Genomic DNA, 56643 nt, shown 5'->3' on the forward strand with positions numbered 1-56643 from the left:
GTAGGTTGGAATCTGTCCCACCGAGCGCGGGAAGGAGATCGGCAGTTTGCCCGACGGGTTGTAGTCGCCGAACAACACGTCGGCGATGGCATTGCCGCCTTCGGTGCCGCTGAACCAGGTTTCCAGGATCGCATCGGCCTGTTGCTTTTCATCCACCAGCGACAGCGGGCGGCCGTTCATCAGCACCAGCACCAGTGGTTTGCCGGTGGCCTTCAGCGCCTTGATCAGCTCGCGCTGGCTGGCGGGGATGCTCAGTTCCGTGCGGCTCGAGGATTCGTGGGACATGCCGCGGGACTCGCCCACGGCGGCCACCACGACATCGGCTTGCTGGGCGGCTTTAACGGCTTCGTCGATCAGAACCTGGGCAGGGCGTGGGTCATCGACCACTTCCGGGGCGTCGAAGTTGAGGAAGTTCAGGTAGTCGAGGACTTTCTTGTCGCCGGTGATGTTGGCGCCACGGGCGTAGATCAGCGTTGATTCTGCGCCCAGGGCGCGGGTCATGCCGTCGAACAAGGTCACTGATTGCGCCGGGCGACCGGCAGCGGCCCAACTGCCCATCATGTCGATCGGTGCCTTGGCCAGCGGGCCGACCAGAGCGATTTTTGCGCTCTTCTTCAGGGGCAGGGTCTGGTTGCGGTTTTCCAGCAGGACCAGGCTGCGGCGGGCCACGTCACGGGCATCGGCACGGTGCAGGCGGCTTTCGGCGTAGGTGTCGGCCGGGTCGTCCTCGGCCTTGCCGATGCGCAGGTACGGATCCTTGAACAGGCCCATGTCGTATTTGGCGGCGAGGACTTCGCGCACCGCATTGTCGATGTCGCTCTGCTCGATTTCCCCGGCCTTGAGCAGCCCAGGCAGCTCCTTGCCGTACAGCGAGTCGTTCATGCTCATGTCGATGCCGGCCTTGATCGCCAGCTTCGCCGCTTCGCGACCGTCGCGGGCCACGCCATGTTTGATCAGTTCGAAGATGGCGCCGTGGTCACTCACCGCCAGGCCCTTGAACCCCCATTCCTTGCGCAGCAGATCGTGCATCAGCCAGGTGTTGGCGGTGGCGGGCACGCCGTTGATGGAGTTCAGCGCGACCATCACCCCGCCGGCACCCGCATCGATGGCGGCACGGTAGGGGGGCAGGTAGTCCTGGTACATTTTCACCGGGCTCATGTCCACGATGTTGTAGTCCCGGCCACCTTCCACCGCGCCGTACAGGGCGAAGTGCTTGACGCTGGCCATGATGCTGTCGGCCGCGTTAGCGCCACTGCCCTGGAAGGCTTTGACCATCACCCCGGCGATGCGCGACACCAGGTAGGTGTCCTCGCCAAAGCCTTCGGAGGTCCGGCCCCAGCGTGGGTCGCGGGAAATATCCACCATCGGCGCGAAGGTGATGTCCAGGCTGTCGGCCGCCGCCTCCTTGGCAGCGACGCGGCCGGAGCGGTAGATGGCGTCCATGTCCCAGCTCGAGGCCAGGGCCAGGGGGATCGGGAAAATGGTACGGTGGCCGTGGATCACGTCATAGGCGAAGAACATCGGGATCTTCAGCCGGCTGCGCATGGCCGCGTCCTGCATCGGGCGGTTTTCCGCACGGGTGATGGAGTTGAACGTACCGCCGATGTTGCCGGCGGCGATTTCCTTGCGGATCATCTCCCGAGGCATCTCGGGGCCGATGCTGATCAGGCGCAATTGGCCGATCTTTTCCTCGAGGGTCATCTGCTTCATCAGGTGGCTGATGAAGGCATCCTTGTTTTCCATCGGGGTTGGCAGGTTGTCGGCTACTACGGATTGACTGGCCAGTGTGACAAAAAGGCCCAGCAAACACAGCTTCTTCATGAATGGTTTCTCGCAAGCCTAAGGGCGGTCATCAGTACACGCCGTCAGCAAAATGTGAGGAGCGGCTATTGTTGTTCGAGTATTGTCTGACTTAAGAGCAGCACTGTTTTCGAACGCACGCGGATGAACTTAGTTTCGTGCAGGGCATCTTTTAGCCCACCGACCCTGATTCAATCCCGTGGCGGCGGCAGATTATGCCCCAGTCACCGGAGAGATAGGTGACTGTGTTTTTTCAATGGAATGTAGAGGGGAGCTTCAACCGATGAATCTACGACTCAATCACCTTCGCCACCTGCAAATGCTGGCGCTGATGCTATTCACCACGCTGCTGGCCGGTTGCGGCATCAACAACATTCCAACCCTGGACGAACAGGCCAAGGCTGCCTGGGGCCAGGTGCAGAACCAGTACCAGCGCCGAGCCGACCTGATCCCCAACCTGGTGGAGACCGTCAAGGGCTATGCGCAGCACGAACAGGAAACCCTGACGGCGGTGGTCGAGGCGCGGGCCAAGGCCACGTCCATCCAGGTCGATGCCGGTACGCTGGACAACCCGGAACAACTCAAACAGTTCCAACAGGCCCAGGATCAGTTGAGTGGTGCGTTGAGCCGGCTGATGGTGGTGGTCGAGCGTTATCCGGACCTCAAGGCCAACCAGAATTTCCTGGCCTTGCAATCACAACTTGAAGGCACCGAGAACCGCATCGCCGTGGCTCGTCGCGACTTCATCCTCGCGGTGCAGCAATACAACACCGAAATCCGCACCTTCCCCGGCCGCCTATGGCACAGCGTGTTGTACAGCGATCTGCCGATCCGCGAAACCTTCGAAGCCACCAGCCCCAACGCTGAAAAAGCCCCTGAAGTGAAGTTCTGAAAAAACTGTGGGAGCGAGCCTGTGGGAGCAAAGCTTGCTCGCGATGAACGATAACGCGGTCATTAGAAAGACCGAGGTGCCTTCATCGCGAGCAAGCTCAGCTCCCACACCAGCTCGCTCCCACACAGGAGTTACGATGCGAGTGTTGAAATTTGGCCTGGTGCTGTTGCTCTGGGTCTTTGCCATCACAGCCCAGGCCGAGCTGAGTTTTCCGGCGCTGACTGGGCGGGTGGTGGACACTGCCCAGATGCTTGAGCCTTCGGTGCGCACGCAACTGGATGCACAGCTCAAGGCCCATGAACAGGCCACCGGTGAACAGGTGGTCGTGGTCACGCTGGCGGACCTGCAAGGCACCAGCATTGAAGACTTCGGTTATCAACTGGGGCGTCACTGGGGTATCGGGCAGAAGGATAAAAACAACGGCGCGCTGCTGATCGTGGCCCGGGATGACCGTAAACTGCGGATCGAAGTGGGCTACGGACTGGAAGACCGCCTGACCGACGCCCAGAGTTCGGTGATCATCAACCAGGTGATCACCCCGGCGTTCAAGGCCGGCAACTTCAGCAAAGGTATCAGCGACGGCGTAGCGGCGATGTTGAGGGTGCTGGGCGGCAATGCGCTGGATGAGCCGGCTGCGGCGTACGGTGCCGATGGCCAGGAGGCGGGCGATTTCGTCGGGCGCCACCCGGGGTTGTTCGTGTTGTTGGTGCTGCTGTTCATCGTAACGGTGTTCGTGTGCCAGATGCTCGGTATCCTGCCGGCCGGACGCAGTGGTTCCGGGGGCGGCTATGGCGGTGGCGGCGGTGGTTTTGGCGGCGGTGGCGGTGGCTTCAGCGGCGGTGGGGGCAGTTTCGGGGGCGGCGGTTCGTCGGGCGGCTGGTGACAATAATAATGAGCAGGCACTTTTAACCATGGCATTACTGACTGAACACGAACAACGCAAGGTCGCCGAGGCCATCGCCCAGGTGGAGCGCGACACCGACGCCGAGCTGGTCACCGTGCTCGCCGCCCGCGCCGACGACTATGCCTACATCCCGCTGCTGTGGGCCAGCCTGCTGGCCTTGGTGGTGCCCGGCATGGTGCATTACCTCACGGGCTGGCTGAACATGCACAGTCTGCTGCTGGTGCAATGGGGCCTGTTTATCGTGCTGTGCCTGGCGTTTCGCATTCCTGCAATCACCACTCACCTGATCCCCCGTACCGTGCGCCACTGGCGGGCCTCCAATCTGGCGCGTCGGCAATTTCTCGAGCAGAACCTGCACCACACCGTCGGCGGCACAGGCATGTTGATTTTCGTTTGCGAAGCCGAGCGGTACGTGGAAATCCTGGTGGACGAAGGCATTTCCAAATGTCTCGATAACAAGCACTGGGAAGCCATTGTCGCCGCCTTCACCCAGCAGGTCCGCCAGGGCCAGACGTTGCAGGGCTTTGTCACCTGCATCGAGGCCTGCGGCCAATTGCTCAAGGAGCATGTGCCGGTGACTCACGCGCGCAATGAGCTGCCGAATCGGTTGGTGGTGCTGGGCTGAAAAATGGCTGCCAGCACAAGCCTGTGGGAGCAAAGCTTGCTCCCATAGGGGCTACTGCTCGCCACACGAACTTTTCCGTGCCCTCGCTGCCCATCCCCCCTAAAATAACCGCCATTCCCGATCCGCCGCCCCGAGGCCGCTTTTTCCATGTCAGTTACCGCTACCCCCGCCCGTCCTGCGCCGGATCACCATGCCCAGTTCATCGAGCTGCTGCAAAGCAGCCTTGAGCAGAACGCCTTCATCAAACTGGTGCTGGCCAAGTACGTCGGTGAGGAAGCGGACCTGCAGCGGCTGATCATCAAGCAGTTGACGGTCAAGGATCAGCCCTGCCTGTCCTTCGTTTACCGCTACAAAACCCGCGACATCACCAAGAATTTCCCGCTGGCCGAAGGCGTGACGACCATCGCCGCGCTGTTGCCGGTGTCGTTCAAGAACGCGCATCTGCTGGCTGTTACCGACGAAGCGCAGCTGGAATACAGCAAGAAGGGCAAGAGTTCGCTGTTCAAGAGCAAACCCCAGCAACTGCGAGAAGTGCCATCGGCCGAGCACAATCGCGAGAAAAACCGCTTTCTGGACCTGAACCGCCCGTTCCTGGCGGATCTGGGCGTGACCAACCACAAGCACGAACTGATCCCGGCGATGTCGCGCAAGTGGAAGCAGATCAACAAATTCATCGAAGTCTTCAGCCATGCGCTGACATCGTCGCCGCTGGCCCTGGATCAACCGGTGCGGGTGTCAGATTTCGGCTCGGGCAAGGGCTACCTGACGTTCGCCATCCATGATTACCTGCGCAACACCTTGCAGGCTGAAGGGATCGTGACCGGCGTCGAACTGCGAGAGGACATGGTCAAGCTGTGCAACGAAGCTGCCGCGCGGCTGGAGCACCCGGGGCTGAGCTTCCAACACGGCGATGTGCGCAGCGTGGCGCCGGCTGCGGTGGATGTAATGATTGCCTTGCATGCCTGTGATATCGCCACCGATTACGCGATCCACATGGGCATTCGCTCGGGCGCTTCGATCATCATGTGCTCGCCGTGCTGCCACAAGCAGATCCGCTTGCAAATCCAGAGTCCGGCGTTGCTCAAGCCGATGCTGCAATATGGCCTGCACCTGGGCCAGCAGGCAGAAATGGTCACTGACAGCCTGCGGGCGCTGTTTCTGGAGGCATGTGGTTACGAAACCAAGGTGTTCGAGTTCATTTCCCTGGACCACACCAACAAGAACAAGATGATCCTGGCGGTCAAACGCGCCGAACCGGTGGACCCGGCCGAGCTGCTGGCGAAGATCCAGGAACTCAAGGCGTTCTACCACATCACCGAGCACTGCCTCGAAACCCTGCTGCGCGCTGACGGTTATCTCGCCTGAGCATCTGGCACATTACCCTGTGGGAGCGAGCCTGCTCGCGATTGAACGATGACGCGGTGTACCTGAAAAATCGCGCCGCCTGAATCGCGAGCAGGCTCGCTCCCACACGTTGCATGCAGCATCCAGCGATGTGCAGCCCGTCAGGTAATCAGCGCTTATCCCTCATCTAGCGACGTACCGGACTACCTTTAATGCGTTCACTACCTACGCATTCCTCAAGGAGTCCTCCCCATGGCCGCAAAGAAAATCCTGATGCTGGTTGGCGATTACGTCGAAGACTATGAAGTGATGGTGCCATTTCAGGCCTTGCAGATGATCGGTCACACCGTTCATGCCGTGTGCCCGGACAAAACCGCCGGGCAGACCGTGCGCACGGCGATCCACGACTTCGAGGGCGACCAGACCTATAGCGAAAAACCGGGGCATTTGTTCGCGCTCAATCATGATTTCGTCAGTGTCGAGGCCGCTGATTACGATGCATTGCTGGTGCCGGGCGGACGTGCGCCGGAATATCTGCGCCTGAATGAGAAAGTCCTGCAACTGGTGCGTGACTTTGACCAGGCGGGCAAGCCGATTGCGGCGGTATGCCACGGTGCGCAATTGCTGGCAGCGGCGGGCATCCTGGAAGGGCGCGAATGCAGCGCTTATCCCGCCTGCGCTCCGGAGGTGCGTCTGGCCGGAGGGACCTTTATCGAGTGCGCGGTCACCGAAGGCCACGTTCAAGGCAATCTGGCGACCGCCCCGGCCTGGCCGGCGCACCCGAACTGGCTGGCGGGGTTCCTGACGCTGCTGGGCACGGCCATCACCTTGTAAGGCACTGGCAGAACAAGCGCAGCGGGTCTTTACTCTTGGGGATGCCTCAACCGCCCAGGAGAAAGAACATGTCCGGATGGTACGAAGTCAGCAAAAGCAGCAACGGCCAGTTTAAGTTTGTGCTCAAGGCGGCCAACGCCGAAACGATTTTGACCAGCGAGCTGTATACGACCCGCAGCGGTGCCGACGGTGGCATCGCTTCGGTGCAGAAGAACAGCCCACTGGCCGAACGTTATGAACTCAAGAGCACCAAGGACGGCCACCCTTACTTCAACCTCAAGGCTGGCAATCACGAAGTGATCGGCAGCAGCGAAAGCTATTCCTCTGACGCCGCCCGGGACAAGGGCATTGCCAGCGTCATGTCCAACGGACCGACCACGGTGATCAAGGACAAGACGCTGACGGCGCTTTGACCGCATCGCCAGGCTCGCCCTTGTGGGAGCGAGCCTGCTCGCGATGACGGCTACACGGCCGGCAAACTCTTCAGACCGCTTCGCAGCCGAGCGGGAGCAAGCTCCCTCGCCACGGTCCTGCGCTGACTGGGAGGCTAAACCTCCACCGGCACCGACAGCTTCGGGTTGCCCAGCGGATGAGTCTTGGCATCGAAGAACCGCAGTTCAACCGCCAACCCCTGGAACACCTTGGCGTAATGGCGCTTCTGGTGCTGGATGAACGCCTGGCTGCGGGGGTAGATCGAGATTGCCACGGTTTTCGGCGCGGCCTGGCGCAGGGCATGGACGATGTGACTGTCCTGGTCACCCAAGGCATGGCCGAACAGGCACAGGTTGTCGCGGTGGTGCAGCAACTGGTCGTAGCAGAACGATAGGTAATCGGAGCTGCGGATGGTCTTGAGCTTGTCCTGGCTCGGGCCTTCGTTGACGAACAGCGGCACGTCGTCAAGGGTCTTGATCGTATTGTTGATGGCGAAACTACCCAGCAGCGTGCCTTCGGTGGCGGTCAGTTTGCGTGCCGTGCCGTCCTGGTTGCGCACCAGGTGCAGGCCACCGTGCAGGTACAACAGACGGGGTTTGTCCGTGCCGGCCTGGCTCAGATCAAAGCTGTGATCGTTGCCCAGGAACAGGTCGGTGACGGTCTCGGGCGCATGCTGGATCGCCCAGTAGTTGAGCAGATCGTAGTTGGTGGTGAACACCGTGCGATAGCGGCCCAGCTCCTGATTCAGCGTCGCCAGGGTCGCAGGTTCCACCAGTCGCCACGGGATATGCACTGCGTGCACGGTGTTGATCAGTGCTTCCTTGATTGCGTAGTAGCGGTTGCGCGGTGCCGCGGAGCTCACGGCCAGGGCCTTGTTGACCCGGCTGGTGGTTTTCAGCGCGCCGAGTACCTGTTCGAAACTGCGGGTCTGCATCGCGTCGAACACACTCATTTCCGACGGGCTCAAGGGTTTTTCTTCGACGGTGCGAGCGTTTTCGAACAGCGAGTCGTAGCCGAAATCGTCCCAAACGGCGCGGCTGGCGCCGTTACCCAGCAGCAAGCCACTGAAAGCGGTGCTGGCGCGCAAGGCATCCCAGTCTTCGAGCTGGGCGTCGTATTGCTGGAAGTCGGTCATTGCGAAAGTTATCTCAAAACGTGGTTAAGGCAGGGCGCGACTTTATCACGACCCAGTCTTGAGCCAGATCAAGATGCGCCGTGACCAGTCGGTCATTCTGGTAGCCCTGCCAATCCCGACCTCTTCCAGGAGCATCTCCCATGAGCAGCACTTTTTTCATTCCCGCCGTGAACGTCATGGGGCTGGGTTGCCTCGACGAGGCCATGACCGCCATCCGCAACTACGGCTTTCACAAGGCCCTGATCGTCACTGACGCAGGGTTGGCCAAGGCCGGCGTCGCCAGCAAGGTGGCCGAACTGCTGGCGCTGCAGGACATCGATTCGGTGATTTTCGACGGTGCCAAGCCCAATCCCAGCATCGCCAATGTCGAGCGCGGGCTGGGGTTGTTGAAGGAGAGCCAGTGCGATTTCGTGGTGTCGCTGGGTGGCGGTTCGCCCCACGATTGCGCCAAGGGCATCGCCTTGTGCGCCACCAACGGCGGGGAAATCCGTGACTACGAGGGCGTTGACCGCTCGAGTAAACCGCAGTTGCCACTGATCGCCATCAACACCACGGCAGGTACGGCCAGCGAAATGACTCGTTTTTGCATCATCACTGACGAGACTCGCCACGTGAAAATGGCCATTGTCGACCGCAACGTGACGCCGCTCATGTCGGTCAACGATCCGGCATTGATGGTGGCGATGCCCAAAGGGCTGACGGCCGCCACCGGCATGGATGCGTTGACTCATGCGATCGAAGCGTACGTATCCACGGCTGCCAATCCGATCACCGATGCCTGTGCGCTGAAAGCGGTCACTTTGATCAGTAATAATCTGCGTCAGGCCGTGGGCGACGGTAACGATCTGACGGCACGGGAGAACATGGCCTACGCGCAGTTTCTCGCGGGGATGGCGTTCAATAATGCCTCGTTGGGTTTCGTGCATGCCATGGCCCATCAACTGGGCGGTTTTTATGACTTGCCCCACGGCGTGTGCAATGCAGTGCTGTTGCCCCATGTGCAAAGTTTCAACGCCTCGGTATGCGCCGCTCGGCTGACCGACGTAGCCAATGCCATGGGTGCCGATACGCACGGTCTCAGCCCGGAGGAAGGCGCGCGGGTCGCCATTGCAGCGATCCGCAGCCTGGCCCGGGACGTAGACATTCCGGCCGGCCTGCGTGATTTGGGCGTGCGCCTCAACGACGTGCCGGTACTGGCCGCCAACGCATTGAAGGACGCTTGTGGCCTGACCAACCCGCGGGCAGGGGATCAACGGCAGATCGAGGAGATTTTCCGCAGCGCCTTTTAAGCGACCCGTGCTGGCATAAACCGCCCGCACAGCAGCGCCGCCACGGCCAACAGCGTGCACAACGCCGCCAGCGGCCAGGCCTGTTGGCTCAACAACAGGCTGGCCGTGGCGCCGATGAGTGAGGCCATCAACTGATGCAGAAAACCGCTCAGCGCCATGGCATAAGCGCCGGCCACCGGTGAACCCTCGTTGGCCAGGGACAGGCTGATGGGGTAATTCAACGATTGACCGAATACCGCGAAGCAGTACGGCAGCCAGAACAGCAGCGCGACACTGCTCAGCGCGACGCTCCCCAGCAGCATGGTCGCACTGCCGCCCAGCACCAGCGCAAGGCCCCAGCTCATCAATCGTCGTTGGCCGGTGCGTAGCACCAAGGCGTTGACCGCCAGCGCGCCGAATAGGTACGCCGCGCTGATCGGCCAGCCCAGCAGGCCGTACTCAATCGCTGACCAATGAAAGCTTTCCTGCAGGATCAGTGGCGCGGCGGTGTTGAACGCGACAATCACGCCGTAACCCAGGCCGCCGGCCAAGGCTGGCAATAAAAACCCTCGGGATCTGAGTATCCTGCCGTACACGCGCCACGCCGATTGCCCGTTGCTGCCTTCTGTCAGCACTGCAAACCCGACCCGGGACACTGCGACCGCCATGGCCAGGCTGACCGCACCCAACCCGTAGAAGATCGCTTCCCAGCCGAAGGCAACCTGGATCAAAGAGCCCAGATATTGACCGATGCCAAGGGCAATCACGAAGGCTATAGAGATCCATGACAGGGCCTTGGCCAGCAGATCGCCGCTGAAACTGTCACGGATCAATACCCTGGCCATCACCGAGATACCGCTGGCACCGATGCCCTGAATCAACCTGAGCGTCAGAAACGCCTCCACTGTTGTACCCAGCGGTAGGGCCAGGTTGCTCAGGCCGTACAGCCCCAATGCCGCCAGCAATACCGGTTTGCGTCCCAGACGCTGGCTCACGCTGCCCCACAGCAACATCGGCAGCGCCATGCCGATCAGGTAAACCGACAAGCCCCAGGAAACCCGGGACGCATCGGCCCCCAGATCCCGAGCAATGTCGGGCAGGGCCGGCAAGTAGATGCTCATGCCCAGTTGTGCCAGGAAGACGGTGGTGCAGGTGATGATCAGGGTCGTACGGTTCTTCATCAAGGCGCTCGTTCAAGGACGGATGTCACGCCCGTGTGCCTGCAGCAGATCGGTGATCCGTTCGCAGAACGAGCGAATCACGTCCGTCTCCATGTCGGCGCGCAGGGTGATGCGGATTGCGGCCTTGTTTTGCGGCACTACGGGGAAAAAAACCGCTGAAGTGAAATACCCCAGGTCGGCCAGTTCGACTGCTAGGCGGTTGGCCAGGGCTGCCTCACCGCAGGTCACCAGGCGGATCGCCATGGCATTGCCGAGCTGCTCGGTGCGGATAAGGCTGTCGAAGAGGCGGATATTAGCCTGCAAACGCTCCTGCAAGGCGCTGAATTCTCGACTGCGGTGCAGACGGATCGAGGCCATGCCGGCGCCAATGGCCGCCGCGTTCAGGCTTTGGGACCAATTGCTTGGCCCGCCATAGCGCTGCACCAGTGTTTTGTGCCGTTCACTGCCAAACATCGCCAGGCCGCCACTGGCCCCGAATGATTTGGCCAGCGAGGCGACAATCAGCGTGCGCTCGTCCACGGCGTGGAAGCGTGAACGGACCAGGCCCGTTCCGCATTGCCCTATGGCCGACAGCGCGTGGGAGTCATCCAGATAGAGAAACAGGCCATAGCGCTGTTTGAGGTACAGCAGGCTGTCCATATCGGTCACCCCACCCATGCTGTAGGCTCCATCGGCCACATACGCCACGTTGCGCTGGCGTTTGCACACGTCTTCGAGAAAGTCCATGTCGTTGTGCGGGCCGGTGATGACCTGGGTTTCATCGGCGCAGGCGGCCTTGAGGTGGTTCATCGAGTAATGGGCATGTTTGTCAAACACCATGACAGGCGGCCGATTGTCAGTGAACGCGCCGCTGGCCAGCAACGGCAGGATCCCGGCGCTCGCTGCGCTGCATGACAGGGCACTGAGGCAACTGGCGCCAAACAACTCCGACAATTGGGTTTCGTATCGGTCCAGGATCGCCAGCTTGCAGCGGTTTTTCGAGTTGGCGACGCGCAAGGTGCCGGTTTCCCACAGGGCCGTCATGGCCCCGTCCAGCAACGCGGGATGGTGGTCCAGACCCAGGTAGGACGTGGTGCAGAAGTGGTGAAAGGTTCGGCCGTACTGGTCGACCAGGACGTTGGGTGTCTTGACCTCGACATTCAGCCCTGAGATTTTTCCGACTTCGGCGCTCCGCCAATCCTGGTCCGCCAGGGAAATGACTTTACGGTAGTTGGTGTAGCGATGGGTCGGCTGTGCTGTCTGGCTCATGGTGCGATTACATTCCTTGGTTGAGTGGTGCTGTCCGTGGGGGCTGTTTCTGTGTGTTTCCAGACTTTACAGATCATGATGCGGGGCTTTGAATCGGCCGTTTCCGGCGTGTTTGAGTGTTACCGGAGACTTCTGTGTAGGATCTTGCCTAAGGGGTTGGGCGGGGAATCCATTTGCGCTGTCGGAGCTGGGCAACGACATGCTTTCACCCTTGAACCCACGGCACCTGACTCATCCGTTTCTTTTCCAAAGGTTGCTCGTCGATGCTCTCAGGTTTCAATCATCTGACACTGGCTGTCACCGAGCTGGACCCCAGTGTGGTTTTTTATAGCGAGCTCTTGCAGCTTCGTCTTGAGGCCCGGTGGGACACAGGGGCCTATTTGTCGCTGCCCGGATTATGGTTGTGCCTGTCTGTTGACCCGTTGCGCAAGAAGACGCCTGCGGCGGACTACACCCATTACGCATTCAGTATCGGTGCCCAGGACTTTCCGGTGCTGGTGGCGCGGCTCAAGGCGGCCCAGGTGATGTCATGGCGCGACAACCGCAGCGAAGGTGACTCGTTTTACTTTCTCGACCCGGACGGGCACAAACTCGAAATCCATGTGGGAGATCTGCCTTCCCGGCTACAGGCCTGTCGACAGGCGCCTTATGCCGGCATGGAGTTTTTTCCGGCTTCGTGATCCTTCGTGCAGAGCCAGATAAACTGCACCACGCCGATATCCGACAGGACCGCCCGTCATGACCCCCTCGCTGCTGTTCACTATCCTTGCCAGCGGCTTCATCTATGGCATCACGCCAGGGCCTGGAGTGCTGGCGGTGTTCGGCATTGGCGCCGCACGAGGGCGGCGGGCCGGGGCTGGGTTTCTCTGCGGGCACCTTTTGGGAGATGTGATCTGGTGTGGCACCGCGCTGGTAGCGATTGTCGGTGCACGGGAAATAGGCAGCGTAGCGTTCGATGTATTGGGCGTGATCAGCGGGCTTTATCTGTTCTGGTTGGGCCTGCGGGCCGTTCGTGCCCGCGCGGGCAGCGCCGGTGCGCCACAAGGCCCGGCGCGTCAGCCATTCTGGCACGGTGTGATATTCGGCCTGACCAATCCCAAGGCCTACCCGGTGGCGGTGGCGACCTTCACGGCTTTGCTGTCCAGCCGTGCCGAGCTGCTGCACTGGTCGATGTTGCCTTGGCTGATCGCACTCAGTTTTCTGGGCGGCCTGATCGCTTACGCTATCCTCATTGGTATTGTGGGTGCGAGTCAGGTCCGCGTGCTGTATCAGCGTCACGAACTGACAATCACCCGGTTGTGTGGCGTGATGTTCATTGGTTTTGCCATCAACGCCTTGTGGCATGCAGTGCCAGGCTTGTTGGCCAGCAAGGCGTAAGGCTGACGTATCGGCTGCGCACGTAAGGCTTTCTTCAACGTTGCATTAACGGAAGATCACCAGCCCCATGGACACTCGCAATTCCGCGCCGCTGGCCAGCTACATTGATCTTTTGATGGACGCCGTGTGCGCCGTCGACGGTCAGGGGCGTTTTGTGTTTGTCAGCGCCGCTTGTGAGCGCATTTTTGGTTACACCCCGCAGGAATTGATCGGTCAGCCGATGATCGACCTGGTGCACCCTGCCGACCGCCAGCGCACTCTTGAAGCGGCGCGGGAGATCATGGACGGCGAGCCCAAGCTCAATTTCGAGAACCGCTATCTGCGCAAGGACGGGCGGGTGGTACATATTTTGTGGTCGGCGCGCTGGTCGCCGGCGGACGGGTTGCGGATCGCCGTGGCCCGGGACATCACCGAGCGCAAGCAGGCCGAGTCCCGGCAAGCAGCGTTGTATGCGATTTCCGAGGCCGCCCATGCCGCAGCGGACTTGCTGGCGTTGTTCAAGCGCATTCACCTGATCATTGGCGAATGGCTGCCAGCGCTGAACTTTTCGGTGGCGCTGTATGACGAGCAGTGCGAGCAGTTGACCTTTGCCTATCACGTCGATGACCTGGAGCGACAGCCCGATGTGCCGGGCTCGGTCACCAAGCGCCTGTGCGCCGAAGTGATTCGCAGTGGCCAGCCGATCCTACTGACGCCCGGTTGCGGTCAGTTGCCATTGGGGTTTGGTGACCTGGTGGCGCAACCGAACGCCCCCTGCTGGCTGGGCGTGCCACTGATCTCGCAGAGCGGTACGATCGGTGCGTTGATCGTCAAGAGCGCGCAAGACAACCAGCGCTACACCGAGCAAGACAAGGAGTTGCTGCAATACGTCTGTGCGCAGCTCACCATCGCCATTGAGCGTCAGCAATTGCACGCCCGGTTGCAGCGCATGGCTCAGTACGATCAGTTGACCCAGATACCCAACCGCGAATTGCTGCGCGAACGCTTCAAGGCCGCACTGGCCACCGCCCGGGCGGCCTCTGGGCGCATGGCGCTGCTGTATATCGACCTGGATCGCTTCAAGCAGATCAACGACACCTACGGCCACGCAGTGGGCGACATGTTATTGCAGGCAGTGGCCAGCCGGCTCCAGGGCTGTGTGCGCGACACCGATACCGTGGCGCGCATTGGCGGCGATGAGTTCGTCGTCCTGCTCCATAGTGTCCAGACTTTGGAAGATGCCCACCGTGTGCAAGAAAAGATCCGTCATGCACTGAGCCAGCCGCTGCGCCTGGACGGGCACTGCCTGAGCATCGAACCGAGCATCGGCGTGGCCTGTTTCCCCGAACATGGCAGCGAAGATGTTGCGCTGTTCCGCCACGCTGACGAGGCGATGTACGCCGCCAAACGCCAGAATCACCAAACGTTCGGTATTTGACTGCGCGCCGCCGTTCGTCGTGCCGCAGGACGTTTTTTCAAACCTTTCAGTCCCCGATCCTTTCGAATGTCCTGAGAGCCCCGCTCGCCGGAAACATTGCCCCCGATCGAACGAAGGCGCCTGGAGCGGGTCGCAGATGTGGGAGAACCACCACCATGACCCTCGATATGCGCCTGTCGAAAGCCGACATCGGCTGCAATCGGGAAGGCATCTTGTTAAAGCGTCACAGGTGGTTCTGATTCAGTGGTGGGAAGACCCGCCGCAATTTCTATCAGAGGAGGGCGTGACCATGAGCCGGATGGCCACCTTATTACGCACCACCAGTCTCGTCGTGCTGATGGGCCTGGGGGCTAGCAGTGCTTGGGCACAATCGCCTGCCGAATTTATCAATGATGCTTCGGCCAAAGGCATGGCTGACATTGAGGCCAGCCGTATGGCCCACGGCAAAGCCGAGTCCAGGGAAGTCAAGGATTACACCATCATGGTGATCAATGACCGCACCACCGCCAACCAGCATCTGGCCAAAATCGCGAAAAAGCTCGACCTGCCTGTCCCACCACCGGAAGAAGTGGCTGACAAGGCCAAGAGCCTGATACCGCCCGTACCGCAAGTGCCCGAAGGCGAGTCGTTCGATGCTGCCTATGCCGCCAGCCAGGTCAAGGCCACCGAGGAAGCCATCGCGCAGATCGAGGAGCAGGCCAAGACCACCGAGGTGCCGGAAATCAAGGCGTTCGCCGACGAAACCCTGCCTAAGTTGCAGACCCATCTCGAAATGGCCAGGGCGCTCCAGGCCAGTCGCTGATTCGCCGCACTTTTTAATATTCCGGGCCAGGGCGCTTGCGTCCCGGCTCACTTTGCCCGCCGAAAAGGAGAAGTTCGATGTCTACACGCCGAGAACCCAACCAATACGCGATGCAGAACCCCTTGACTCAATATCCCCGTCCGCCGTTTCCCGACCAGCCGCAGTCGCCACCGGGTATCGATCAGGATATGGTGCCCAAGCCCGATCACGGTGAAAAAAGTTACCAGGGGTTCGGGCGCCTGGAAGGGCGCAAGGCTTTGGTGACCGGTGGCGACTCGGGCATCGGTCGCGCCGCCGCCATTGCTTACGCCCGGGAAGGCGCAGATGTGGCGATCAACTATCTGCCCAGCGAGGAGCGCGACGCCCGGCAAGTCATTGAGCTGATTGAGGCCGAAGGGCGCAAGGCGATTGCAATCCCGGGCGACCTGAAGGATGAAAAATTCTGCGTCCAACTGGTGAGAAGCGCCCATGAGCAACTGGGCGGCCTGGATATTCTGGTGAATGTCGCGGGTAAACAGGAAGCGCAGAAGGACATTGCCGATATCACCACCGCGCAATTTGATGACACCATGAAAACCAACATCTATGCGATGTTCTGGATCTGTAAGACCGCGGTGCCGCTGATGCCGGCGGGGGCGACGGTGATCAATACGGCGTCGATCCAATCCTACGATCCGTCTGCCACGTTGCTGGACTACGCCACCACCAAAGCGGCCATCGTCGCATTCACCAAGGCGCTGGCGGGGCAGGTGATCAGTAAGGGCATACGGGTCAATGCTGTGGCGCCGGGCCCGATCTGGACCGTGCTGCAACCCAGCGGCGGACAGCCCCAGGAGAAAATTCCCACCTTCGGTTCTCAGGTTCCAATGAAGCGCCCCGGCCAACCGGCCGAATGTGCACCGCTTTATGTGCTGCTGGCGTCACAGGAATCGAGCTACATCACCGGGGAAGTGTTTGGCGTGACGGGCGGTAATCCGCTGCCTTGATGCTAAGCCGCGCGAGTGGGCAATCCCCACTCGCGCCGTCTGCTCAGCATTGATTCAGATCGATCTTGTTTTTTTGCTCCAGGCCTTGTTCGGCGCCAAGGTTTTTGGCTTCCTGCTCACCCATCGCCTGGTAGTGTTTTCGCATCGCTTCCAGTTGCTTGAGGTCCAGGGACTCCAGGCCGAGCATCGCGTTGTGTGCATGCTTGGTCGCCCGTATCAGCTCGTCCACCTTCAGATGCAAGATGTCGGTATCACGGTTCTGTGTGTTCTGAATCAGGAACACCATCAGGAATGTGATGATCGTGGTCGAGGTGTTGATGATCAGTTGCCAGGTATCGTTGAACTGGAAAAGCGGCCCGCTGGCGGCCCAGAGCACCAACAACACCAGCGCCCCCAAAAATGTCTTGGGGCTACCCGCCCACAGGGCCAGTTTTTGTGCGATTTTTGCGAAATTCATTGCTGCGTTTCCTTCTGGGATGCACCTGTCTGGTGTGACAGCAACGAAGCGATGAAAATTCTACCGACATGGGCGGCGCGGCCTTAAGTTCATTGACCCGCAAGGTCGTCGCAACCATTTGCCGTATCCGGAGGTCACTGCTTAAAGCCCTCAATCGGAGTACACCATGAATCTTGCGCGCACCTTTTGCTTGACCTGTTGCCTGTTCGCTCTGCAAGGCTGCTTTGACAACTCGGACAACGAGACCAAGGACAACACCGATGGCACCAAGTCGTCGGTGCAGATGCAGGAGTCCGGTTCGGAGAAAAAATAACCGGCCTGTTGCAAAGAGCTGGATGTGTGAGCGAGCCTGCTCGCGATGGCGTCGGATCAGCGGGATTGATGTTGCTGACAGGGTGCTATCGCGAGCAGGCTCGCTCCCACAGGGTGTGGGGCAGGCCTGCTTTCAACGTCCTTGCTGTAACACCTTCAGCGCCGCCGATGCGAGAAAACCGGAGCGGCTTTTTTCTTCAGGATGGTGCAGCACGTAATCGTCGATACGGTTCAGCAGATAGCCGGGTAAGGTGATGTTGAGCTTCTGCGCCTTACCCAGATATTTGGTCACATCAATATCCACCAGCGCCCAGGTGCAGCCTGCGTATTTCGCATTGGCCGCATGCAAGGTGACTGTATTGGCCGATGGAATCGGCGAGCCGTCCTCCGCCAGAATCTCGAAGTGCCCCTCAATAGCCTCGCGGGCCATCGCCATGGCATCGTCCAGGTCATCGCCAGCAGAAAAACAACCGGGAATATCCGGTACTTCAACGCCCCAAGCGTGCTTCTCATCGCCCATGGAAATTGCAATCGGGTAAAGCATGTCAATCGTTCTCCGGGAGTGCATCACCTCCGTGTGGTGTGCTTGGTGGGTACTATACCCACCTTGCTCTGATGATCAACGCTTTAACCACCGAGTGTAAGCAAGCGCTGTCATCGCAACCCAGTCTAGAAGCCGCGTCATACAAGGGCGTCGGTTAGGCGGGTTGGGGTTATTTCTGGATGTGAAGCACAACGAAATGCATCCGCACTACGACTGCTGCACAAACGTCAGCCGCACAGCAAACCCAATCAAAAGACTCCCAAACAACCACTGCTGCATACGCTGGGCCGAAGGAGAGCGCTGGAGCCAGCGACCGAGCGCCACGCCCACCAGCGCATAGGCGCTGTCAAACAGCAAGCCGACGCTGACCAACACCACGCCGAGGGTTGCAAACTGCCCAAGCACTGGCCCGCCCTGTGGGTCGATGAACTGCGGCAACAACACCGAGCAAAACAGCAGCGCTTTGGGATTGAGCAGGTTGGTCAACAATCCGCGTCGAATCGACTGGTGCCACTGTCGGCTTCCTGCCTCAACGCCGGCCCCTTCAAAGCTTGGCAACAACGAAGTGCGCAGGCATTGAAAACCAATCCATAGCAAGTACGCGGCACCGGCCAGGCGCACCACGTCAAAGGTCCAGGGCGCGGTCTTGAACAACGCCGAAAGCCCCAACGCTGCCAGCGCGACATGACACCCCCGAGCGATCCCCAGACCCACGGCTGTCGCCAGCGCCGCGCCTTTACCCTGACGAGCGCCGGTTTGCAGCAGCAGGATCATGTCCGGGCCGGGCAACAGGTACACCACCACTAACGCCATCAAAAACAACCAGAGCTCTGCCACACCACACCTCCTGCATATCGACGATTTCGGTAGTGTCAGTCTAGGGTTGAGGGGCAGGGCAGGTGGTTGCGAAGTCAGCTTCTAACACCGCTTAAATTGGCATAACCTGCTACATATTCACTTGGATCAATCGGAAAATGCCAACTCATGAAACTGGATGCCTTCGACCGCAAAATCCTCGCCGCGCTGCAACGCGACGGCCGCCTCAGCAACGTGCAACTGGCCGAAGAAATCGGCCTGTCCGCCTCACCGTGCCTGCGCCGCGTGCGGATGTTGGAAGAGGCCGGCGTGATTCGCGGCTACCAGGCCGTCCTCGATCGCGACGAAGTGGGCCTGGGGCTGACAATCTTTGTCGGCGTCAAGGTTGAACGGCACAACGACGAACAGGCCGAAGCGTTTCGCCAAGCGGTCACGGCGTTGCCGGAGGTGATTTCGGCGTTTCTGGTGTCAGGCGAATCGGACTTTCTGTTGCAAGTGGTGGTGCCCGACTTGCGGGCCTACGACCGTTTTCTCACTGGGCGACTGCTGAAGTTGCCGGGGGTGAGTGACATCCGGAGTAATTTTGCGATTCATACGGTGAAGACGCCGGGGGCGCTGCCGTTGGGGCATCTGCCGGGGGGTGGCTGATATTTTCGGGTTAGCCCGCCAGCACTGACCGCAACCTTGCAAGCGGGCCAGTGGCTGCCGGTCATGAAGGGCCGTAGTCGGCCCAGACCGGTCATCACTCAGGATCTGTCGGCGTTCCCGCGGCTGTACGACGACAGCTGTTCAACATTGCCCAATGTCCAAAGACTGATGTTGACGCGGGTGATGAAGCGAGTGGTTGAGGATCGGCCGTTGTAGTTCGGCGTTCAGGCACCCACGGCTTCGACAGGCGTTTGCCCACGGGCGAAGCGCGTCGCCGAGGTCTGCAGCAACAGCACGACCGACAGGGTCACCAGCAGGAACGGCAGCAGCCAGGCGTTCTCGATGATCGCCAACTGCAGACTGAGAATCAGCAGCAGCATCGGCGTTGCCAGGGCATTTGCCTTGCTCACGTACAGTCCGACGGCCGCTTCGCTGTAGCGGCAGGCAATCGCGACACGGATATGCACACGAGCACCGCCAAAGGCCATGCCCAGAATTAACAGGCTCAGCGCTTTGAGAAACAGCGTATCCGGCATCACCCACCACATCGTGGTGGAAATCACCGACAGCGCAGTCAGCGCCGACAGGTAAACCAGCAGGTTACGGCCGGTGTTGGCGATGATGACCAGCACGCCGATCAGCGCCATGCCCAAGCCGAACACGGCATCAAGGACACCCAGTTCAAAAAGCGTCCATCCGTGATTCGATACGTACACGGGCAGCATGAAATTGAACGCGCCTAGAATCGGCCAGATCAGCACCATCGGCACAAACAGGGTCATCGGCAGTCTGGCGGAAGCCGCCACTTCGAGCTTCTCGCGAACATCCATGGGCAGGCCGTTGCGCGTGTAGCAAATACCCGCAACCAGCAAGAAACCGGTGCTCAGTACAAGGGAAAAACCGATACCGGTCAGAATCGGCATCAAACCCGCTGCCAACAACGGACCGATCATCAGGGCCGCCTGACTGGTGGCCGTGGTCGCGCCACTGATCCGCCGTACTTTGGTTTCATCCATGCCCCGTTGCAGCTGGGTAAACCACATGTCCAGGCTGGCTTCGAGCGACATGATCATCAGCCACACAAACAGGTTGGTGATCAGTAAGCCGAGGGTAAAGTTTCGCGAGAACCCGGATATCAGCGCCAGGCCCGTCAGGCACAGTACGAACAGGCTGCTCATCTGGCGTCCGGTCATGTGGCGCGACAGGCGCTTGATCATCATCGGGGTGATGAACGCCGGTATGAACGAGCAGAAAATCGCCAGGGCCAACGGCAGGTAGTCGCCATCGTTCTGTTTGAGAATGGTCCAGGTCAACGAGACCAGCAGTGCGCCGGAAAACAGGCGGTAGACCGTCGAGCAGAACAGGAAAATGGCCAACTCTTTTGCGGTGCTTGGGTGTTCACTCATGTCGTCGATCCTTGCCCTTGAGTAGGTGCGATTCGTTGAATCTGAACGGCCGACGTCAGCCCCGCAGCGGCATTGAGCGGTGCAGAAGACTGGCGTCGATCCGGGCTGGTGGGGTGTCAGGCGAACGTGCGCATGACCTTGAGGGTTTTCTCGATATCTTCAGGGGTGTTGACGATCCCTGCAGAGAAACGCACCGTCGAATGGCGATACGGTGTGGCACTGGCGATGATCTTCTGTGCTTTCAACTTCGCCACGACATCCTTGGGCGTCCAGCCTTTAACGTCGCAGCACACGATTCCAGCGGAAAACTCGGCGGAGCGGGGCGTATGCAGGTGCACATTGGGCAGACTCGCCAGGCCTTCTTTCAGTTGACCGTTGAGTTCGGCGACGCGGTCGGCGATACGCTTGCGGCCGATTTTCTTGACGAACTCGAACGCCTCGATCACCCCCCACTGGTTTTCAAATGCCAGGAATCCGCCAGGGCTGACCCAGGCGGCCTGCGTTTCACCTTGCGGATCGCGTTGCTGGCGCCAGGCGTTGCCAGGCTCGGCGGCCATGATGGTAGGGATGGTGGGAGTAATCTGCGCCCATTGACCTTCACGTGCCCAGACCAGCCCCGTACCGTGCGGGCCAAGAATCCACTTGTGCGTGCCGGCGCTGAAAAAGTCGCAGCCCAGACTGGCCACCTGCGCCTCGGAACAACCGAAGCCGTGCACACCGTCGATCACATAGATGATCTGATCGGCTTCAGCGCGATCACGATTGAGTCGGGTCACAAGTGCACCGATGTCCTTGAGCGGCAAGCGCACGCCAGTGCCCGAGTGCACCCAGGTCATGGCCAGAATGCGGGTCGAGGGTTTGATGGCCGCTTCTATGCGCGCGACGATCGCGTCGACACTGACATCCTCAGGTCCTTCGTACAGGTCGATGCGACGGATGCTCCCACCCCATTTGACCACTGCCAGGCGCATGGCCTCGTCGTGGGTATACCACTCGTGATGTGTAGTCAGTATTTCCTGATCGGGACGCAGCTTCAGGCCGTTGTAGATCATCGCCAGACCCTGAGTGGTGCTGGTGGTCAGCGCGATGTCCTCGGCCCGGCCACCGGTGTACTCTGCCGCCGCAGCGCAAACCTTGCGCCAAACCATGTCTTCGGGTTTGGCGAACATATTGTCTTCAAGGTAGGTGTAAGGGTTCTCGTCGAAGGCCTGGCGGTGGCGCGCCATCGCATCGCGTACCGGCTTGGGGTTGGAAGCCAGAAAGAAATTGGAAATGTGCACAAACTCCGGCGACAGCTTGAACTGCGCTCGTACCGAAGCCCAATCGGCGGGATCAAGTGTCGGCACGGTTTCATCCTTGACAGGCGCTTGACCCACCTGTGCGTTTACTACATCTGCAAACATGCTGCCTCCAATCAGGGTCGCTCCTACAGTGGCGCCCATAAAATCACGTCTTCCCAGACTCATACCGGTACCCTATCGTTTCACATTGAAGTGCGCGCAGGGCGCGCGAAAATAGCATTGAAAATACGCTGACCATAGAGGCCGACGGCCAGGCCGAGTACGATCAGTACCATCGCCATTACTTTGCTCACCGGCACACTTTCGTTGAACACCACTACCGAGCCGAGCATGCCGAAGATCGGCACCAGCAGAGACAGCGGCGCCACTGTGGAGACCGGATAGGTTTTGAGCAGCGAGTTCCAGATCCAGTAAGCGAACAGCGTGTTGGGATAGACCTGGAACAGGATCGACAACACGGCAGTCGTGTTCACCTGACTGACAAACGCGGTGTAGCCGGCGCTACCGTTCACTGCGTAATCGAGGGCGAACAGCGGAATCGGTGCAAATGCGCTGGACCAGATCAGAAAGCCGAAGACATCCTTGGTGCTGGCCTTCTTGTTGATGATGTTGGCAACGCTCCAAGACGCCGCGCCCACCAGCACCAGCAACACGCCGGTCAGGCTCACCGAACCGTCACTGATCTTGATGATGCACAGCAGCCCCGCGAGGGCGATCAACATGCCCAGCACCTGGAAGCGGGTCAGCGCTTCCTTGAACACCCAACCGCCGAGCAGGATGGTGAAGAACGCGCTGAACTGCAGCACCAGCGACGCGATGCCCGCCGACAACCCGGCCTTGATACCCAGATTGACCACGCCCCACAGACCAATGCCGAACACCAGGCCATAGCCGATGATGTAGCGCCACGGCACGTCGGGTTTACGGATGAAGAAAATCGCCGGTAACGCACAGAGACTGAAGCGGATACCCGCCAGGATGAGCGGATCGACGGTGGCCAGTCCCAGTTTGATCACCGAGAAATTCACACCCCAGATTGCCGTTATCAATACAGCCAACACTACGTGCAGTGGTTTCATGGATTATTTGCCTTGATGAAAGAGGTCGGTGTCACGCCACAGAGGTCAGGTTGTGCGCCAGGCGCACACGTGAAAACAACGATTGCATCCATGCACGGGTCTGCTGGGGTTCAGCGCTTTTGACGATGCCGGCCAATGGCGCTTCGAACGCCGAATACGTCACGTGCTCCGGCAACAGCGCGCCCACTGACAGTTCATTCCACTGCACGACGTGCGCACTTGCGCGCAGCTCTTCGGCGCCGTCCAGGCCCTGGTAGATCCGCTCCGGATGGGTGTGCCCCGGGTACACAAACCAGCCGAAACCCAGGTCGTTCTGCTGGAGACTGAAGGCCGAAAGGTCCAGTTCGCCGTCGACGTGAATGCGTAGTTCCAGCGACGGCAAGTGGATGCCCGTGGCTAGCTCATAGGTCGCGACCACATCCGCGCCACCGACACGGTTACCGACCTCGAGGAACACCGGCTCGTCGTCCGCCATGATCGCTTCGAGATGAAACGCTCCATTATGGATCTGCACCGCTTGCAGCGCCGCGCTGACCCACTCGTGCATCGACGCCGTGGTTTCAATGTGCCACGAACCGAGCGGTTGACCACGCTCCATGTAATCCAGGCAGGTGCCCACGTATTCGCTGGACAGTAGGGTGATGACCCGACCGTTCAATACCAGACCGTCGAAATGGCGGATCGGGCCGCTGATGTATTCTTCGACCTGAAACTCATCAATGCGCAGCGCAAGATCACTGATCTTGTGCATGATCTCATCAAAGGCGCGAGCCGGTTGCTGATGAATGCTAACGTCCATGCTCGACGCGCCGCTGTGAGGTTTCAGCACGGTTGCGCCAGTCCACGGTACATGGCCTTGCAGCGCCAGATAGCGCTCCAGCGACATGAAGCGCGGTACACACAGATGCCGGGCTTGAACCGCTGCTTTCATCTCCAGCTTGTTGCGCGCCAGGGTCATTGACTGCAACGACGCACCTTCGATATTCAGCACTTCGCGCAGACGCGCCGCGTCGAGCAATTCGTACTCGGACATCGAAATGACGCGATCAAAGGTTTGGGGACTTTCGGCCAGCCACGCCAGCGTTTCATCGAAGGCGCTGTTCAGCCCGGCTCGCACCACGCTGTGACAGCGCAGGTCGGCGGGGAGCGTATCGATCGCCGATTGTTTGCCGATGTACGTGACATCGTGCAAGTCATGGTCAATCCCGCGATGGTATTCGATGCGCGGATACGGGACACGGTGAAGAATCAGGATTTTCATGCCGGGGATCTCAAAGCGTATTAGAGAGAAGTCAGGACGCGACCTTGAACGATTGCGCAGCGGACAGGTGGCGGTTCAGTACCGTGAGCCACTGTTCACGCAGCACCGTTACCAGATTGCAGATGTCGATGCGCGAGTCATGCAACGCGACGCAGGCATGGGCCACGAAGTCGCTGTTGTCTCTGGGTGTTGCATGGATCAGCCGTGACTGGCCGATGATCCAGGCGCATTCGAGCAGCGCGATATCGTCCTTGGCCAAGTCGAGGGTCTGCGCGGCTAACGTCAGCGTGTCATCAACCATGCTGCGGATTTCGCCCAGTTCGATCACGTCGAGCGTCATGTCCTCGGATACGCCGAACATCACCGTGGCGGCGCTGCAGGTTGCCGGTGGCAGTTCATGCGGCACTGACGCGCAGAACACCGAATCGACCCACGCCGCATATAGATCGACTCCATATACCGCGTGCGCAAGCGTCCAGATTTTCATGCCGCCGGGGCGACGGTTAGGCTCGATCACGGCCGTTTGGTAATCGGCATCACTGAGTTTGATCTCGTTGTGAAACGGACCGATTCGCTGGCCGACCAGACGATTGACCTGCTCGCCGGTCTGACGAATCGCCTGACGCTCTGGCTGGCTGAGGCGGGCGGGCAGGATCTGCGCTACTTCCACGGGATAACGTCCGGTGGCGCTGACTTTTTCCGTGATAAACCACAGATCGCCCAAGCCGTCATAAGAGTATTCGCGGGTGAAGGTGATGAATGCTTCTGCCAAGACACCGCCCTCCAGGTAGGGCGCGACTTCGGCAAAGGCCTGCTCGCAATCGTCCCCCGGGGCGACCATCACCACCCCGCGATTGTTGCCTTCACACGCAGGTTTGATGACGAAGCCGCATTCCTGGCGCAGGGCGAAAGTGCGCATATCGTTGATGCATCCGATCTGCTGGAAGTCCGGCAGCATGACCCCCAGCGGGTCAAGCAGGGGACGGTCGCGATGCTCGGCGATGCGGTAGGCCAGTTTGTCAAAGGCGCCCAGCGCCAGCTCGGCGTCGTCCACCGGCAGGCCGAGTTGTTCGAGCAGGGCCGCACCGCTGGCGACCGCGTTGTCGGAAAAAACCATTCCGGCACTGATTCTGCCCACGTCCTCGCCCAACTGACGCAGCGCATGGCGGACGAAATCCGGGTCCAGCGGGTCGGCATCGATGACCCGGTCACTGATCTGCAGGTCATGATCCTGAGGATTGTCCCGGACCAGCCAGGTCTCGGCACCCCATTGCTGGCGCGCGTAGTTGCGCATGTGCAGAACATCGCCGATCCGGCTCAGGTTGTAGTCCACTATTAACAATACAGGCGCACGCAGCGGCATGTTCGTCATCCTCAAATGCATGAAATGGTTCATGGACAGCATTGCTGTTCCAGGCGCTTGATCAGCGGGACTTCAATGGCTTTCGACGTCGTACTGGATGTCCAGCGCCCTGGCGGAAAGACGCGCCAGACGCTCAAGTTCTGTTGCCTGACGGTCTCGGTCGAACGTCCACAGCAACTGCCCCAAAAACACTTCCCGGGCATGCGCGGGAATCACATCGCCTGCTTTGAGCAGAATGTGTTTCACCACCGGCGCCAGGGGCAGGTCGTTGAGGGTGATTGAACTCAGCGTTCCTGGTTTGGCGAAATAAACCCGGAAGAAAGTCGCTGTGGTCTGTGCGCTGCTGCCGTCCGCCTGCCAGCCAAATTGGGTCAGGCGTTGCACGAGCGCTTCGCGGGGCAGGGCGTCGTCCTGACTGGCCAGAAGCAGATCCAGCCACAGTGAGAGCATGCTGTGGCCGCCGGTGACTGCCTCCACGCTGTGGGAAATCAAGCTGCCGCCAACGCGCGGATTGATCTCGATCAGGTCCCAGTGTTGCCCGGTGAAACGCGCTTCAACGTGGTAGCAGCCCCACTTGAGATCCATGCAGCCCAGCACGTTCTTCAGCCACTGTAAGCCCGCCGCAATCTGCGCCTGATCAAGGCTTGCCGGCGGCGTGGTGCAGCTGTCTTCCAGCACCGTGTCAGCGGTCTCGGTCACTTCGTATTTTTCATGGACGGCCACGACATGCGCCTGACCATCGACCAACAGCGTCTCGAAACTGAACTCCTGACCGGCGATGTAATCCTCCGCCATGAACTGCAAGCCGTTGTTGAAGGCCGAGGCATACACCGTGTCCTCGACCGAAGCCTTGCGCAGTTCCTCAAGCGCTTCCCAGGTGATGTCCTTGCGCATCGCAAACGCCGCATACGAAGCGATCCCGTGGATCGGTTTGATGAAGTAGCGCTGGTTCTGCGCTTGCAGTGTTTCCAGCACCGTTGCAGTCAATGCATAAGCATTGGCTTGCGATAATCCTGCCTCGGCCAGTTGGTTGCGCACCTCAAACTTGTTGCGCAATGCCAGTGCCTGTCGGGCATCAATGTCATACGTTCCGAGCGCAGCGTTGGCTGCGGCCATCAGGTGTCGATAACCTTCCCACACACTGATGCAGCAGGTGACTTGCTCGCCGGACTTGTGCAGCGTCTGGACTGCGTTGTTCACATCTTCCAATTTCAACTGGTGAGAGTCTGCGGTGTAGAGCCGGTCCGCCCAGCCCAGAATCTGTTCCAGGCGGGCCGGCACGTGTTCCGGGAGCGGCAATGAAGTCAGTACGAAACACCGGAGCTGGCGGCGATGTAGCTCCTCCTTCAAGTCCTCCAGGAAAGAAAAGCCGCAGTGGCTCAGGATCAGAACGCCGGGTCGATTTGAATTCATTGCCTGCTCCATGGCTTAAGCTGCCTTGTCTTGCGGCTTGGCCAGGGTGTCGATGTACAGCTCGCTGAAGTACATGGCGAGAATTTTCTGATGCTCGGCCAGGTAGCGTTTCAGGGCTTCGATGTCCTGCTCACCTTTGATCAGGAAGCGCAGAGCGGCCCAGACTTCACCCGGATGGTCGTCGTTGATATCGGTGTGGGAATGGGAAACCTGACCGATGATGTTTTTCTCGCCAACCGACGCCTTGAGGGCTTCAAGCTTGCGTGGTTCGAGCTTCACGTTCACGTACTCGACCAGGTAGGAATAGGCAACGACGCCCAGTGGGCCTTCGTGGTCCAGCAGGTAGGAGAAGAAGCCCGCCAGCAACTTGGTGGACAGGTACGGTTCGGTGGCCAGGAACTCTTCGCGACTTACGCCGACACGTTCCAGATCCTGAATGAACAGGTCGTCGTGGAGCATTTCTTCCTGTTCGTAATGGGCCCAGATCTGTGCCGCTTCCGGGCTGACCTTGGCCACATCGACCAGGGCTTTTGCTTCAGCCACGCGCAGCAGACGGATGCGCCATGCGGTTTCGACCAGATGACGTTTGTAGTACGCGCTGTTAACGTCTTTGCCTTCCAGGTGAGCGGCTTGAGGTACGGTTGCGTACCATTCCTCGACTTGCGTATCGATAATCCGGTCAATTTCCCCGCGCAGATTTAACGACGCGGCAGCATTGAGAAAAGGAGTGCGATCACCATAGCCAACATTTTTTACACGGTTAAGCATAATCAAGCCTCTGTTGTGGGTTTGTTTTTAACGCGTTAATTAATGAACCGACCTCAACTGCAACTATCAGCCAATGACTTCAATGGCTAATTCACCTCTTATCAGGCATTGGCACGCCAGACGGTATTCTTCGCCGGTGTAGCCCAGTACTTCGATAAACGCTTCTTCATCGCCGTCGCGAGGGTTTAACGCCTCGAGACCCGATTTGACTTTGATCAGACAGGCGCCGCAGGCCCCGACGCGGCAGCCCAGCGGGATCACATTCTTGCCACCGGCTTCCCACTCGATATCGGTAATAGGCGAGTTGACCGGTAACTGAAACTCAAGTTGATGCGACGCAATAGTGAGTGTGTGCAACGCCATACTGACCTCGGTTGATATTAAAGTGTGTGTGGCAGGCCCACTGTTTCACGCCATCCGTTAATTTGCGATCGCGAGAAGTTGTTAGGTTGGAACGTTATTTGGAAGTTAGTCCCAGGTAGATCCAGTACAGCAGGGCGACTGCGCTGATGGTGGCACCCAATATACAAACGGCGACCCAGCCAAAGTGTGCATAAGTATAAGTAGCGGCTATAGCACCCAGACCACTGCCCACCGAGTAGAAACACATGTAGGCGCCCACCAGTCGGCTTTGTGCATCGGGTCGTGCGGCAAAGATCAGGCTCTGATTGGTGACATGGACGGCTTGCACGGCGAAATCCAATAACACCACACCTACCACCATGGCGAACAATGAGTGTTCAACGAACGCCGTAGGCAGCCAGGACAAGGTCAACAGTGCCAACGCGACGCCCGTTGTGCGATTGCCGAGCCCTTGATCGGCGAGCCGTCCGGCCCGTGCCGCTGCCAGCGCACCGGCCACACCGGCGAGTCCGAACAACCCAATCTGGGTGTGTGTCAGCGACAACGGCGGCGCGCTGAGTGGCAGTACCATCGACGTCCACAACACACTGAACGCGGCGAAGATCAGCAGGGCGAAGGTGCCCCGGACACGCAATGTGCGTTCGGTCAGGTACAACTGGAACACCGATCGCAGCAATTGCCAGTAGCCGCCTTTCGCCGGTGGTGTGGTGGAGGCAGGCATGGTGCGCATCAGCACCAGTGCCATGCCGATCATCAGGGCGGCCGAGACAAAATAAACGCCGCGCCAGCCGGCCAGATCTGCCACTGCCCCGGAGACGAAGCGGGCCAACAGAATCCCCAGCACCACGCCACTGGTCACGGTGCCGACGGCTTCGCCACGCTGCTCGGGACTCGCCAGCGAAGCGGCGTAGGCAACCACCACTTGCACCACGACCGCCATCAGGCCCACCAGCACCATCGCGCCGAGCAACATGCCCCAATCCTGCGACAGGCCAACTGCGCACAGGGCCAGAGCCGACAGCAGCATTTGTGTAAGGATAAGTTTCTTGCGATTGAGCAAATCACCCAGCGGAACGATGAACAACAACCCGACGGCATAGCCGGCTTGTGTCGCGGTCACTACGACACCAATCGTGCCCGACGAAACCGACAGGCTAACAGCCATCGATTCCAGCAAAGGCTGGGCGAAGTAGACGTTTGCGACCGCCATGGCGCAGGTAATTGCAAAAAGAAAAGTCTGATAGCGACTGAGCTTGGAGGTGTCCCGGGTTTGGGGGACTCGCCGCGTGTGCCCACCGCTGGATTTTTCGGCTTCGATGTCCATCTTTACCGGGGCATGAGACTTGAACGGCATCACTCCATCCTTGGAACATGTAGTTTCGAAAGGAAACCGATTCGTTGATTTTTATCAAATGAAGTTGTTAAATGCAACCAAATCTGCAAAACATTTTTGTCTGACGTTAGAACTTCCCCCCTTCCTACTGACTCGCCTCCAGGAGACCCATGGCCAGACAGCAATTACTGGCGCAGAGCGAATGCCCGGTCGCCCGCACGCTCGAAGCAATCGGAGATCGCTGGGTATTAATGATTATCCGCGACGCGTTCGACGACGTTCGCCGCTTCAGTGAATTTCAGAAACGTCTTGGTCTCGCCAAGAACATCCTCACGGTCAAGCTCAAAATGCTCGTCGAGTTGGGCGTATTCAACATACAGCCGGCGTCCGACGGCAGTGCCTACAAAGAATATGTGCTGACTGAAATGGGGCGCGCGGTGTTTCCCATCGTCGTCAGCATGCGCCAGTGGGGGGAGCGCTACTTGTTCAACACAGGGGAGAGCTATTCGGTGCTGCTCGACAATGAATTGTCGGAGCCGGTAGAAACCATCGCCGTACGTTCCAAGGCGGGCAAGGTGTTGACCCCGGCCGATTGTCATCGGCGGGTCGTCAAGCGCTGGGGTTGAGGCGAGTCGAAACGACTGGTCGACAGCAACGGATCGCCGATCAAGTGGGGTCCGAAGTGCCGAAGAGCTAAAGCCCAGTGGATGTAGATAACGCCACTGCGCGTTCCTGCCGCGACGCTGTTGAAGTCCTTGCGATTGTTCGGGCTGCCAAGAAACGCTGCCAACCGTAGCGGTAGTTCTTGTCCTGAGGCAAAGTTTCACCTTCAGGCTCTCTCAGAACCGTACGTGAGCCTCTCAACTCATACGGCTTCCGTTGCCCAATCAAACCGCATTTCCAAAGACCTGCCAGTGCACGAACAACGATGGACAGGCTTTCTTCATTCGATTGAGCCAGTCAGCACTGCCCTGCTGCGGCAGTGAACCGTTTCGCGTCATGCCGCCTGCGCAGGCGGCCTCTTGCAGGCATCCGCGTATTCCCGCTGAATGCCCCTGAGCGCCCGTTACACCGGTTTTGAATTCAGACTCACACTCTAGAGACAGTGTTCTATGCTGCTATCAAGCACCGCGTAGTGATAGTGACCGTAAACGAACGTTCACTGCGGCTCTGTATCCGGCCTTTACCCTTGCCAACGGACGGCGCCTGTTATGAACCAGTTGACCAGTTATACCGACACCAACGACTCGTTGAATCAACGCATCTTGAACAACCTGGAAGCGGGGCGGCCTGGCGGTCTGAAAGTAGATCTTTATCTGGGTGACCAACCTGCGCTGGATCTGACCACGAATAATCTGACGCTTTTATCGAGCCAGCAATACCCGTACACAGCCCTCGGAACGATAGGCATACGAAAGTTGCTGGATCCGCCCGAGAGTAGCGTGGTCAGCCAGATTGTGAACCGTCACGCCGTACTGCCGAGCAATTCCAGCGCCGACCAACTCGTTCTACTCGACGTGCAGGGCCAAACTGAAATCTCACAGGCACTGAGGCGGGATGCGCGTCATACCCAAGGTAGCGCCTATAGTCATCCGCTGTTCGACTCAACTAATCAGCATGTGCAGTGGATTCGGACACATCGTGCGCAGATGTTGCTGGCATTCGAGGATATACGGCAGCAAGGGATCGTGCGTCGGCAGGCAAAAGAAGCGTGGGATCACTACGACGCCGTTTCCAGGCTCGACGCCACGACCAGGGAAGCGGTGAACACCTGGCTTCAGGGGGAGGATCACAGCCTCGGCTGGGACCGGTTCAAAAGAAACGATGTCAAATCTGGAAATCGCTTGAGCACCCACTACACGAACCTTCGTGGAGATCTGAAGACCTCGCAGTCTATAACGTCGGCCCGCGGGGAATATGCAGCAAGCAAACTCCTGATCACCGCGTATGGCACGGACTACCAGATGAAAATGGGGAAGTCCGCAAACGGGATGCGCCCCAATGGAATAGACCAGATCTGGGTCAAACGCGACATGCGCACAGGCAATGTAATTGAGTACCTGATTGTTGAAGCGAAAGGAAGCGTCAACGCGACACTGGGTCATCCCAGTACCGGCCAGCAAATGTCACCCAAATGGTTGTTCTGGTGCCTTATCAATATGGCAAACAAAAACGCATCGTACATAGGGCCTGAAACGAAGACGGATTTACCTGTAAAAATCCTCAACGCATTAATCAACCCAGGGGGGATTCCCGTTCGAGGCATTGTCTTTCACTCTCTCCACGGATCGAAGAATGAAAGCAAGGTTGTGCAGATGAACGATATCGGACTCTACCAATTCGCGTCTGCATTCGAGAACGCATCGAAGGGGGGCGGACTATTCACCAACGCGCCTACACAACAGTACATCGCGTTTAAGTGATGAGGGGCGGCTCACTTTCGGCTGCCCCTCACCCATTCAACGACATCGGCCTATGGCCCCCCGATGGCAGGCGCCAATATTGTTTTCGTGTAGCGGCCGCCACCTGTTTGGATCTAAACCTGCGAGCGGGCAGAGGCCTGCTCGCGGGTTTTCCAAAGCGATAGCAGCACACCGCCCAGCAACAAAGCCAGGGTCACGCTCAGGGAAATCACCGCCGGAATCTTGCCGATGATGCCGACCAGGAAAATCTTGCCGCCGATAAACACCAGCACAAGCGCCAGGGCGTACTTGAGATAGGCGAAGCGGTGAATCATCGCCGCCAGAGCGAAATACAACGCACGCAGGCCAAGGATGGCGAAGATGTTAGAGGTGTAGACGATGAAGGGATCCTGAGTGATGGCAAAGATCGCCGGCACGCTGTCCACAGCGAACACCAAGTCGGCACACTCAATCAGCACCAGGGCCAGGAACAACGGCGTCGCCCAGAGCACGGACTTCCCACTGGCATCCGCCTGGCGGACGAAGAAGCGCCCTTCATGCAAGCGATCGGTCACCCGCATGTGTTTGCGCAGGAACTTCACCAGCAGGTTTTCGCTAAGGTCCGGGTGGTCATCGATCTTGCTGAACAGCATCTTGGCCCCGGTCAACAGCAGGAAGATGCCGAACACATAGAGGATCCAACTAAACTCGGCGATCAGCGCCGCACCTAGGCCAATCATGATCGCGCGCAGCACGATCACACCGAGAATGCCCCAGAACAGCACCTCGTGCTGATACTTACGCGGGATTGAGAGAAAGCTGAAGATCATCGCCATCAGGAATACGTTGTCCATCGACAACGATTTCTCGATCAGAAAGCCGGTGTAGAAATCCATCCCGGCGTCTCCGCCCTTGACCTGCCAGACCCAGAGCCCAAACAGCAAACTGGCCGTGATATAGCCAGCAGACAGCAGCAAGCTTTCACGAACGCCGATTTCTCGATGCTCACGGTGTAACACCCCGAGGTCGAAGACCAACAGGCTGATAACGATGCTGATAAAAACGAGCCACACCCAAGTGGCGGTGCCGAGAAACTCGGCAAAAAAGAACGGTTCCAGGGCAGTCATAAGCCCCTCCTCTCAGTGTCGAAGTTGTACAAACTGCAACTCCGACATGGCAGCGATTCGCTGTCAGAGGGGCCCGGCGTTGTGGGAAAAAATTTAGAGAGGCGTGGGGGATTTCTCAATCAGGTAAGGGTTGCAAGGTGTTTCAGTGGGGGAGGGTGTTGCTGAGGTTGGAATGTCGCTATGCATGGAAACCTCAGTCTGTTCCGCCATATCCAGGGCGTCATCGACCTCAATTCACCCGCGTAGTCGGAGCCTATAGGTCCGCTTTTGGCTGTTTGCAGCCTATCGCTAGGAGGGACCGTGGTGGATATGCGGGAAAAAAATTTGAGAATATTTACAGCTTAATCGTCCGCTTCTGCAGATAGAAGAACCAAAACCCGACGCAAAACGTCGGGGTTTTTCGTTGGGGCTGAATACTATTGTCGCGGTTCCACGTTATCCGACACCCGATTCGCCAGCAACGAGCTCAGCTCAATCAACTGCTGGATGCCCTGCGCCACATGACGCCTCGATCCATCCAGATCAAACGCCAGATCACTCACCATGGCATCAGCCGAAGCTAACGTCTCGTTGAGGTTGGCAAGCAGGCATTCGTTATCGAGGCCTTTCACGACGGTGAATAGCTGGCCCGGTTTTGGTCCATCTTGAGATTTTCCGGTTTCGGCAGCAAATAGTGATCAAGCACGCGTTTGGTGATTTCGTCTAGCTGCTTGGCTTTGGATTTTGCGACGTAGCAGTGGAATCTGCTTCTGGCGGATTCGGGGGGGGCATGAAACGGCGGCGGTTTGAGCAAGTTGGCTGAGGAGAAGAAGGGTGGCAGCCTGAATATCAGGAAATAATCCGTCTACTTATTCTATGAACAATGTAGATATTCGTATCTGCTATTAGGCATCTCAAATCACCCATAACAGCTCAAGAACAGAGGGGGATTTCAAGAATTTGCTAGGAAAGTAGTTGAATAACATATGAAGCCATCAAAAAGAAAACCCCAAAAATAACACACATGGAGTCGCGAATGGTCCACTTCGCCACTATTATAGCTTCTCGAGTCGCTTTTGATTGGGTGACTAATTCTGCCAAGAGAGGATTGGACGGAGTGGCTCCGTCTAACCTCCTTGATCGAAACCTAAACCACTCAACCCGAATGGGTACTACCGCCAATAAGAACGTTCCTATTAGCCCAAGCAATGATGGCCAGAAATTAGGGTTCATCAAATTTTACCTGCATAGGAATACTGTGGAAAATGGCCTCGCTGTCCACTTCAATCTCAATGGTTTTAGGGAGCCTTACGTGCCCCTCCGAATTAACCGAAACAACAGCAAGAGATTCATGGTCGCTAGGACTTAAAAGATACTGTCGCCTTAATGTATCAACATCCTGCATTATTTCGATAAGGGTGTTTGTCGAAGATATTGTGCTTTTGGAGCTTATTTCGACCGGCTTTACATCAACACTTAACTCTCCACCAAGGGCTTGAGCGATAGCGATCATATCTTCAAGCCTTGGTATATTTCTTGGGGTTGGGTTCTCGATGTTAAAAATTACATCTGTAGAGCAGCCAATTTTTTTGGCAAGTGTTTCTTCGCTCCAATCGAGTTGGCGTCTAAGGGTCTTAATAGCTCGCGCAAAGTTATTAGTAATCGTGGCTGTAGACCATATCCTACGTGACACTGGATCCTTTTTGGACTTTTCTTCAATTAAACCAATTAAGGATGAAACTGATTTTTTCATTTTGGCACCTTGCATCGTTACGGGCCGGACGGCTCCACCAAGACAGATTTCCCCAGTTTAGTCCAGTCCCTTTCCTGGTTGCCATTAATAGCTCTATCTATGGTTAGGTTTAATTGAAGGGGAGAAGGCTTTCTATCCCTGTACAATACACTGCAAGGCTTTTGTTGGAGATGCCAAACGCGTATTGGTGTATTTCCCGCGACACAATTGCCTTTGACCCACCCTGTTTTTTCAATATCATAAAGCTCGGCCACCAACCAATATGCACCTTCCATAAGATCAAGAGTGCCACTTTGAATCCAATCCCTTAGCCTTTCATAAGTCCCGTCATTAAATCTCATGTTGACGTTAATCATGGTGTTCTCCTAGATTTCGATCCTTTTTATTCTGGCGATGAAAATTGGTGGAGCTGTAAATAGCCCTACATGTATAGCTTTGAATTCTCAAAAAACCGCATATGTATTCTCAATTGATATATGCCATATTTGTAATGATGGGCAGAGAATAGACGCGGGAGTAATGTGTGTCGAAATTTTTGGTTCAGATTTACCAAAATAGTCCCGAGGGCAGGTCTCCTGCCTGCGGCATGCTCAGCTCGGATGAGCATAAACCACTGAAATTAAAATAGAATTTTACTAAAGTTCTTAGTTCGTAATATGCATCGTGCATGCCCGGTATAGGCCGGCTTTTGCCTTTCGTGATAGGCAGCTCCTGGCCGATTTCTGCCTGCCGTGAGGGGCTGCAACCGGCCAGAAGAGGACGTTGCGAGCGCATTAAATAAATCTGTCCCCTTTTCGGTCCGATTTCCAGTCCGATTTTGAGTACCTGTCGCGCTCGAAAATTTACACAGCCTGGACCCCTTGCTGCCGGTTGTGACAGACAGCATGGGGCCAATCTCTCTCGTCCGCTGCGTCGGCAGCCGTGGCAGCGCATCTTTGAGATAGGCATACGGATCATGCCCATGCATGCGTGCTTAGATATCCAGGCAAATTTTTCCGAAATGCTGGTTGGTTTCCTGATACTTGAACGCTTCGACAATCTCGCTTAAAGGGAAATGACGATCGATAATCGGGCGCATGCCATTAGCATTGATGGCTCGGATCATGTCCTGCTGCTGGCTGCGGCTACCCACCAATACACCCTGCAGACGCACTTGCTTGATCAGTGCCGGTACAAAATTCATTGCACCACTTACGCCACTCAATATGCCGATGATGGAGATGTGACCAGCAACTCGAACTGCACTCATCGATTGCTCAAGCGTCGCAGGACCGCCGACTTCGATGATGTGGTCAACACCACGGCCACCCGTTAGCGCGCGTGCAGTTTCGCCCCAGTTGAGGTCTTTGCGGTAATTGATCACATGATCAGCGCCTAGCGCTTTCAGACGTTCAAGTTTTTCGTCGCTTGAAGAGGTCGCAATAACGGTAGCACCGGCCATTTTAGCGAACTGCAGGGCGAAAATTGAAACGCCACCAGTGCCTTGGACGAGCACGGTGTCGCCCGGCTTGAGTGAGTCATCGGCCATCAGGGCGCGCCATGCAGTAAGGCCGGCGGTGGTAAGCGTCGACGCTTCAGCATGGCTGTAGCCAATAGGCGCGAGGGTGAACGATGTGGCGTTGGCCGTCACTTGCTCACGAGCGTAACCGTCAATGCCATCACCTGGCACGCTGACAAAGCCTTCAACCAGTGGTGCACCGTTGATCCATTCCGGGAAGAAGGTGCTGACGACCGAGTCACCCACCTTGAATTCAGTGACATCTGGGCCGACAGCAATGACTTCACCTGCACCATCGGCCATGGGGATGCGTTTTTCGCTAGGGCCCCACATACCGCTGACCACCGCGAAGTCGTGGTAGTTGAGCGAGTTGGCATGAAGGCGTACGGTGATTTCGCCACGCGCTGCGGCTCGGACTTCGCTGCTGCCAACCACAACCTTTTCATAGCCGCCACCGGGTTCAACGAAGATAGTTTTGCTGCTCATAGGGGTTTCCTCATGTTTTCTCATTACGCGAAATAACGAAATGAAGGTTTAAAAATTACAATTCGATGAGCAGCCTAGCCGCAAAGTCATCAATCGCCTGCTCATTGCGCCGGTAGTAAGTCCACTTTCCGATGCGGGTGGTCAGCACGAAGCCTGCACGTTGCAAGATAGCTAAATGTGCAGACGCGGTAGAAGGTGAAAGCCCGGCCTTGTGCTGCAAATGGGTGACGCACACGCCTATCGCAGGATCGCCATGATCCTGAGGGGGGAAATTACTGAGTGGGTCTTTGAGCCACTCCATCATTTGCATGCGAGTGTCATTGCCCAGGGCTTTGAGCTGTTCGAGTATCATGGGCGGCAATGCTACGCTTTTTTACGAAATGTTCAATAAGTAATCTATTACCCAACGCAAAGGATTGAAATCAAAAAACGCATTCAGCTGAATCGAGCCTGCTTTTTGTGGGCGCATTGAATGACTGCTTGGACTATCCCGCTGAGCTGGTAGACATCCCCGGTATGCTTGAACGACTGCTTCTGGCCGATCACTGCCTTTCGCACCGGACACCATCCTCGGACAAGCTACATAGCCAGAAGGAAATCGGCAGACCGGCCGCCCGTCACGCTGCCGCTCACCAGCCTATCGACGCTCTGAGGTGCCTGCCGTACGCAACCAGCACGATTCAAAGCCCAATCAACGAAGCCAAAGGTGATAGCCAGCGTCCAGTCTCCCCGCCCCGAATCCAACGCAGTGCTGCCGGCAATTCAGTCCCGAAAACCTCAACGAAACGCTCGATGTTTGTTGCGCATAAACATGTTCCAAGGCGCATGTTTAAAGACACCCGGCGTTACGTCCTAAAGGCTACGACACCTTGCGTCCTTACTTACGCGTGCGTCAGAATCCGCTGGCTTGTGCGCTGTGCCCCTCGGCCTCTATCGTTTACCTGCCACTGCCCATCAGTGGTCGGGTTTAGTAGCCCGGATGGTGTTAGTAAGGTGCATGAGCACCATTCAGTCAGGTTTTTTTCCTGCACTTAATGGTGGTTGTGCGCAGGGCGCCCTTGGGCGCGCCGGCATTGCTAATTCCACCGGTCTACTAACCTGCGCACAGCCGCCACCCTTCTTTTAGTAGAGAACGGTTGCGGCCCCAACTCTGGAATTAGACATATGTTCAAGGTTACCCCCAACCCCCCGGATATCGATCCGGTACCCTACGACGCCTCTCTCGATCCTAAGAAGCTAAAAGAGGCGGCAGACCGCGCACTCAACTTCTACCTCAACCCCGGGGCGCCGAAAACGCAGATACCGCCCCGCAAGTCCGGCAACATCTTCCTCATCGACCCAACGGTGGATGACGAAACGCTGCTCGTCCACGCCTGCGAATCGCTGGCGTCGGCCAGCGATATGGCCAGTGATATCGCCGGCGCAATGGAAGGCTCGCAGCGCAACACGATGATGGTGCTGCAACAGGTGATCATGTTGAGTGAGTTAGCGGTGAATCGCGTACTGGATAACCACCAGTTACCTGGGTAGTCGCCAGGTACGTTGTGAGGGCGCCTGCGCCCTCACAGCATTGATTTTGCCTACAGCCAAGCGGGAACCATCCGCTATCCACAACTGCGCAGATCGGAAATAGTGGCACCGCAGACGGACTATAGGAAATGAGCGACTGACGTCCGCTGGCTTCGTTTCACTGACTCAGCAGGGCCCCCGATCAGGGAGGAGAAAAAGACATGTCCACACATCGAAGTTATCAATCAAGCATCGAGCAATTACATCGTGAGGTGGAGGCTTTAGCTGAAGAAATGAGGCGCCCGACCCCATTCCGCGTTACGTGGTTGCCGTTCAGCATCGGTGCAGCGTTCGCTCTGACTGTGTTTGTCGTCGTCGCTTTTGTCGCTAAGCATGTTTGATGCTCTATCGCTGAGATACCTTTTTTGGTCATGCCGTGGCGGTAGCCGGCTCAAGGCGTATTCGGCTTGCAAGAGGGGGCTTTCTCGATGACGTCGAGGGCGTGGAAATGGGAACGTCTTTATTTTGGACGGAGACGGTGAGCATGACCGAAAAGGGGACGGGCCGAAAAGCGACGTTAAATCTGAAATTTATCGGCACGTCAGCAGATGTGGATTTCGCGCAGAGGCGCGATTTCCAGTCCGGTTTTGAAGGATTGAATTCCCCCAGGCCGATCAGACACTGCTCCTGAAGCCCTCCCTAATTCGAAGGATTCCCCGCTCAGTAACTCTTCGAACTAAGTTGCCTAGCTTCATGGGGCGACCTTCCGCTCCACTCCTTGAAGGCGCGAGAGAAGGCACTGTGCTCCGAATAGCCCAGCAGCATGGCGATATCCACGATTTGCAGGCGTGGATCGCGCAGGTACGACAGCGCCAGTTCGTGGCGCACTAGGTTCAACTCATAGCGAAAGCTGGTGCCGGCCTCTTTTAGACGGCGCTGTAGCGTGCGTGGCGAGGTGCCCAGTCGGGGACTTATTCGCTCTATGCTCGGCTCACCTTCGCGCATGACATGGGCGATGGCCTTGCGCAGGTGTGCCACGAACTCATCCTGCTGTGGCAACTGGGCCAGCAGGCGATCCGCATGTTGTTCCAACAGGGAGACTAGCTCAGGATCGGGGCTCTTAAAGGGCAGTTCGAGTAGTTGCGCGGAGAAACGTAACACCGCCTCGGCCTGACCGAAATGTACCGGGCAACCGAAGAATGCTTCGTAAGGTCTGGAGTCAAGAGGGCCGGAATGAGTGAAATCGATCCGCAACGGGTTCACGGTGCCGCGCACTAGGGCACGGCAGAACTGCACTACAGCAACCATACCGGTTTCATTCACCAAGGGTCCGGGCTGGTACTGGCTGACATCCCATACCAATTCGAACCAGCCGTCGCCGTAGCGGCGAGTCATGGGAATGACGTCGTACACCAGGCGAATGTAGCGTTCCAATCGTTGCAGAGCAGTACCGAGATTACCGCAGGCCAGCAGCACCGATCCGAGCACACCGATATGCCGGGCGCTGATGGTTTGACCGAGGTGAAGTCCTAACAGCGGATCGCCTAACTCGTGCGCCGCTATCACCAACAGGCGATCCCAGCATTCCACGTCAACGCCGCCGCCCCCTTGGGCGGGTGTGGGCCAGGGCCGGCCAAGTACCGACTCGGGCTCATGACCGAGTGCCTCCAGGTATTCATAGATCAGTTGCACGTAGCTCTCGGGCACTACGCGCCTATACAAGGGCTGGTTCATCGGGCCTCATTAGGTGGGTTGGCCTTTTGTTGTTTGGCGCAAAGTGTCAAGCGGGGCGTCGGGTACCGTCAAGCCTTCATAACAGCAGCGGCCGAAAATGACAGCACTCCAGCCATTCCAGCGGATGCTGTTCATGAAAACGATCACCGAACTTCTGGCACCAGCGACAATCCAGTTTTTCTCCAACGGCTCACATTGCGTTGCCGATTTTTACCGCCCACTGGGTGCCGGACCTTTCCCGGTGGTAGTGATGGCACATGGACTTGGCGGGACGCGCAAGATGCGTTTGCCTGCCTTTGCCGAACGCTTCGCCGCCGCCGGCTACGCCTGCTTGGTCTTCGACTATCGCCACTTCGGCGACAGCGAGGGTGAGCCACGCCAACTGCTGGATATCAACCGCCAACTCGAAGACTGGAAAGCCGCGATAGATCACGCCCGTCGACTCGCGGATGTGAACGCGGAGCGTATCGTTATCTGGGGCACCTCGTTCGGTGGCGGACATGTGCTGGTCACCGCGGCCGGCGATGCCGGTGTGGCCGCTGTCGTCTCACAATGTCCCTTCACCGACGGTCTGAGCTCTAGTCTTGCCATCAAGCCCCTGGTATCTCTTCGCCTCACCTTAATGGCCCTGGCCGACCGAATTGGTTCGTGGTTCGGTGCCAAACCCATTCTGGTTCCGCTCGCCGGTCGACCTGGCGATACGGCATTCATGACTTCCCCGGATGCCTGGAGTGGCTATAACGGGTTGATCCCGTCAGGTGCACGTATCCGCAAAGAGGCCGCTGCGCGCTTTGCCCTAGACATCATTCGCTATTACCCCGGGCGCAGTGCGCCACGTATCCAAGCACCAGTGCTGTTTTGCGTGTGTGATCCCGACAGCGTGGCTCCGGCGAAGCGGACGCTGCATCACGCCCGGCGTGCGCCACATCAGGAGATCAAGCGCTATGCCTATGGGCACTTCGAAATTTATGTGGGCAAAGCCTTCGAACAGGTTGTGGATGATCAACTCGACTTCCTCAAGCGCCACGTGCCAAGCACTCCAACGAAGAGGTGAGAATATGTACGACCTTCAAGGCAAAGTGATTCTGATCACCGGCGCGGCTGGCGGCATCGGCGCTGCCAGTGCACGTGAGCTATATGCGCACGGCGCCAGCCTGGTGCTAACCGATACCTCACAGGAGGCGGTGGACAAGTTGGCCCAGGAGTTCAACGATCAACGAGTGCTGCCACTGGCGTTTGACGTCACCGACGCCCTGGCGGCCAAGGCGGTGATACGCCAGACAGTCGAGCGCTTCGGCCGTCTCGATGTGGCCTTCGCCAATGCCGGCATCTCTTGGCGGGGAGTACCTGCGACCCTGCGCACCTGCGACGAAGCGGAGTTCCTCCGCATCATTGAGGTGGATCTGTTCGGTGTGTGGCACACGATACGCGCGGCACTGCCGGAGGTCGTTCGCAACCGGGGCCAGATGCTGGTCACGTCATCGGTCTATGCCTACTTGAACGGCATAGCCAATGCTCCCTATGCCGCGAGTAAGGCAGCAGTGGAGTCGCTGGCCCGCTCGCTGCGCGCCGAGCTGAGTGCGACCGGAGCCAGCGCCAGTGTGCTTTATCCCGGCTGGACGGCGACCGCTATCGCCAAAGTTGCCTTCGGGGGTAATGCCATCGCCACCGAGATGAACGAGACCCTATTGCCAGCCTTCCTGCATCGAGCGATACAACCGGAACTGGTGGCACGTGGCGTGGTGCGCGGTCTGCAAAAGCGCCAGCCGCGCATCGTTGTACCGGTTCGCTGGGCGCCCATTTCCCTGATGCGCGGCCTGTTAAACGTTTTCACGGACTGGCATCTGGCACGCGATACCCACCTGCAACGGTTGCTCCACCAGTTGGAAGAAGAGGCCGTTCGCAATCAGACCACAGACTGATGCCCCACTATTTGCTTAAGGCCTACCCTATGAAAAACTACTCGCTGATTGACCGCGTCATTGCCATCACTGGTGCCACCGGTGGTCTCGGCAGGGCCGCCGCGCAAGCCCTGCGCGACAAAGGTGCGAAGCTGGTCTTGCTGGATCTCGATTTGGATAGCTTGAATGCCATGGCTGCCACCCTGGGCGGGCCTGATGTCGCTGCCGGTTGGGTGGCCAACGTGCGTTCAATTGAAAGTCTGGAAACAGCGCTGAAGAAGGCCGCGCAGCACTTCGGCGCAATTGATGTAGTGATCGCCGGTGCTGGTGTCAGCTCGGTGGTCGCCCTAGAGTACCTAGCCCCTGCCACGTTTGAGCGGGTTATCGATATCAACCTCAACGGCGTGGCACGCACCTTCCGCGCTGCCCTGCCCTATGTGAAGGCGCGCCAGGGCTATCTACTGGCCATCTCGTCAATGGCGGCTTTCGTCCACTCGCCGTTGAACACGGCCTACACCGCCAGCAAGGCCGGAGTCTGGGCTCTGTGTAACAGCCTGCGCCTGGAGCTTCGTCAGCACGACGTGGGCGTCGGATCGTTCCACCCGACCTTCTTCCAGACGCCGATGATGGAGGCGGTCATCGACGGGCCGTCTTCTACCCTGGTCTGGAATAACCATCAGGGGGTCTGGCAGTTCGTTGCGTTGGAACAGGTGGTGGCCGCCCTGGTGGCGTGCATCGAGCAGCGGCGTGATCTGGTGACGGTGCCACGCAGCCAAGGGCTGGTGGCGAAAGCCCCAGGCTTGCTTCGTCGGCTTATCGAGTGGATCGGTTTCGAGCCTGGAAAAGTCGCAGAAGCGGTAAGGCTCAGCAAAGAGAGCAAGGGCCTGTGAGGTATGAGTGTAAAACTGAACGAATGACCGCTTTTGGCCGATTACTGCCTTTCGCACCGGACAGCCATCGTCGGACAAGCTATATAGCAGAGGGAAATCGGCAAACCGTCCGCCCGTCATACTACCGCTCACCAGCCTATCGACGCCTTGAGGTGCCTGCTGTGCGCAACCTGCGGCGGGTGGCGCGTTGCTGGCGGGTCTGGTGGTGGGTGTTGTGACGCTGATCAGCCACTGGCTTTGTCGGCCAGTTCGAGCCAGCGATTGATTTCGCGCTCACACATGGGGACAAGTGAAATTGGCGAGCTGCTTGCGCATAATTGGCAGCCAGGCTCCGCTTAGAATGTCTGTTCGCACATCGAGTATTGTGGGTCGCGATCTTACTGCTACTGAATTTCATGCCTCACGTTGAGGGAATCCAGTGCCGTCAGCTCATTAAGTCAAAAGGGAATTTTACTCATGTCAGAACCACGCATTCGTGCCCTCGCGCTCTGTATATTTCATCATCACGGAAAAATACTGGTTAACCAATTCTATGACGCCGTTGAACAGCGAACCCTCTTTCGCCCGATTGGCGGCGGTATTGAGTTCGGCGAACGAGGTATCGATGCCATCGTCCGTGAAGTGCAGGAAGAACTGGCTCTTTCGATCAGCGATGTTCGATTGATTGGCACTTTGGAAAGCATTTTCACCTACGCAGGCAAGCCAGGACATGAAATAGTCCAGGTCTACGATGCAAGGTTTGATGATGTAGACGTCTATGAGCGATCTTGGTTAGACGGTCATGAAAGCAATGGTGCTTCGTTCAAAGCCACGTGGTGCCTGGGTTCCAGCTTCACCGCTACGTCTGAGCTAGTGCCTGAAGGACTTTTCGAATTGCTCAAACAGGCTTCGTTGTTGGACTGAATGACAGTTGTGGGGGCGCAAGCGACCCCACAACACTACCTGGCGACTACCCAGGCTTGTGGTTATCCAGTACTCGATTGACCGCTAACTCACCCAACATGATGACCCGTTGCAGCACCAGCATCGTTTGCCGTCTGGGGCCGTCTGTCAAGTCGGCGAGATCGCTGACCATCACGCTGGCGGATGCCAAGGATTCGCACGCCTCAACGAGCAACGTTTCGTCATCCACCGCTGCGTCGATGGTGAAGATCGTACTGGGCTTGCGGGGCCGTATCTGCGTTTTCGGCGCCCCCGGATTCAGGTAGTACTTGAGCGCGCGGTCTGCCGCCTCTTTCAACTTTTCGGGGTCGAGAGAGTCGCCGTAGAGTACCGAATCAATATCCGGGGGGTTGGGGGTAACCTTGAAAATATGTCTAATTCCAGAGTTGGGGCCGCAACCGTTCTCGACTAAAAGAGGGTGGCGGCTGTACGCAGGTTAGTCGACCGGTGGAATTAGCAAACCCGGCGCGCCCAAGGGCGCCCTGCGCACAACCACCATCAAGTACAGGAATAGAATGACCTGACTGAATGGTACTCATGCACTTTACTAAAACCGACCGAGCGACTAAACCCGACCACTGATGGGCAGTGGCAGGTAAACGATAGAGGCCGGGGGCAAAGCGCACAAGCCGGCGGATTCTGACGCACGCGTAAGTAAGGACGCAAGGTCTCGTAGCCTCTAGGGCGTAACGTGGAATGTATTTAAACGTGTCTTCGTTGGATGTGTTTACGATAATTAAACAGGTCGGGTTTTCTTCGCTCTCATCTTGGGTCGCTATTACTGCAAGCACTGTGCTTTAAGGGCGGAGCCCCACAAACTGCAGACCAAAAAAAACCGGCCACCAAGAGCCGGTTTTTGCATATCCCTCGTCAAATCACACAACGTGAGACCAGAATTCGATTGGAGCGGGTGAAGGGAATCGAACCCTCGTTATCAGCTTGGGAAGCTGGAGTAATGCCATTATACGACACCCGCTCAGAGCGGCTGACTTTGTACCAGATGTGGCCAGGGATTTGAAGTTTTTCTTTACGGACGGCGAAGTTAACCGTCTACGCAAGCCTCAAACCAGAGCGGTCGTTCGCGGGCAAACCCCGTTGCTGAAAGCGCAGGGCGGGGCTTGCTCGCGAAGACTCGGTTTCAGATAGCCGGTGCATGGTAACCCTGCACGTAGCTGTAGCGCGGTCGGCTTTCGTGCTGGGTGGGTTTGAGGAAACCCAGCAAGGCGTCACGGCTGTCGCGGCAGGCGGCTTTGTGTTCCATGTCCAGGAAATGCCCGGTGGCTTGCAGCGTGCTGAAGCTGCTGTGCTGCACGTGGTTGGCGAAGACCTTGGCATCTTCGGCGGCGGTGTATTCGTCCCATTCGCCGTTCAGGAACAGCACCGGCACGTTGATTTTTTTCGCCGCATTGACGTAGCACAACCGATCGCTGTGGAGCACATCGCTGATGTGGAAGTGCATCTGCCCGTATTCATGCTCGGCCAGGCTGCTGACATGGCGATAGTTGAAACGCTTGAACAGCGGCGGCAGGTGCTTGCCGATGGTGCTGTTGACCAGATGTCCTACGCGGTCGCCGTCCCGGCTTCCCAGGTAATCGACACCGCGTTCCAGGTAGTCGCGCATGGGCGCATTGAGCACCGGCGAGAATGAGCTGATCACTGCTTTTTCGATACGCCGTGGACGTTGGGCCAGGGCGGTGAGGGTGGCGGCGCCGCCCCAGGAAAAAGACAGCACATGCTCAGCGGCGAAGTGATCGATCAGTTCCAGGAGGATCTGGCCTTCGATCTCTTTGGTCAGCATTTTCTCATGCCGATTGTGGGGCTTGGACTTGCCCGCGTAGGGCTGGTCGTACAGTACGACGTTGAATTCCGGGTAGAGGTTTTTGGCGGTCTGTGCAAACGACGCGGTGGTGGCCATCGAGCCGTTGACCAGGATAATGGTCTTTTGCGCGGCGTCTGCGCGATAGAACTCCGTGTAAACCCGATACTGACCCTGTATATCCAGCACAGCGATTTCTGGCCTCATGTCATAAGACTCCTGGCAAGCGGGTATGCGCGCAATGAGATTGCACGAGCAATGTGACAGGTAGGCATACGCCTGGAAGAGAAGGCCCATGTCGATCCGCGCAAGCTGGTCGACGGGTGTTGTTATAGGCGGGCAGTTTGTCGACTGTTAAGAAGGAGCCTGAGGGCTCCGGCCGGCAAAAAGTTTCTTGGAAGTATGTGGTGACTCATCGGTCACATTTCGGCCGACGGTTTGATTCAAGCAGCGGACCGGCTGTCGCGCAAGTGTTGTTTGACAATTGCCCGACACTTCTGCCGAGCGGTCATACGATCAGATCAGCTGGATCTCTTCAGGGCTCAGGGCGCGGTATTGGCCCGGCTCAAGTTCGGCGTCCAGCAGCAGCGGGCCCATGCGTTCGCGGTGCAGGCGCAGCACCTTGTTATTGAAGTGGCCGAACATGCGTTTGACCTGGTGATAGCGGCCTTCAACGATGCTCAGTCGCGCCGATCTTGGCCCCAGCAACGTCAGCTCAGCTGGCTGGGTCGTCAGGTCTTCGAAGGCGAAGTACAAGCCGTGGGCGAAGGTGATGGCATACTCGGCGGTGATGGTTTGCTCGGTTTCGACGTAATAGACCTTGGGCAGTTTGGTTTGCGGTTGGGTCAGGCGCCGTGACCAACTGCCGTCGTTGGTGATCAGCATCAGCCCGGTGGTGTTGAAGTCCAGTCGTCCGGCGATGTGCAGGTCGTCCTTGTCTGGCTCGTCCAGCAGATCCAGTACGGTAGGGTGTTGCGGATCGCGGGTGGCGCTGACGCAACCGGGCGGTTTGTGCAGCATGAAGTAGCGCGCCGGGCGGCCCCCTTGCAGCACCTCATCGTCAATTTCGACACGGCTGAATTCACGCACCTGCGTATGGGGATCGTTGACGATCTGGCCGTCGATCCGTACTCGGCGTTCCACCAGTAGCAGGCGGACCTGCTGGCGATTGAAACGGGGTAGGTTGCTTAAAAAACGATCAACACGCATGGGTGGGCAGCGGAGGAGAAAGGACGCGCATCTTACCCAATCGACTGTTCCTTGGCTTGTAACTGCTCCAATACCTGGGCACAGCGCGGGCACAGGCAGGACTGGTCTCGCAGCTCGGCCGGCAATGCTTCAAGCACGGCCGGATCGATGCTCACGCCGTAACACCAGCAGGCGCGGTCGGCGGTTCGCGGGCCGGCCAGGGTGCAGTCATTGCTGGCGCCACAGGCCGGGCACAGGTCAGGTTTATTCATAGCTGGAGTGAGGCATCTGTACACAGGTTCGGTTGTTCCCGGTTTGCCGGGCGCGTTGCAGTGCATGATCGGTCCGCGACAGCAGGCTGTGCAAGGTGTCTTCGTCCTGCAAGGTGGTGAGGCCGATGCTGACGGTGACTCGTAGCTCTTTGCCGCTGCAGAAATAACGCTGTTGTTCGATTCGTTGACGAATTTTCTCGGCGATCTTCAGACCGTTCTGCCCGTCGGTGTCCTTGAGCAGCACAATAAAAGCCTCGCCACTCCAGCGACACACAATGTCCGAATGCCGCAGGCTGTCGGTCAAGTCGCGAGCGAACCCGGTCAACAACTGGTCGCTGGCGATGTGACCATGGGTGGCGCCCAGCCGCTTGAACTCGTCCAGCTCCAGCAACAGCGCCGCCAGCGGCTTGGGTTCACGTTGGGCTTCATGCAGGGCTTGCACGGCCAGCAGATCGAAGCCGCGCCGGTTCGGCAGTTCGGTCAGGCTGTCGAGGGTGGCTTGGGCGTCGATACGGTGTTGGTAGCGGTCGATCAGGCGATAGAGGATGACCAGGACAGTCAGCGTCACGAGTGCGCCGATCAGCAGGTTCAAGTACAGCGTCTTGAGGAGGGTGTCGCGTACCGAGGCATGGGCCGCGTAATAGCCCAGCAACGCAATGGCCAGGAAACCTGTAACGAGCAGCGCCACCACGGCCAGGAGCGGCTTGCGCTGGGAATACAACGGCGAACGGAGCGACATGGCGATTCCCTTGGCGCAGACCCAATGAAGTCAGTTTAGTGGCCTTGTGGGAAAAGACATTCGAATTTGCAGGTTTGTAGGACCGTGGCGAGGGAGCTTGCTCCCGCTGGGCCGCGAGGCGGCCCCAAAAGCGTCTGCTTCGCAGCCGAGCGGGAGCAAGCTCCCTCGCCACACAATCACCGCTGTTTCAGACTATGTAAATAAGCCCGCCACCCCCCCAAATGACTGATGTCCTGCGCCCCCGCCAAACCATACGGCTCGCAAATGAATCCGCTTTCCCAGCGGCCGTCGGCCAGTTGTACCTTACCCAGCCCAAGCGGCGCGGGGATACCGCTCAGGAACGAACCGAGTTCGCTGCTCGGCAGCTCCCACACCTCTACCTCAATGGCCACACCGCCCTCACTGACCCGCAGCATGCCGGGGCGCAGAGGCGGGCCGCCGGCCAGTGCGTAGAGACGGTAATCGGCTGAGCTGTGGGTGGCCTCGATCAAGCGCGCACCGCGTTGCCTGAGCTGCCAGTTCAGCGCCAAGCCGTCCAGATGCGCCCCGCACACCACCAGCCGCGCCCGGTCATGGCGAGCCGGGTTGGCCGGCGCTGGCACGGCCGGGTCTTGTTGGCGCTGCAAGGCATCGGCCACGCTTAACAGGTATTGATCGGTGAAGGCCCGACCGAACAGCGTCACGCCCCAGGGCAAGCCGTTGGCCATGAACGCGCTGGGAACAGCGACGGCAGCGTAGTCCAGCAGGTTCATGAAGTTGGTGTAGTAGCCCAGCTCCGAGTTGCGCAGCACCGGTTCGGCGGCCAGTTCGGCAAGGGTCACCGGGCGGCCGATGGTTGGGGTGAGGACGCAATCGAGCGTTTCCATGACGCGATCGCATTGGGCTTTGAGCGCTTGCAAACGGTACTGGGCACGGAAGGTTTGTACGCCATCCACGGTCGGCGCTTTCGCCAATACGGCGCGGATAACCGGCAATACGGCGTCGGGCTCGCGTTCCATCAGTTCCCCGGCAACGCTGTAGCGCTCGGCCACCCACGGCCCTTCATACAGTAGCCGGGCGGCCTCCAGAAACGGCGACAGGTCCAGTTCCACCGCTTCGCCGCCCAAGCCCTTAAGTCGCTCGATGGCCTCTTGAAACAGCCGTGGACCTTCGTCGCAGCCAAAAAAGGCCAGGTCTTGCCCACGAGGCACGCCGAAGCGAAAGCGTCGCGGCGCGCCGAACGCGGAGCCGTCGTTCCACAGCGGGTTGCGGCGGCTGTACTCGTCGCGTGGGTCGAGACGGGCGGTCAGCGCCAGTAACTGACTGGCTTCCCGCGCCGTTGCGGTGAAGGTCGTGACGCAATCCAGTGTGCGACAGGCCGGCACCACACCCGCCGTGGAAATCAAACCCTTGGTGGCTTTCAATCCCAGCAGATTGTTCAGCGCCGCCGGCACCCGACCTGAACCGGCGGTGTCGGTGCCCAGGGCAAAACTGGCCACACCCAGGGCCACCGCCAGTGATGAACCGGCGCTTGACCCACCAGCCGGATAGTCGGGCAGCACGCTATTGCGACAGGCCCCGTAAGGCGAGCGGGTGCCGTTGAGCCCAGTGGCGAACTGGTCGAGATTGGTCTTGCCCAGAGGAATCGCGCCCAAGGCCAGTAGCTGCTCGACAACGCTGGCCGAACGTTGCGGCACGTAGCTGAATGCCGGGCAGGCGGCCGTGGTGGGAATGCCAGCCAGGTCGATGTTGTCCTTGATCGCGAACGGCACGCCATACAACGGCAGGTTTTCCAGATCCTGGCCCTCCAGTGCGACGAGGTAGGGTTCCAGTTCCTCGGGCGTGAGCAGGTGGATGAACAGGTGAAAATCAGGGTTCAGCGCCGCAGCTTTTTCCCGCAGGCTCAACAGTAAATTCCGGGGTGTAAGTTCGCCGCTGCGGTAGGCGTCACGCAGATCGTCCAGGCGTAAAGACAGGTTCATGGCATTCATCCTTTGCTTGAGTTCAGTCACGTTCCAGCACTACCACACGTTGTCCGGCGCGCACCGCCGAGCCGGGCTGTACACGAATCTGGCGCACCACTCCGCAGACGGGGGCGAGCACCGGGATTTCCATTTTCATCGACTCCAGAATCACCAGCACATCGCCGACCGCAACGCGTGCGCCAACCTCCACCTGGACTTGCCAGAGATTGCCGGCGATGTGGCTGTCGACGCTGAGCTGATCCTCGCTCAGCAGCGAATCTTCGCTGGGCGCGGGTGCCGGTTCTTCGCTGTCAAAGTGTGCCTGGCCACTGGCGATCCAGCGCTCGCGCTCGGCATTGAAGGCGCCTTGTTGTTGCGCTCGGAACGCGGCGATGCTGTCGGCTTCCTGGGCCAGAAAGCGCTGATAATCGGCAAGGTTGAGTTGGCTGTGTTCGATGTCCAGGTCGAAGCGGCCCAGGGGGAAGTCTCGGCGAATGCGCAGCAGTTCATCGGCGCTGACCGGGTAGAAGCGGATCTGGTCGAAAAACCGCAGCAGCCAGGGTTTGCCGTCGAATGCGGCGACCTCGCGATAACGATTCCACATCTGCAACGTGCGCCCGACGAACTGATATCCGCCTGGGCCTTCCATGCCGTACACGCACATGTACGCGCCGCCGATGCCCACCGAGTTTTCCGCAGTCCAGGTGCGGGCCGGATTGTATTTGGTGGTCACCAGCCGATGCCGAGGGTCCAGTGGCGTGGCGACGGGCGCGCCGAGGTAGACGTCGCCGAGGCCCATCACCAGGTAGCTGGCGTCGAACACCGTGCGCTGCACCTCGTCGAGGTTGGGCAGGTCGTTGATGCGCCGGATGAACTCCAGGTTGCTCGGGCACCAGGGCGCGTCCTTGCGCACCGTGGTCATGTATTTTTCGATGGCCAACTGGCAGGCCGGATCATCCCAGGACAGCGGCAAGTGCACGATGCGTGACGGCACCTGCAGATCCTGCGCGGCGCACACCGCGTCCCACTCTCCGCTGAGGATCTGCAGTAGCTCGGCCAGCGGCAGTTGTTCGGGTTGGTAATGCACTTGCAGCGAGCGAATGCCCGGCGTCAGATCGATCACGCCGTGCATTTTTTTGTGCTCCAAAGCCTGCATCAAGGCGTGGGCGCGAAAGCGCAGCACAAGGTCCAGTTCGGGGGCGCCTATCTCCAGCAACAGGTGCGTGTCGCCGGCCAATCTCGCCACCAGCCGGGTATCGTCCTGGCCGATATCCAACACCACAGGCGACCCAACCCCCTGTGGGAGCGAGCCTGCTCGCGATGGGGCCAGATCAGACACCGCATCCACTTCATCGCGAGCAGGCTCGCTCCCACATTGATTCCATTCCAAAGTCAGTGATCGGGCGGTCTTCAGGTCCACCGGCACAAACCGCACCTTGTCCCCGGCCTTGAGTTGCCCCAGTTGCCAAAGATCCGCCTCGATCACCGTCACCGGGCAGACGAAGCCACCCAGGCTCGGGCCATCGGGGCCGAGGATGACGGGCATGTCGCCGGTGAAGTCCACGGCGCCGATGGCATAGGGGTTGTCATGGATATTGGAAGGGTGCAGGCCGGCCTCGCCACCGTCGGCGCGCACCCATTCGGGTTTTGGCCCGATCAGGCGCACACCGGTGCGGCTGGAGTTGAAATGCACTTCCCAGGACGTGTCGAAGAAGGTCTGGATGTAGCGCTCGGTGAAGTATTCCGGCGCGCCATGCGGGCCGTAAATCACGCGGATCTGCCGCACGTCGGCCAGCTCCAGAGTGGGGGCGCTCGTGTGCGCCACGGTCGCGCGCTGATCCAGCGGCGCCAGGTGCAGCACGTCACCGGTACACAAGGCCCGGCCGCCATGGCCGCCGAACTGGCCGAGGGTGAAGGTGCTTTTGCTGCCCAGGTAATCCGGCACTTGCACGCCACCTTGCAGGCACAAGTAACTGCGCGCCCCGGCGCCGGAAATGCTGCCGATCGCCAGCGTGGAGCCGGCAGGAATCGACAGGGCGGTGTTCATCGGCACGGCTTCGCCATCAAGGGTCAGTGCAATCACCGCGCCGGTCACGGCCACCCGTGCATTGCAATTGAAACGCAGCAGCGGCCCGCTCATGGTGATTTCCAGCGCCGCAGCGCCTTCTTCATTGCCCAGCAGGCGATTGCCCTGGCGCAGCGAGCGGCTGTCCATCGGCCCCGATGGCGGAACCCCCACCGCCCAATAACCGAGTCGGCCGGGATAGTCCTGAATGCTGGTCTGGGTCCCGGGGCTGAGCACTTCAAAGGTGTTGGCGCGATAGACCAGCGCCTCCAGGCTGCGCGTCCAGGGCTGGCCGCTGGCAAAGGGTGCATCGAGGAGAATCTGTTGCAGGTAGTCGCGGTTGGTTTCCACGCCGTACAGCAGGCTTTCATTCAGTGCTTGATGCAAACCCAGGCGCGCTTCTTCGCGGGTCGGCGCCCAACGAATGACTTTGGCAATCATCGGGTCGAAGTAGGGCGGAATCTGGCAACCGGCCTCGACCCAAGTGTCGATGCGCAGTTGTTTGCCGTCGGCTGGCGGAAATTGCACAGCCGTCAGCAGCCCCGGGCTCGGCTGGAAATCCCGGCCTGGATCTTCGGCATACACCCGCGCTTGAATCGCATGGCCCTGGGCGTGCAAGCCCTGGCTCAGCTCGTTCAATGGAGGCAGTTCGCCGGCGGCCAATTGCACCATCCAGCGCACCAGGTCCACGTTCCACACTTGTTCGGTGACGCCGTGCTCCACTTGCAGGCGGGTGTTCACTTCCAGAAAGTAAAAGCGTCCGGCGTCACTGTCGAACACGAACTCCACGGTGCCGGCGCTGCGGTAGTTGACCGCCTGGGCCAGTTGGATCGCCGCTGCGCAGAGCTCGGCGGCCATCCCTTCGGGCAGGTTGGGCGCGGGGGTTTCTTCGATGACTTTCTGGTTGCGCCGCTGCACCGAGCAGTCGCGCACACCCAGCGCGATCACCTGGCCCTGGCCGTCGCCGAATACCTGAACCTCAAGATGTCGGGCGCGTTCGATGTACTTCTCGATGAACACGCCGGCATCGCTGAAGTTGTTCTGGCCCAAGCGCTTGACCGCTTCGAATGACTCGCTCAACTCGGCGGCATGGCGACAGACACGCATGCCGATGCCACCGCCCCCGGCGGTGCTTTTGAGCATCACTGGATAGCCGACCTCGGTGGCGGCCAGCAGCGCGGCGTCGAGGCTGTCGAGCAGTTCGCTGCCTTCGAGCAGTGGCACGCCGTGGCGGCGAGCCAGGTCGCGGGCGGTGTGCTTGAGGCCGAACACGCGCAGTTGCTCTGGCGTCGGGCCGATGAAAGCGATGCCGGCGGCCTCGCAGGCCTTCGCGAAAGCGGCGTTTTCCGAGAGAAACCCATAGCCGGGATGGATCGCCGTCGCGCCGCTGCTTTTGGCGATTGCCAAAAGCTTGTCCACCGCCAGATACGTAGCGGCCGCCGCGCCTTCGCCCAGGCAGTGGGCTTCGTCGGCCTGCAGGATATGCAGGCTGGCGGCATCGGCTTGGGAATACACCGCGACGCCTTGGACCTTCAGTTCGCGCAGGGTCCGCAGGATCCGGCAGGCGATGGCGCCACGGTTGGCGATGAGGATTTTTTTGAACATGGCGTAACCCCCTCAGGCATGCATGTCTGCCTGAACTGGGATGCGGGCCGTCCCGCAGTTTTCGATGGCCGCCGGGGTCGTCCCCGATGGCGAAACCTCCAAACACCTCATTTCCTCTGTGGGAGCGAGCCTGCTCGCGATAACGTCCGCACATCCAATATCAATGTGACTGACAGACCGCTATCGCGAGCAGGCTCGCTCCCACAAGGGTTTGAGGGTGTTCATACAATCTGTTTATTTAATGCACTGCCCCGACCGGCTTTGGCACAGCACAAACAGCCAACGCCGCAGGCGGGCTAATTTCAGTTCCATATCAAAAGCTCCGCTGGCGTGGGGTTGTAGGCGTTGCACGGGTTGTTCAGTTGCGGGCAGTTGGAGATCAGGACGATCACGTCCATCTCGGCCCGCAGATCGACGTATTTGCCGGGCGCCGAAATCCCGTCCTCGAACGTCAGGCCGCCGTCGGCGGTGACCGGCACGTTCATGAAGAAGTTGATGTTCGGCCCGATGTCGCCCTTGCCCAGGCGACCGTCGTGGGCGCAGGCCCGCAGGTAGTTGTCGCGGCAACTGTGCATGTAGCGTTTTTCCAGGGCGTAGCGCACGGTGTTGCTTTCCTGGGCGCAGGCACCACCGAGGGTGTCGTGGCGCCCGCAGGTGTCTTCAACGATGGTCAGCATGGGGTGGCCGAGGTTGGAATACAGCACGCTGCCGGTGCTCAGGTACACGCTGTTCTGCCGGCGCAGGGTGCGCTGCACGTCGTAGCGTTCCTTGGGGTTGGCCAGGCTGTAGAACAGCGTATCGACCGCCTGGTTGCCTTCCAGGTCGAGGATGCGCAGGGTTTGCCCGGCCTTGACCTCAACCAGCCAGGGTTCCCCGGCGGGAATGGTGGCGCGGTAGATGGCGGCGTCGGGCTGCTTTTGTGGGGTGGCGATGGCAAGTGACATGGCAGCGATCCTCAGGCGAACAGGCGGTCGGTGTTGATGAAGCCGCGCTGGTTTTCCGGGCGCGAGTTGCGGCAGTGCTCGGCAACGCTGGGCTCGGCGTTCATCCAACTGAGCTTGAGCGGTTGCGGGGCGTATTGCGGGTTCGGGTCCATCGGGTGTTGCAGCGCAGTCAGCACCACCAGGGTGTCCATCGGTGCGTAGAGCTCGATGTAATCGCCGGCCTTGGAATGGCCTTCAACGAAGTGAAAGTTGCCGGCCTCATCGACATCGACCCGGCTGAACAGGTTGAGGGTCATCAGCAGGTCGGACAGGCCCAACCCCCATTTGCCCAGCTCCACCAGCAGGTTGTCGGTGCCGTTGCGAAAGAAGCCGTTGCGCAGTTCCTGATAGCGGCCCTGGCCGTATTTTTGTGCGACTTCCTCGGCGCAGAGCACACCGCCCAGGCTATCGCTCCAGCCGCAGGTGTCGGCGGTGATTGCCGCCAGCACCCGGCCCATGTCCGAGTACAGGCAATGGCCGCTGGTGAGTTTGGCGGTGTGTTGGCATTTGAGGCTGTCGGGCAGGTTCAGGCGCTCGGTTTTCTCATTGGCATTGAGCAGCGTCAGGCTCACGTTGGCCCCGCCGCGCAGATCGGTCAGGCGCAGCAGTTGCCCACGCTTGAGCACGAAGGAACGGTGGCCGCCACCGGGCAGCAGTTCTTCGGCGAAGGGAGCAAATAGTTGGGTCGAATCGGTCATGGGTAAACTCCTTTCAAGCGATACGCAATGCGCCGGCCAGTTCGGCGGGCAGGGCGTCGACGGCGGCACGGGCGGTGCGGCGGTCGCTGTTCAGTGGAATGTCGTAGGTGATGCGTGCGCCATAGGCGCCGGGGGCATGGGGGTCGAGGCGAACCTTGTCGAACACCAACAGGCGTGTGCCGAGGCTGAAACCTTCGGACAGATCATGGGTAACCATGAACACCGTCAACCGGGTTTCGCGCCACAGTTCCAGCAACAGGGCGTGCATGTCTTTGCGAATGCCGGGGTCGAGGGCACCGAAGGGTTCATCCAGCAGCAGGACACGGGGTTTCATGATCAGCGCCTGGGCGATGGCCAGCCGCTGTTGCATGCCCCCGGACAACTGCGCCGGGTATTTGTCCAGCGCATGGCCGAGGCCGACCTTGTTCAGCAGGTGCGCGGCCTCTTCCCGGGCCTGGCGTTTGGCGCTGCCAAACAGGCGTCCCAGCAGCGGCGAGCGCGGCAGTTCCAGGCCCAGGGCCACGTTGTTCAGCACGGTCAGGTGCGGGAACACTGAGTAACGCTGGAACACCACGCCACGGCTGGCATCCGGCTCGCCGGCCAGGGGCTCACCGTCCAGCAGAATCTGCCCGCGACTGGCGCGCTCCTGGCCCAATAGCAGCCGTAGAAAGGTCGACTTGCCACAACCCGACGCCCCCACCAGCGTGCAGAACTCACCTTCGGCGACGCTCAGGTTCAAGCGTTCCAGCACCACCTGATCGGCGTATTGCTGCCAAACGTTGTTGACCTTGATGAAGCTCATGCCTTCGCCCCCTCATACCAGGGGAATGCTCGGCGGGTCAGACACTTGAGGCCCCAGTCCATCAGCCAGGCGAGCAGGGTGATCCAGACCACGTACGGCAAGATCACATCCATCGCCAGGTATCGGCGCACCAGGAAAATCCGATACCCCAACCCATCGGTGGACGCAATCGCTTCAGCGGCGATCAGGAACAGCCAGGCCGAACCGAGCATCAGCCGCAGGGAAATCAACAGGCGCGGCAGCAATTGTGGCAGCACCACCCGTAGCATCAGGGTCCAGGTCGAGGCGCCGAGGGTCTGGGCCTTGATCAGCAATTCGACCGGGATTTCCCGGGCGCGCTGTTCCAGATCCCGGGCCAGGCACGGAGTGATGCCAATGACGATCAGCATCACTTTCGACAACTCCCCCAGGCCGAAGACGATGAACAGGATTGGCAGGATGGCCAGTGGCGGCACCATCGACAGCACGGTGAGTAAAGGCGATAGCGGCGCACCGAACAGCGGCAGCGTGCCGGCGGCGATGCCCAGGCACAGGCCGGCCAAGGCACTGATGCCCAGGCCGATTGCCAGTCTGCGCAGGCTCGACGCGGTGTCTTGCCAGAGCAGGTAGTCGCCACTGCGCACGTCAGCGGTGAAGGCCAGGCGTTTGACCGCATCGGCCATTTGCACCGCACTGGGCAGCAGCTTGTCGTTGGGGTTGTCCGTCAACCGTTCGGCCGAGCCCATGAAGTAGGCGAACAGCACCAGCGCGAAAGGCAGGATCACCAACAACAGGCGACTGGGGCGATCCGGGTAGCGGTTGATCAGGCGCATGCCAGCTCCTCCGGTTTACAACTTGGCGTCGGCGGCCAGTTGCACGTAGGTCGGGTCAAAGCGCAGCTTGAGATTGGCCTTGTCGCCGCTGGTCACGCCATTGGCAAACGACATGCCGACCGCGTCGGTGTCTTTGGCGCCTTCGCCGAGCAAACCATGCTGGAACGAGAACTCGGCGACTTTGCGCATG

Annotated in this window: 55 protein-coding genes, 1 tRNA gene and 3 pseudogenes (2 of these 59 running past the window's edge); 22 read left to right on the forward strand and 37 right to left on the reverse strand. The window is 59.0% G+C overall.

Annotated features, from left to right (window positions below):
* Window positions 1-1821 carry the 5' portion of a beta-glucosidase BglX gene (bglX, locus tag BMY45_RS10195; protein ID WP_092397196.1) on the reverse strand. Its footprint begins 471 nt before the window's first position, so the window shows 1821 of its 2292 coding nt (coding positions 1-1821); its start codon is at window positions 1819-1821; its stop codon lies beyond the left edge, outside the window.
* A gap of 262 nt (window positions 1822-2083) precedes the next feature.
* Between bglX and BMY45_RS10200 the strand changes: the two genes are divergently transcribed.
* From BMY45_RS10200 to BMY45_RS10225, 6 genes are all read left to right on the forward strand, one after another.
* Window positions 2084-2692 carry a LemA family protein gene (locus BMY45_RS10200; RefSeq protein WP_092397197.1) on the forward strand — a complete coding sequence of 203 codons (609 nt, stop codon included), beginning with the start codon at window positions 2084-2086 and terminating at the stop codon, window positions 2690-2692.
* Between the two features lie 136 nt (window positions 2693-2828).
* Window positions 2829-3575 carry a TPM domain-containing protein gene (locus BMY45_RS10205; protein WP_092397199.1) on the forward strand — a complete coding sequence of 249 codons (747 nt, stop codon included), beginning with the start codon at window positions 2829-2831 and terminating at the stop codon, window positions 3573-3575.
* A 28-nt stretch (window positions 3576-3603) separates the two neighbouring features.
* Window positions 3604-4221: a TPM domain-containing protein gene (locus BMY45_RS10210; protein ID WP_092397201.1), complete on the forward strand. Its 618-nt coding sequence runs from the start codon at window positions 3604-3606 to the stop codon at window positions 4219-4221.
* Between the two features lie 147 nt (window positions 4222-4368).
* Window positions 4369-5586, forward strand: coding sequence for a class I SAM-dependent methyltransferase (locus BMY45_RS10215; RefSeq protein ID WP_092397204.1), 1218 nt, complete (start codon window positions 4369-4371; stop codon window positions 5584-5586).
* 231 nt (window positions 5587-5817) lie between these two features.
* On the forward strand, window positions 5818-6399 hold the full coding sequence (locus BMY45_RS10220) for a DJ-1/PfpI family protein (protein ID WP_092397206.1): 582 nt from the start codon (window positions 5818-5820) through the stop codon (window positions 6397-6399).
* A 68-nt stretch (window positions 6400-6467) separates the two neighbouring features.
* Window positions 6468-6812 (forward strand): YegP family protein, encoded by a 345-nt coding sequence (locus tag BMY45_RS10225; RefSeq protein ID WP_092397208.1) that lies wholly within the window; start codon window positions 6468-6470, stop codon window positions 6810-6812.
* Window positions 6813-6946: 134 nt separating this feature from the next.
* Here the strand turns inward: BMY45_RS10225 and BMY45_RS10230 are convergent, their stop codons facing one another.
* Window positions 6947-7966: a DUF4917 family protein gene (locus BMY45_RS10230; RefSeq protein WP_092397210.1), complete on the reverse strand. Its 1020-nt coding sequence runs from the start codon at window positions 7964-7966 to the stop codon at window positions 6947-6949.
* 140 nt (window positions 7967-8106) lie between these two features.
* Between BMY45_RS10230 and yiaY the strand changes: the two genes are divergently transcribed.
* Window positions 8107-9255: an L-threonine dehydrogenase gene (gene yiaY, locus BMY45_RS10235; protein WP_092397212.1), complete on the forward strand. Its 1149-nt coding sequence runs from the start codon at window positions 8107-8109 to the stop codon at window positions 9253-9255.
* Here yiaY and BMY45_RS10240 read toward each other — a convergent pair.
* Window positions 9252-10415 carry an MFS transporter gene (locus tag BMY45_RS10240; protein ID WP_092397214.1) on the reverse strand — a complete coding sequence of 388 codons (1164 nt, stop codon included), beginning with the start codon at window positions 10413-10415 and terminating at the stop codon, window positions 9252-9254. The two genes, yiaY and BMY45_RS10240, sit on opposite strands and share 4 nt — an antisense overlap.
* 12 nt (window positions 10416-10427) lie before the next feature.
* Entirely contained in the window at window positions 10428-11663 is a 1236-nt protein-coding gene (locus BMY45_RS10245; RefSeq protein ID WP_092397216.1) for an aminotransferase class I/II-fold pyridoxal phosphate-dependent enzyme, read from the reverse strand.
* Window positions 11664-11926: 263 nt separating this feature from the next.
* Here BMY45_RS10245 and fos point away from each other — a divergent pair, with 263 nt between their 5' ends.
* From fos to BMY45_RS10270, 5 genes are all read left to right on the forward strand, one after another.
* Window positions 11927-12343 carry a fosfomycin resistance glutathione transferase gene (fos, locus tag BMY45_RS10250; protein WP_092397218.1) on the forward strand — a complete coding sequence of 139 codons (417 nt, stop codon included), beginning with the start codon at window positions 11927-11929 and terminating at the stop codon, window positions 12341-12343.
* Window positions 12344-12401: 58 nt separating this feature from the next.
* Window positions 12402-13040, forward strand: coding sequence for a LysE family translocator (locus BMY45_RS10255; protein WP_092397220.1), 639 nt, complete (start codon window positions 12402-12404; stop codon window positions 13038-13040).
* A 67-nt stretch (window positions 13041-13107) separates the two neighbouring features.
* Window positions 13108-14457, forward strand: coding sequence for a sensor domain-containing protein (locus BMY45_RS10260; protein ID WP_092397222.1), 1350 nt, complete (start codon window positions 13108-13110; stop codon window positions 14455-14457).
* 289 nt (window positions 14458-14746) lie between these two features.
* The gene (locus BMY45_RS10265; protein WP_092397224.1) at window positions 14747-15259 is read left to right on the forward strand and encodes a DUF4142 domain-containing protein; all 513 of its coding nucleotides are present in this window, start codon (window positions 14747-14749) and stop codon (window positions 15257-15259) included.
* A gap of 77 nt (window positions 15260-15336) precedes the next feature.
* The gene (locus BMY45_RS10270; RefSeq protein ID WP_092397226.1) at window positions 15337-16245 is read left to right on the forward strand and encodes an SDR family oxidoreductase; all 909 of its coding nucleotides are present in this window, start codon (window positions 15337-15339) and stop codon (window positions 16243-16245) included.
* Window positions 16246-16288: 43 nt separating this feature from the next.
* Here the strand turns inward: BMY45_RS10270 and BMY45_RS10275 are convergent, their stop codons facing one another.
* A complete protein-coding gene (locus BMY45_RS10275; RefSeq protein ID WP_092397228.1) occupies window positions 16289-16702 on the reverse strand; it encodes a low affinity iron permease family protein in 414 nt (137 codons plus the stop codon).
* A gap of 166 nt (window positions 16703-16868) precedes the next feature.
* Here BMY45_RS10275 and BMY45_RS28160 point away from each other — a divergent pair, with 166 nt between their 5' ends.
* Window positions 16869-17015 carry a hypothetical protein gene (locus tag BMY45_RS28160; RefSeq protein WP_177193336.1) on the forward strand — a complete coding sequence of 49 codons (147 nt, stop codon included), beginning with the start codon at window positions 16869-16871 and terminating at the stop codon, window positions 17013-17015.
* Between the two features lie 132 nt (window positions 17016-17147).
* Here the strand turns inward: BMY45_RS28160 and BMY45_RS10280 are convergent, their stop codons facing one another.
* Together BMY45_RS10280 and BMY45_RS10285 are read right to left on the reverse strand one after the other, a co-directional pair.
* The gene (locus BMY45_RS10280; RefSeq protein ID WP_092397230.1) at window positions 17148-17558 is read right to left on the reverse strand and encodes a type II toxin-antitoxin system HicB family antitoxin; all 411 of its coding nucleotides are present in this window, start codon (window positions 17556-17558) and stop codon (window positions 17148-17150) included.
* 207 nt (window positions 17559-17765) lie between these two features.
* Window positions 17766-18395: a LysE family translocator gene (locus BMY45_RS10285; RefSeq protein ID WP_092397232.1), complete on the reverse strand. Its 630-nt coding sequence runs from the start codon at window positions 18393-18395 to the stop codon at window positions 17766-17768.
* A 147-nt stretch (window positions 18396-18542) separates the two neighbouring features.
* On the opposite strand from BMY45_RS10285, the gene BMY45_RS10290 reads away from it, so the two are divergent.
* The gene (locus tag BMY45_RS10290) at window positions 18543-19022 is read left to right on the forward strand and encodes an Lrp/AsnC family transcriptional regulator (RefSeq protein WP_092397234.1); all 480 of its coding nucleotides are present in this window, start codon (window positions 18543-18545) and stop codon (window positions 19020-19022) included.
* Window positions 19023-19246: 224 nt separating this feature from the next.
* Here BMY45_RS10290 and BMY45_RS10300 read toward each other — a convergent pair whose 3' ends face one another.
* The 9 genes from BMY45_RS10300 to BMY45_RS10340 form a co-directional block, all read right to left on the reverse strand.
* Entirely contained in the window at window positions 19247-20428 is a 1182-nt protein-coding gene (locus tag BMY45_RS10300) for an MFS transporter (RefSeq protein ID WP_092397236.1), read from the reverse strand.
* Between the two features lie 116 nt (window positions 20429-20544).
* Window positions 20545-21831 carry an aminotransferase class V-fold PLP-dependent enzyme gene (locus BMY45_RS10305; RefSeq protein ID WP_092397238.1) on the reverse strand — a complete coding sequence of 429 codons (1287 nt, stop codon included), beginning with the start codon at window positions 21829-21831 and terminating at the stop codon, window positions 20545-20547.
* An 80-nt stretch (window positions 21832-21911) separates the two neighbouring features.
* Complete coding sequence (locus tag BMY45_RS10310; RefSeq protein WP_092397240.1) at window positions 21912-22808, reverse strand: EamA family transporter; 897 nt, start codon at window positions 22806-22808, stop codon at window positions 21912-21914.
* Window positions 22809-22839: 31 nt separating this feature from the next.
* Window positions 22840-24069 (reverse strand): ATP-grasp domain-containing protein, encoded by a 1230-nt coding sequence (locus BMY45_RS10315; RefSeq protein WP_092397242.1) that lies wholly within the window; start codon window positions 24067-24069, stop codon window positions 22840-22842.
* A 31-nt stretch (window positions 24070-24100) separates the two neighbouring features.
* Complete coding sequence (locus tag BMY45_RS10320) at window positions 24101-25432, reverse strand: ATP-grasp domain-containing protein (protein ID WP_092397747.1); 1332 nt, start codon at window positions 25430-25432, stop codon at window positions 24101-24103.
* Window positions 25433-25504: 72 nt separating this feature from the next.
* Entirely contained in the window at window positions 25505-26845 is a 1341-nt protein-coding gene (locus tag BMY45_RS10325) for an ATP-grasp domain-containing protein (RefSeq protein ID WP_092397244.1), read from the reverse strand.
* A gap of 15 nt (window positions 26846-26860) precedes the next feature.
* On the reverse strand, window positions 26861-27613 hold the full coding sequence (locus BMY45_RS10330; protein ID WP_092397246.1) for a hypothetical protein: 753 nt from the start codon (window positions 27611-27613) through the stop codon (window positions 26861-26863).
* Window positions 27614-27679: 66 nt separating this feature from the next.
* Entirely contained in the window at window positions 27680-27976 is a 297-nt protein-coding gene (locus BMY45_RS10335; RefSeq protein ID WP_092397249.1) for a 2Fe-2S iron-sulfur cluster-binding protein, read from the reverse strand.
* A 94-nt stretch (window positions 27977-28070) separates the two neighbouring features.
* The gene (locus BMY45_RS10340) at window positions 28071-29330 is read right to left on the reverse strand and encodes an MFS transporter (RefSeq protein ID WP_092397251.1); all 1260 of its coding nucleotides are present in this window, start codon (window positions 29328-29330) and stop codon (window positions 28071-28073) included.
* Between the two features lie 149 nt (window positions 29331-29479).
* On the opposite strand from BMY45_RS10340, the gene BMY45_RS10345 reads away from it, so the two are divergent.
* Complete coding sequence (locus tag BMY45_RS10345) at window positions 29480-29935, forward strand: winged helix-turn-helix transcriptional regulator (protein ID WP_092397253.1); 456 nt, start codon at window positions 29480-29482, stop codon at window positions 29933-29935.
* Window positions 29936-30520: 585 nt separating this feature from the next.
* Window positions 30521-31732 carry a hypothetical protein gene (locus BMY45_RS10350; protein ID WP_092397255.1) on the forward strand — a complete coding sequence of 404 codons (1212 nt, stop codon included), beginning with the start codon at window positions 30521-30523 and terminating at the stop codon, window positions 31730-31732.
* 113 nt (window positions 31733-31845) lie between these two features.
* On the opposite strand, the gene BMY45_RS10355 is transcribed toward BMY45_RS10350, so the two are convergent.
* From BMY45_RS10355 to BMY45_RS10385, 7 genes and pseudogenes are all read right to left on the reverse strand, one after another.
* Entirely contained in the window at window positions 31846-32838 is a 993-nt protein-coding gene (locus BMY45_RS10355; RefSeq protein WP_092397257.1) for a TerC family protein, read from the reverse strand.
* Window positions 32839-33254: 416 nt separating this feature from the next.
* A pseudogene (locus BMY45_RS28375) lies at window positions 33255-33609 on the reverse strand (DUF6124 family protein).
* Between the two features lie 430 nt (window positions 33610-34039).
* Complete coding sequence (locus tag BMY45_RS10365; RefSeq protein WP_177193338.1) at window positions 34040-34570, reverse strand: helix-turn-helix domain-containing protein; 531 nt, start codon at window positions 34568-34570, stop codon at window positions 34040-34042.
* 17 nt (window positions 34571-34587) lie between these two features.
* A complete protein-coding gene (locus BMY45_RS10370; RefSeq protein WP_092397261.1) occupies window positions 34588-34926 on the reverse strand; it encodes a hypothetical protein in 339 nt (112 codons plus the stop codon).
* Window positions 34927-35450: 524 nt separating this feature from the next.
* Window positions 35451-35543: pseudogene (locus BMY45_RS27465) on the reverse strand (transposase domain-containing protein); the annotation flags it as partial.
* A complete protein-coding gene (locus tag BMY45_RS10380; RefSeq protein ID WP_092397265.1) occupies window positions 35544-36554 on the reverse strand; it encodes a zinc-dependent alcohol dehydrogenase family protein in 1011 nt (336 codons plus the stop codon).
* Window positions 36555-36609: 55 nt separating this feature from the next.
* Complete coding sequence (locus BMY45_RS10385) at window positions 36610-36906, reverse strand: ArsR/SmtB family transcription factor (protein ID WP_092397267.1); 297 nt, start codon at window positions 36904-36906, stop codon at window positions 36610-36612.
* Between the two features lie 812 nt (window positions 36907-37718).
* Here BMY45_RS10385 and BMY45_RS10390 point away from each other — a divergent pair.
* Both BMY45_RS10390 and BMY45_RS10395 read left to right on the forward strand, forming a co-directional pair.
* Window positions 37719-38084, forward strand: coding sequence for a DUF6124 family protein (locus BMY45_RS10390; protein ID WP_047227997.1), 366 nt, complete (start codon window positions 37719-37721; stop codon window positions 38082-38084).
* A 200-nt stretch (window positions 38085-38284) separates the two neighbouring features.
* On the forward strand, window positions 38285-38464 hold the full coding sequence (locus BMY45_RS10395) for a hypothetical protein (RefSeq protein ID WP_092397269.1): 180 nt from the start codon (window positions 38285-38287) through the stop codon (window positions 38462-38464).
* Window positions 38465-38783: 319 nt separating this feature from the next.
* On the opposite strand, the gene BMY45_RS10400 is transcribed toward BMY45_RS10395, so the two are convergent.
* A complete protein-coding gene (locus BMY45_RS10400; RefSeq protein ID WP_092397271.1) occupies window positions 38784-39797 on the reverse strand; it encodes an AraC family transcriptional regulator in 1014 nt (337 codons plus the stop codon).
* Between the two features lie 133 nt (window positions 39798-39930).
* Here BMY45_RS10400 and BMY45_RS10405 point away from each other — a divergent pair, with 133 nt between their 5' ends.
* The 4 genes from BMY45_RS10405 (at window position 39931) to BMY45_RS10420 (ending at window position 43491) form a co-directional block, all read left to right on the forward strand.
* Window positions 39931-40851 carry an alpha/beta hydrolase gene (locus BMY45_RS10405; RefSeq protein ID WP_092397749.1) on the forward strand — a complete coding sequence of 307 codons (921 nt, stop codon included), beginning with the start codon at window positions 39931-39933 and terminating at the stop codon, window positions 40849-40851.
* A gap of 4 nt (window positions 40852-40855) precedes the next feature.
* Window positions 40856-41719 carry an SDR family NAD(P)-dependent oxidoreductase gene (locus tag BMY45_RS10410; RefSeq protein WP_092397273.1) on the forward strand — a complete coding sequence of 288 codons (864 nt, stop codon included), beginning with the start codon at window positions 40856-40858 and terminating at the stop codon, window positions 41717-41719.
* Window positions 41720-41748: 29 nt separating this feature from the next.
* Window positions 41749-42588 carry an SDR family NAD(P)-dependent oxidoreductase gene (locus BMY45_RS10415; protein ID WP_092397275.1) on the forward strand — a complete coding sequence of 280 codons (840 nt, stop codon included), beginning with the start codon at window positions 41749-41751 and terminating at the stop codon, window positions 42586-42588.
* A 456-nt stretch (window positions 42589-43044) separates the two neighbouring features.
* Window positions 43045-43491 carry an NUDIX hydrolase gene (locus tag BMY45_RS10420; RefSeq protein WP_092397277.1) on the forward strand — a complete coding sequence of 149 codons (447 nt, stop codon included), beginning with the start codon at window positions 43045-43047 and terminating at the stop codon, window positions 43489-43491.
* Between the two features lie 46 nt (window positions 43492-43537).
* Here BMY45_RS10420 and BMY45_RS10425 read toward each other — a convergent pair whose 3' ends face one another.
* The 13 genes and pseudogenes from BMY45_RS10425 to BMY45_RS10485 all read right to left on the reverse strand — a co-directional run.
* A complete protein-coding gene (locus BMY45_RS10425; protein ID WP_092397279.1) occupies window positions 43538-43900 on the reverse strand; it encodes a DUF6124 family protein in 363 nt (120 codons plus the stop codon).
* A gap of 532 nt (window positions 43901-44432) precedes the next feature.
* A tRNA-Gly gene (locus tag BMY45_RS10430) sits at window positions 44433-44506 on the reverse strand.
* A gap of 162 nt (window positions 44507-44668) precedes the next feature.
* Window positions 44669-45553 (reverse strand): alpha/beta fold hydrolase, encoded by an 885-nt coding sequence (locus BMY45_RS10435; protein ID WP_092397281.1) that lies wholly within the window; start codon window positions 45551-45553, stop codon window positions 44669-44671.
* Window positions 45554-45862: 309 nt separating this feature from the next.
* The gene (locus BMY45_RS10440) at window positions 45863-46555 is read right to left on the reverse strand and encodes a pseudouridine synthase (RefSeq protein ID WP_092397283.1); all 693 of its coding nucleotides are present in this window, start codon (window positions 46553-46555) and stop codon (window positions 45863-45865) included.
* Window positions 46556-46587: 32 nt separating this feature from the next.
* Window positions 46588-46806 (reverse strand): cysteine-rich CWC family protein, encoded by a 219-nt coding sequence (locus BMY45_RS10445; protein ID WP_092397285.1) that lies wholly within the window; start codon window positions 46804-46806, stop codon window positions 46588-46590.
* Window positions 46799-47410 (reverse strand): annotated as a pseudogene (locus BMY45_RS10450) (GGDEF domain-containing protein); the annotation flags it as partial. The pseudogene BMY45_RS10450 and the gene BMY45_RS10445, both read right to left, overlap by 8 nt.
* Window positions 47411-47721: 311 nt before the next feature.
* Window positions 47722-49506 carry an allophanate hydrolase gene (gene atzF, locus BMY45_RS10455; protein WP_092397289.1) on the reverse strand — a complete coding sequence of 595 codons (1785 nt, stop codon included), beginning with the start codon at window positions 49504-49506 and terminating at the stop codon, window positions 47722-47724.
* A 22-nt stretch (window positions 49507-49528) separates the two neighbouring features.
* A complete protein-coding gene (uca, locus tag BMY45_RS10460) occupies window positions 49529-53158 on the reverse strand; it encodes an urea carboxylase (RefSeq protein WP_092397291.1) in 3630 nt (1209 codons plus the stop codon).
* A gap of 302 nt (window positions 53159-53460) precedes the next feature.
* Window positions 53461-54102, reverse strand: a complete 642-nt coding sequence (locus tag BMY45_RS10465; RefSeq protein WP_092397293.1) for an urea amidolyase associated protein UAAP2 — start codon at window positions 54100-54102, stop codon at window positions 53461-53463.
* A gap of 11 nt (window positions 54103-54113) precedes the next feature.
* Window positions 54114-54839: an urea amidolyase associated protein UAAP1 gene (locus BMY45_RS10470; RefSeq protein WP_092397295.1), complete on the reverse strand. Its 726-nt coding sequence runs from the start codon at window positions 54837-54839 to the stop codon at window positions 54114-54116.
* Window positions 54840-54852: 13 nt separating this feature from the next.
* On the reverse strand, window positions 54853-55641 hold the full coding sequence (locus BMY45_RS10475; protein ID WP_092397297.1) for an ABC transporter ATP-binding protein: 789 nt from the start codon (window positions 55639-55641) through the stop codon (window positions 54853-54855).
* Window positions 55638-56453 carry an ABC transporter permease gene (locus BMY45_RS10480; RefSeq protein WP_092397299.1) on the reverse strand — a complete coding sequence of 272 codons (816 nt, stop codon included), beginning with the start codon at window positions 56451-56453 and terminating at the stop codon, window positions 55638-55640. Before BMY45_RS10480 ends, BMY45_RS10475 begins: the two co-directional genes overlap by 4 nt.
* A gap of 15 nt (window positions 56454-56468) precedes the next feature.
* On the reverse strand, window positions 56469-56643 hold the 3' end of the coding sequence (locus BMY45_RS10485) for a putative urea ABC transporter substrate-binding protein (protein ID WP_092397301.1). 893 nt of this gene lie beyond the right edge of the window; only the last 175 of its 1068 coding nucleotides appear in the window; its start codon lies beyond the right edge, outside the window; the stop codon is at window positions 56469-56471.

It is taken from the genome of Pseudomonas sp. NFACC39-1 (assembly GCF_900110355.1).
Lineage (GTDB): Bacteria > Pseudomonadota > Gammaproteobacteria > Pseudomonadales > Pseudomonadaceae > Aquipseudomonas > Aquipseudomonas tehranensis.

Bases quoted from the DNA above. Each gene is read 5' to 3' on its own strand.
- BMY45_RS10200 (WP_092397197.1), top strand. From the start codon at position 2,084: ATGAATCTACGACTCAATCACCTTCGCCACCTGCAAATGCTGGCGCTG.
- BMY45_RS10205 (WP_092397199.1), top strand. From the start codon at position 2,829: ATGCGAGTGTTGAAATTTGGCCTGGTGCTGTTGCTCTGGGTCTTTGCC.
- BMY45_RS10210 (WP_092397201.1), top strand. From the start codon at position 3,604: ATGGCATTACTGACTGAACACGAACAACGCAAGGTCGCCGAGGCCATC.
- BMY45_RS10215 (WP_092397204.1), top strand. From the start codon at position 4,369: ATGTCAGTTACCGCTACCCCCGCCCGTCCTGCGCCGGATCACCATGCC.
- BMY45_RS10220 (WP_092397206.1), top strand. From the start codon at position 5,818: ATGGCCGCAAAGAAAATCCTGATGCTGGTTGGCGATTACGTCGAAGAC.
- BMY45_RS10225 (WP_092397208.1), top strand. From the start codon at position 6,468: ATGTCCGGATGGTACGAAGTCAGCAAAAGCAGCAACGGCCAGTTTAAG.
- BMY45_RS10230 (WP_092397210.1), bottom strand. From the start codon at position 7,966: ATGACCGACTTCCAGCAATACGACGCCCAGCTCGAAGACTGGGATGCC.
- yiaY (WP_092397212.1), top strand. From the start codon at position 8,107: ATGAGCAGCACTTTTTTCATTCCCGCCGTGAACGTCATGGGGCTGGGT.
- BMY45_RS10240 (WP_092397214.1), bottom strand. From the start codon at position 10,415: ATGAAGAACCGTACGACCCTGATCATCACCTGCACCACCGTCTTCCTG.
- BMY45_RS10245 (WP_092397216.1), bottom strand. From the start codon at position 11,663: ATGAGCCAGACAGCACAGCCGACCCATCGCTACACCAACTACCGTAAA.
- fos (WP_092397218.1), top strand. From the start codon at position 11,927: ATGCTCTCAGGTTTCAATCATCTGACACTGGCTGTCACCGAGCTGGAC.
- BMY45_RS10255 (WP_092397220.1), top strand. From the start codon at position 12,402: ATGACCCCCTCGCTGCTGTTCACTATCCTTGCCAGCGGCTTCATCTAT.
- BMY45_RS10260 (WP_092397222.1), top strand. From the start codon at position 13,108: ATGGACACTCGCAATTCCGCGCCGCTGGCCAGCTACATTGATCTTTTG.
- BMY45_RS10265 (WP_092397224.1), top strand. From the start codon at position 14,747: ATGAGCCGGATGGCCACCTTATTACGCACCACCAGTCTCGTCGTGCTG.
- BMY45_RS10270 (WP_092397226.1), top strand. From the start codon at position 15,337: ATGTCTACACGCCGAGAACCCAACCAATACGCGATGCAGAACCCCTTG.
- BMY45_RS10275 (WP_092397228.1), bottom strand. From the start codon at position 16,702: ATGAATTTCGCAAAAATCGCACAAAAACTGGCCCTGTGGGCGGGTAGC.
- BMY45_RS28160 (WP_177193336.1), top strand. From the start codon at position 16,869: ATGAATCTTGCGCGCACCTTTTGCTTGACCTGTTGCCTGTTCGCTCTG.
- BMY45_RS10280 (WP_092397230.1), bottom strand. From the start codon at position 17,558: ATGCTTTACCCGATTGCAATTTCCATGGGCGATGAGAAGCACGCTTGG.
- BMY45_RS10290 (WP_092397234.1), top strand. From the start codon at position 18,543: ATGAAACTGGATGCCTTCGACCGCAAAATCCTCGCCGCGCTGCAACGC.
- BMY45_RS10300 (WP_092397236.1), bottom strand. From the start codon at position 20,428: ATGAGTGAACACCCAAGCACCGCAAAAGAGTTGGCCATTTTCCTGTTC.
- BMY45_RS10305 (WP_092397238.1), bottom strand. From the start codon at position 21,831: ATGTTTGCAGATGTAGTAAACGCACAGGTGGGTCAAGCGCCTGTCAAG.
- BMY45_RS10310 (WP_092397240.1), bottom strand. From the start codon at position 22,808: ATGAAACCACTGCACGTAGTGTTGGCTGTATTGATAACGGCAATCTGG.
- BMY45_RS10315 (WP_092397242.1), bottom strand. From the start codon at position 24,069: ATGAAAATCCTGATTCTTCACCGTGTCCCGTATCCGCGCATCGAATAC.
- BMY45_RS10320 (WP_092397747.1), bottom strand. From the start codon at position 25,432: ATGCCGCTGCGTGCGCCTGTATTGTTAATAGTGGACTACAACCTGAGC.
- BMY45_RS10325 (WP_092397244.1), bottom strand. From the start codon at position 26,845: ATGAATTCAAATCGACCCGGCGTTCTGATCCTGAGCCACTGCGGCTTT.
- BMY45_RS10330 (WP_092397246.1), bottom strand. From the start codon at position 27,613: ATGCTTAACCGTGTAAAAAATGTTGGCTATGGTGATCGCACTCCTTTT.
- BMY45_RS10335 (WP_092397249.1), bottom strand. From the start codon at position 27,976: ATGGCGTTGCACACACTCACTATTGCGTCGCATCAACTTGAGTTTCAG.
- BMY45_RS10340 (WP_092397251.1), bottom strand. From the start codon at position 29,330: ATGCCGTTCAAGTCTCATGCCCCGGTAAAGATGGACATCGAAGCCGAA.
- BMY45_RS10345 (WP_092397253.1), top strand. From the start codon at position 29,480: ATGGCCAGACAGCAATTACTGGCGCAGAGCGAATGCCCGGTCGCCCGC.
- BMY45_RS10350 (WP_092397255.1), top strand. From the start codon at position 30,521: ATGAACCAGTTGACCAGTTATACCGACACCAACGACTCGTTGAATCAA.
- BMY45_RS10355 (WP_092397257.1), bottom strand. From the start codon at position 32,838: ATGACTGCCCTGGAACCGTTCTTTTTTGCCGAGTTTCTCGGCACCGCC.
- BMY45_RS10365 (WP_177193338.1), bottom strand. From the start codon at position 34,570: ATGAAAAAATCAGTTTCATCCTTAATTGGTTTAATTGAAGAAAAGTCC.
- BMY45_RS10370 (WP_092397261.1), bottom strand. From the start codon at position 34,926: ATGATTAACGTCAACATGAGATTTAATGACGGGACTTATGAAAGGCTA.
- BMY45_RS10380 (WP_092397265.1), bottom strand. From the start codon at position 36,554: ATGAGCAGCAAAACTATCTTCGTTGAACCCGGTGGCGGCTATGAAAAG.
- BMY45_RS10385 (WP_092397267.1), bottom strand. From the start codon at position 36,906: ATGATACTCGAACAGCTCAAAGCCCTGGGCAATGACACTCGCATGCAA.
- BMY45_RS10390 (WP_047227997.1), top strand. From the start codon at position 37,719: ATGTTCAAGGTTACCCCCAACCCCCCGGATATCGATCCGGTACCCTAC.
- BMY45_RS10395 (WP_092397269.1), top strand. From the start codon at position 38,285: ATGTCCACACATCGAAGTTATCAATCAAGCATCGAGCAATTACATCGT.
- BMY45_RS10400 (WP_092397271.1), bottom strand. From the start codon at position 39,797: ATGAACCAGCCCTTGTATAGGCGCGTAGTGCCCGAGAGCTACGTGCAA.
- BMY45_RS10405 (WP_092397749.1), top strand. From the start codon at position 39,931: ATGAAAACGATCACCGAACTTCTGGCACCAGCGACAATCCAGTTTTTC.
- BMY45_RS10410 (WP_092397273.1), top strand. From the start codon at position 40,856: ATGTACGACCTTCAAGGCAAAGTGATTCTGATCACCGGCGCGGCTGGC.
- BMY45_RS10415 (WP_092397275.1), top strand. From the start codon at position 41,749: ATGAAAAACTACTCGCTGATTGACCGCGTCATTGCCATCACTGGTGCC.
- BMY45_RS10420 (WP_092397277.1), top strand. From the start codon at position 43,045: ATGTCAGAACCACGCATTCGTGCCCTCGCGCTCTGTATATTTCATCAT.
- BMY45_RS10435 (WP_092397281.1), bottom strand. From the start codon at position 45,553: ATGAGGCCAGAAATCGCTGTGCTGGATATACAGGGTCAGTATCGGGTT.
- BMY45_RS10440 (WP_092397283.1), bottom strand. From the start codon at position 46,555: ATGCGTGTTGATCGTTTTTTAAGCAACCTACCCCGTTTCAATCGCCAG.
- BMY45_RS10445 (WP_092397285.1), bottom strand. From the start codon at position 46,806: ATGAATAAACCTGACCTGTGCCCGGCCTGTGGCGCCAGCAATGACTGC.
- atzF (WP_092397289.1), bottom strand. From the start codon at position 49,506: ATGAACCTGTCTTTACGCCTGGACGATCTGCGTGACGCCTACCGCAGC.
- uca (WP_092397291.1), bottom strand. From the start codon at position 53,158: ATGTTCAAAAAAATCCTCATCGCCAACCGTGGCGCCATCGCCTGCCGG.
- BMY45_RS10465 (WP_092397293.1), bottom strand. From the start codon at position 54,102: ATGTCACTTGCCATCGCCACCCCACAAAAGCAGCCCGACGCCGCCATC.
- BMY45_RS10470 (WP_092397295.1), bottom strand. From the start codon at position 54,839: ATGACCGATTCGACCCAACTATTTGCTCCCTTCGCCGAAGAACTGCTG.
- BMY45_RS10475 (WP_092397297.1), bottom strand. From the start codon at position 55,641: ATGAGCTTCATCAAGGTCAACAACGTTTGGCAGCAATACGCCGATCAG.
- BMY45_RS10480 (WP_092397299.1), bottom strand. From the start codon at position 56,453: ATGCGCCTGATCAACCGCTACCCGGATCGCCCCAGTCGCCTGTTGTTG.